The organism is Streptomyces yokosukanensis (assembly GCF_001514035.1).
Classification (GTDB): Bacteria; Actinomycetota; Actinomycetes; order Streptomycetales; family Streptomycetaceae; genus Streptomyces; species Streptomyces yokosukanensis.
This window is the reverse complement of sequence record NZ_KQ948209.1, coordinates 577,508-634,258: the sequence shown is the minus strand read 5'-3', so window position 1 is coordinate 634,258 and position 56,751 is coordinate 577,508. Positions and strand designations below refer to the sequence as shown.

The 56,751-nt window shown below is 72.0% G+C and carries 50 protein-coding genes and 4 pseudogenes; 26 read left to right on the top strand and 28 right to left on the bottom strand.

Going from position 1 to position 56,751, the window contains the following annotated elements:
- Positions 1–106 precede the first annotated feature (106 nt).
- Positions 107–370 carry a WhiB family transcriptional regulator gene (locus AQI95_RS12720; RefSeq protein WP_003975777.1) on the bottom strand — a complete coding sequence of 88 codons (264 nt, stop codon included), beginning with the start codon at positions 368–370 and terminating at the stop codon, positions 107–109.
- A 636-nt stretch (positions 371–1,006) separates the two neighbouring features.
- Between AQI95_RS12720 and AQI95_RS12715 the strand changes: the two genes are divergently transcribed.
- From AQI95_RS12715 to AQI95_RS12700, 4 genes are all read left to right on the top strand, one after another.
- A complete protein-coding gene (locus tag AQI95_RS12715) occupies positions 1,007–1,513 on the top strand; it encodes a cysteine dioxygenase (RefSeq protein WP_067121464.1) in 507 nt (168 codons plus the stop codon).
- Positions 1,514–1,580: 67 nt separating this feature from the next.
- Positions 1,581–2,540, top strand: coding sequence for a 2-phospho-L-lactate transferase (cofD, locus tag AQI95_RS12710; protein ID WP_067121462.1), 960 nt, complete (start codon positions 1,581–1,583; stop codon positions 2,538–2,540).
- Between the two features lie 32 nt (positions 2,541–2,572).
- On the top strand, positions 2,573–3,856 hold the full coding sequence (locus AQI95_RS12705; RefSeq protein ID WP_067121629.1) for a coenzyme F420-0:L-glutamate ligase: 1,284 nt from the start codon (positions 2,573–2,575) through the stop codon (positions 3,854–3,856).
- Positions 3,857–4,051: 195 nt separating this feature from the next.
- Positions 4,052–5,074: a DNA-3-methyladenine glycosylase family protein gene (locus AQI95_RS12700; RefSeq protein ID WP_208614151.1), complete on the top strand. Its 1,023-nt coding sequence runs from the start codon at positions 4,052–4,054 to the stop codon at positions 5,072–5,074.
- Between the two features lie 159 nt (positions 5,075–5,233).
- Here the strand turns inward: AQI95_RS12700 and manB are convergent, their stop codons facing one another.
- Together manB and AQI95_RS12690 are read right to left on the bottom strand one after the other, a co-directional pair.
- A complete protein-coding gene (gene manB / locus AQI95_RS12695; protein WP_067121460.1) occupies positions 5,234–6,316 on the bottom strand; it encodes a mannose-1-phosphate guanylyltransferase in 1,083 nt (360 codons plus the stop codon).
- A gap of 186 nt (positions 6,317–6,502) precedes the next feature.
- On the bottom strand, positions 6,503–7,891 hold the full coding sequence (locus AQI95_RS12690) for a peptidoglycan recognition protein family protein (RefSeq protein ID WP_067121458.1): 1,389 nt from the start codon (positions 7,889–7,891) through the stop codon (positions 6,503–6,505).
- A gap of 111 nt (positions 7,892–8,002) precedes the next feature.
- On the opposite strand from AQI95_RS12690, the gene AQI95_RS12685 reads away from it, so the two are divergent.
- The 4 genes from AQI95_RS12685 (at position 8,003) to AQI95_RS12670 (ending at position 13,795) form a co-directional block, all read left to right on the top strand.
- On the top strand, positions 8,003–8,758 hold the full coding sequence (locus AQI95_RS12685; RefSeq protein ID WP_067121625.1) for a TIGR03089 family protein: 756 nt from the start codon (positions 8,003–8,005) through the stop codon (positions 8,756–8,758).
- 130 nt (positions 8,759–8,888) lie between these two features.
- Positions 8,889–10,058, top strand: a complete 1,170-nt coding sequence (locus AQI95_RS12680; protein WP_067121456.1) for an LCP family protein — start codon at positions 8,889–8,891, stop codon at positions 10,056–10,058.
- Positions 10,059–10,288: 230 nt separating this feature from the next.
- Positions 10,289–12,055, top strand: coding sequence for an LCP family protein (locus AQI95_RS12675; protein ID WP_067121453.1), 1,767 nt, complete (start codon positions 10,289–10,291; stop codon positions 12,053–12,055).
- Positions 12,056–12,196: 141 nt separating this feature from the next.
- A complete protein-coding gene (locus AQI95_RS12670) occupies positions 12,197–13,795 on the top strand; it encodes an LCP family protein (RefSeq protein ID WP_067121450.1) in 1,599 nt (532 codons plus the stop codon).
- Positions 13,796–13,869: 74 nt separating this feature from the next.
- Here AQI95_RS12670 and AQI95_RS12665 read toward each other — a convergent pair whose 3' ends face one another.
- Positions 13,870–14,892, bottom strand: a complete 1,023-nt coding sequence (locus AQI95_RS12665; protein ID WP_067121449.1) for a glycosyltransferase family 2 protein — start codon at positions 14,890–14,892, stop codon at positions 13,870–13,872.
- A 129-nt stretch (positions 14,893–15,021) separates the two neighbouring features.
- On the opposite strand from AQI95_RS12665, the gene AQI95_RS12660 reads away from it, so the two are divergent.
- Positions 15,022–16,539 carry an LCP family protein gene (locus tag AQI95_RS12660; protein ID WP_482255582.1) on the top strand — a complete coding sequence of 506 codons (1,518 nt, stop codon included), beginning with the start codon at positions 15,022–15,024 and terminating at the stop codon, positions 16,537–16,539.
- A gap of 16 nt (positions 16,540–16,555) precedes the next feature.
- Here AQI95_RS12660 and AQI95_RS12655 read toward each other — a convergent pair whose 3' ends face one another.
- On the bottom strand, positions 16,556–17,104 hold the full coding sequence (locus AQI95_RS12655; RefSeq protein WP_067121445.1) for an acyl-CoA thioesterase: 549 nt from the start codon (positions 17,102–17,104) through the stop codon (positions 16,556–16,558).
- A 119-nt stretch (positions 17,105–17,223) separates the two neighbouring features.
- On the opposite strand from AQI95_RS12655, the gene AQI95_RS12650 reads away from it, so the two are divergent.
- Entirely contained in the window at positions 17,224–18,522 is a 1,299-nt protein-coding gene (locus tag AQI95_RS12650) for an LCP family protein (RefSeq protein WP_208614150.1), read from the top strand.
- A gap of 63 nt (positions 18,523–18,585) precedes the next feature.
- Here the strand turns inward: AQI95_RS12650 and AQI95_RS12645 are convergent, their stop codons facing one another.
- Complete coding sequence (locus AQI95_RS12645; protein WP_067121439.1) at positions 18,586–18,948, bottom strand: four-helix bundle copper-binding protein; 363 nt, start codon at positions 18,946–18,948, stop codon at positions 18,586–18,588.
- 171 nt (positions 18,949–19,119) lie between these two features.
- The gene (locus AQI95_RS12640; protein WP_067121437.1) at positions 19,120–20,277 is read right to left on the bottom strand and encodes an acyl-CoA dehydrogenase family protein; all 1,158 of its coding nucleotides are present in this window, start codon (positions 20,275–20,277) and stop codon (positions 19,120–19,122) included.
- Positions 20,278–20,457: 180 nt separating this feature from the next.
- Here AQI95_RS12640 and AQI95_RS12635 point away from each other — a divergent pair, with 180 nt between their 5' ends.
- Positions 20,458–21,801 carry a UDP-glucose dehydrogenase family protein gene (locus AQI95_RS12635; protein ID WP_067121435.1) on the top strand — a complete coding sequence of 448 codons (1,344 nt, stop codon included), beginning with the start codon at positions 20,458–20,460 and terminating at the stop codon, positions 21,799–21,801.
- 104 nt (positions 21,802–21,905) lie between these two features.
- Here the strand turns inward: AQI95_RS12635 and AQI95_RS12630 are convergent, their stop codons facing one another.
- Positions 21,906–22,415 carry a CGNR zinc finger domain-containing protein gene (locus AQI95_RS12630; protein ID WP_067121433.1) on the bottom strand — a complete coding sequence of 170 codons (510 nt, stop codon included), beginning with the start codon at positions 22,413–22,415 and terminating at the stop codon, positions 21,906–21,908.
- A gap of 83 nt (positions 22,416–22,498) precedes the next feature.
- Here AQI95_RS12630 and AQI95_RS12625 point away from each other — a divergent pair, with 83 nt between their 5' ends.
- Positions 22,499–22,867, top strand: coding sequence for a VOC family protein (locus AQI95_RS12625; protein ID WP_067121431.1), 369 nt, complete (start codon positions 22,499–22,501; stop codon positions 22,865–22,867).
- 20 nt (positions 22,868–22,887) lie between these two features.
- Complete coding sequence (locus tag AQI95_RS12620) at positions 22,888–23,280, top strand: VOC family protein (RefSeq protein WP_067121430.1); 393 nt, start codon at positions 22,888–22,890, stop codon at positions 23,278–23,280.
- A gap of 40 nt (positions 23,281–23,320) precedes the next feature.
- On the opposite strand, the gene AQI95_RS12615 is transcribed toward AQI95_RS12620, so the two are convergent.
- From AQI95_RS12615 to AQI95_RS12600, 4 genes are all read right to left on the bottom strand, one after another.
- Entirely contained in the window at positions 23,321–24,445 is a 1,125-nt protein-coding gene (locus AQI95_RS12615; protein WP_067121428.1) for a dipeptidase, read from the bottom strand.
- Between the two features lie 218 nt (positions 24,446–24,663).
- Positions 24,664–25,848, bottom strand: coding sequence for a dipeptidase (locus AQI95_RS12610; RefSeq protein ID WP_067121426.1), 1,185 nt, complete (start codon positions 25,846–25,848; stop codon positions 24,664–24,666).
- Positions 25,849–25,854: 6 nt separating this feature from the next.
- Positions 25,855–26,388: a 5-(carboxyamino)imidazole ribonucleotide mutase gene (purE, locus tag AQI95_RS12605; RefSeq protein ID WP_079071222.1), complete on the bottom strand. Its 534-nt coding sequence runs from the start codon at positions 26,386–26,388 to the stop codon at positions 25,855–25,857.
- Complete coding sequence (locus AQI95_RS12600; protein ID WP_067121424.1) at positions 26,385–27,524, bottom strand: 5-(carboxyamino)imidazole ribonucleotide synthase; 1,140 nt, start codon at positions 27,522–27,524, stop codon at positions 26,385–26,387. The genes purE and AQI95_RS12600 overlap by 4 nt, the downstream gene beginning before the upstream one ends.
- 171 nt (positions 27,525–27,695) lie before the next feature.
- Between AQI95_RS12600 and AQI95_RS12595 the strand changes: the two genes are divergently transcribed.
- Complete coding sequence (locus tag AQI95_RS12595) at positions 27,696–28,202, top strand: GtrA family protein (protein WP_067121422.1); 507 nt, start codon at positions 27,696–27,698, stop codon at positions 28,200–28,202.
- Positions 28,203–28,238: 36 nt separating this feature from the next.
- On the opposite strand, the gene AQI95_RS12590 is transcribed toward AQI95_RS12595, so the two are convergent.
- Positions 28,239–29,510 carry an ATP-binding protein gene (locus AQI95_RS12590; protein ID WP_067121420.1) on the bottom strand — a complete coding sequence of 424 codons (1,272 nt, stop codon included), beginning with the start codon at positions 29,508–29,510 and terminating at the stop codon, positions 28,239–28,241.
- 41 nt (positions 29,511–29,551) lie between these two features.
- The gene (locus tag AQI95_RS12585) at positions 29,552–30,229 is read right to left on the bottom strand and encodes a response regulator transcription factor (protein WP_020940464.1); all 678 of its coding nucleotides are present in this window, start codon (positions 30,227–30,229) and stop codon (positions 29,552–29,554) included.
- A gap of 493 nt (positions 30,230–30,722) precedes the next feature.
- Here AQI95_RS12585 and AQI95_RS12580 point away from each other — a divergent pair, with 493 nt between their 5' ends.
- Positions 30,723–32,228: a peptide MFS transporter gene (locus AQI95_RS12580; RefSeq protein WP_067121419.1), complete on the top strand. Its 1,506-nt coding sequence runs from the start codon at positions 30,723–30,725 to the stop codon at positions 32,226–32,228.
- 80 nt (positions 32,229–32,308) lie between these two features.
- On the opposite strand, the gene AQI95_RS12575 is transcribed toward AQI95_RS12580, so the two are convergent.
- The 6 genes from AQI95_RS12575 to AQI95_RS12550 all read right to left on the bottom strand — a co-directional run bounded on the left by AQI95_RS12575 (position 32,309) and on the right by AQI95_RS12550 (position 38,190).
- The gene (locus AQI95_RS12575; protein WP_067121417.1) at positions 32,309–33,595 is read right to left on the bottom strand and encodes a hypothetical protein; all 1,287 of its coding nucleotides are present in this window, start codon (positions 33,593–33,595) and stop codon (positions 32,309–32,311) included.
- Entirely contained in the window at positions 33,592–34,686 is a 1,095-nt protein-coding gene (locus AQI95_RS12570) for a hypothetical protein (RefSeq protein ID WP_067121415.1), read from the bottom strand. Before AQI95_RS12570 ends, AQI95_RS12575 begins: the two co-directional genes overlap by 4 nt.
- Positions 34,683–35,723, bottom strand: a complete 1,041-nt coding sequence (locus AQI95_RS12565) for a COG1470 family protein (RefSeq protein ID WP_341849466.1) — start codon at positions 35,721–35,723, stop codon at positions 34,683–34,685. Before AQI95_RS12565 ends, AQI95_RS12570 begins: the two co-directional genes overlap by 4 nt.
- Before the next feature lie 96 nt (positions 35,724–35,819).
- The gene (locus AQI95_RS12560) at positions 35,820–36,548 is read right to left on the bottom strand and encodes an LPXTG cell wall anchor domain-containing protein (RefSeq protein ID WP_067121413.1); all 729 of its coding nucleotides are present in this window, start codon (positions 36,546–36,548) and stop codon (positions 35,820–35,822) included.
- Between the two features lie 370 nt (positions 36,549–36,918).
- Positions 36,919–37,488 carry an ATP-binding protein gene (locus AQI95_RS12555; protein ID WP_067121411.1) on the bottom strand — a complete coding sequence of 190 codons (570 nt, stop codon included), beginning with the start codon at positions 37,486–37,488 and terminating at the stop codon, positions 36,919–36,921.
- 324 nt (positions 37,489–37,812) lie between these two features.
- Entirely contained in the window at positions 37,813–38,190 is a 378-nt protein-coding gene (locus AQI95_RS12550) for an STAS domain-containing protein (protein WP_067121409.1), read from the bottom strand.
- Positions 38,191–38,424: 234 nt separating this feature from the next.
- Here AQI95_RS12550 and AQI95_RS12545 point away from each other — a divergent pair, with 234 nt between their 5' ends.
- Positions 38,425–39,333: an RNA polymerase sigma factor SigF gene (locus AQI95_RS12545; protein ID WP_208614149.1), complete on the top strand. Its 909-nt coding sequence runs from the start codon at positions 38,425–38,427 to the stop codon at positions 39,331–39,333.
- Between the two features lie 180 nt (positions 39,334–39,513).
- A pseudogene (locus AQI95_RS12540) lies at positions 39,514–41,003 on the top strand (RICIN domain-containing protein).
- A gap of 58 nt (positions 41,004–41,061) precedes the next feature.
- Here AQI95_RS12540 and hutI read toward each other — a convergent pair.
- From hutI to hutU, 4 genes are read right to left on the bottom strand one after another with little or no spacing between them, the layout of a single operon-like run.
- A complete protein-coding gene (gene hutI, locus AQI95_RS12535; RefSeq protein ID WP_067121407.1) occupies positions 41,062–42,240 on the bottom strand; it encodes an imidazolonepropionase in 1,179 nt (392 codons plus the stop codon).
- Between the two features lie 29 nt (positions 42,241–42,269).
- Positions 42,270–43,607, bottom strand: a complete 1,338-nt coding sequence (locus AQI95_RS12530; RefSeq protein ID WP_067121405.1) for a formimidoylglutamate deiminase — start codon at positions 43,605–43,607, stop codon at positions 42,270–42,272.
- On the bottom strand, positions 43,604–44,821 hold the full coding sequence (locus tag AQI95_RS12525; RefSeq protein ID WP_067121403.1) for an allantoate amidohydrolase: 1,218 nt from the start codon (positions 44,819–44,821) through the stop codon (positions 43,604–43,606). Before AQI95_RS12525 ends, AQI95_RS12530 begins: the two co-directional genes overlap by 4 nt.
- The gene (hutU, locus tag AQI95_RS12520; RefSeq protein WP_067121401.1) at positions 44,818–46,482 is read right to left on the bottom strand and encodes a urocanate hydratase; all 1,665 of its coding nucleotides are present in this window, start codon (positions 46,480–46,482) and stop codon (positions 44,818–44,820) included. Before hutU ends, AQI95_RS12525 begins: the two co-directional genes overlap by 4 nt.
- Before the next feature lie 159 nt (positions 46,483–46,641).
- Between hutU and AQI95_RS12515 the strand changes: the two genes are divergently transcribed.
- The 5 genes from AQI95_RS12515 to AQI95_RS12495 all read left to right on the top strand — a co-directional run bounded on the left by AQI95_RS12515 (position 46,642) and on the right by AQI95_RS12495 (position 50,270).
- Positions 46,642–48,012 (top strand): type III PLP-dependent enzyme domain-containing protein, encoded by a 1,371-nt coding sequence (locus tag AQI95_RS12515; RefSeq protein ID WP_067121614.1) that lies wholly within the window; start codon positions 46,642–46,644, stop codon positions 48,010–48,012.
- 178 nt (positions 48,013–48,190) lie between these two features.
- Positions 48,191–48,574, top strand: coding sequence for a hypothetical protein (locus tag AQI95_RS12510; protein WP_067121399.1), 384 nt, complete (start codon positions 48,191–48,193; stop codon positions 48,572–48,574).
- The gene (locus tag AQI95_RS12505) at positions 48,571–49,374 is read left to right on the top strand and encodes a hypothetical protein (RefSeq protein WP_067121397.1); all 804 of its coding nucleotides are present in this window, start codon (positions 48,571–48,573) and stop codon (positions 49,372–49,374) included. The genes AQI95_RS12510 and AQI95_RS12505 overlap by 4 nt, the downstream gene beginning before the upstream one ends.
- 31 nt (positions 49,375–49,405) lie before the next feature.
- On the top strand, positions 49,406–49,885 hold the full coding sequence (locus AQI95_RS12500; protein ID WP_067121395.1) for a roadblock/LC7 domain-containing protein: 480 nt from the start codon (positions 49,406–49,408) through the stop codon (positions 49,883–49,885).
- A 10-nt stretch (positions 49,886–49,895) separates the two neighbouring features.
- On the top strand, positions 49,896–50,270 hold the full coding sequence (locus AQI95_RS12495; protein ID WP_067121393.1) for a roadblock/LC7 domain-containing protein: 375 nt from the start codon (positions 49,896–49,898) through the stop codon (positions 50,268–50,270).
- Positions 50,271–50,390: 120 nt separating this feature from the next.
- Here AQI95_RS12495 and AQI95_RS12490 read toward each other — a convergent pair whose 3' ends face one another.
- The 3 genes from AQI95_RS12490 to AQI95_RS12480 form a co-directional block, all read right to left on the bottom strand.
- Positions 50,391–50,975 (bottom strand): hypothetical protein, encoded by a 585-nt coding sequence (locus tag AQI95_RS12490; protein WP_244188715.1) that lies wholly within the window; start codon positions 50,973–50,975, stop codon positions 50,391–50,393.
- Positions 50,976–51,060: 85 nt separating this feature from the next.
- Positions 51,061–51,933 (bottom strand): MurR/RpiR family transcriptional regulator, encoded by an 873-nt coding sequence (locus AQI95_RS12485; RefSeq protein WP_067121391.1) that lies wholly within the window; start codon positions 51,931–51,933, stop codon positions 51,061–51,063.
- Complete coding sequence (locus AQI95_RS12480; RefSeq protein WP_079071220.1) at positions 51,930–53,510, bottom strand: aromatic amino acid ammonia-lyase; 1,581 nt, start codon at positions 53,508–53,510, stop codon at positions 51,930–51,932. Before AQI95_RS12480 ends, AQI95_RS12485 begins: the two co-directional genes overlap by 4 nt.
- Positions 53,511–53,675: 165 nt before the next feature.
- On the opposite strand from AQI95_RS12480, the pseudogene AQI95_RS12475 reads away from it, so the two are divergent.
- From AQI95_RS12475 to AQI95_RS48935, 4 genes and pseudogenes are all read left to right on the top strand, one after another.
- A pseudogene (locus AQI95_RS12475) lies at positions 53,676–53,885 on the top strand (ABC transporter ATP-binding protein); the annotation flags it as partial.
- Positions 53,886–53,911: 26 nt separating this feature from the next.
- A pseudogene (locus AQI95_RS12470) lies at positions 53,912–54,154 on the top strand (glycine betaine ABC transporter substrate-binding protein); the annotation flags it as partial.
- A gap of 94 nt (positions 54,155–54,248) precedes the next feature.
- Positions 54,249–54,692 carry a hypothetical protein gene (locus AQI95_RS12465; RefSeq protein ID WP_067121382.1) on the top strand — a complete coding sequence of 148 codons (444 nt, stop codon included), beginning with the start codon at positions 54,249–54,251 and terminating at the stop codon, positions 54,690–54,692.
- A gap of 90 nt (positions 54,693–54,782) precedes the next feature.
- Positions 54,783–54,935 (top strand): annotated as a pseudogene (locus AQI95_RS48935) (MmyB family transcriptional regulator); the annotation flags it as partial.
- Positions 54,936–55,277: 342 nt separating this feature from the next.
- Here the strand turns inward: AQI95_RS48935 and AQI95_RS12455 are convergent.
- A complete protein-coding gene (locus AQI95_RS12455) occupies positions 55,278–56,666 on the bottom strand; it encodes a cystathionine beta-synthase (protein ID WP_067121378.1) in 1,389 nt (462 codons plus the stop codon).
- Positions 56,667–56,751 lie beyond the last annotated feature (85 nt).

Genomic DNA, 56,751 nt, shown 5'->3' with positions numbered 1-56,751 from the left:
CGGCTGACCATGGCGACGGCCCGCCGCCTGTGGATAACCCACCGGCGACGGGCCGTTCGTGACGTTTTGGTGTGGATGTGTGGTCGAAGGACCGCTGGTCGTGCGGTCAGACGGCGGCCTTCTTCAGGCGGCGGCGCTCCCGCTCGGACAGACCGCCCCAGATGCCGAACCGCTCGTCGTTGGCGAGGGCGTACTCGAGGCACTCGGAGCGGACCTCGCAGGCGAGGCAGACCTTCTTCGCCTCTCTGGTGGAGCCGCCCTTCTCGGGGAAGAAGGACTCGGGGTCGGTCTGGGCGCACAGCGCGCGCTCCTGCCAGCCGAGTTCCTCGTCCGCGTCGTCGACCAGCAGTTGCTGCACCAGCTCGGTCATGTGCGCCCCTCGTCTGTCTTTCGCGTCCCCGTGCGTTGCCGTTACCGATTTCGGCTGAACGACACGAGTGAAATTACAAGTGTGCTGCTCCGGGCGAGTCAAGCCGAGATCTGCTATTGGGCCCGTTATTCACTCTGCGGAACCAAGGCCATGCGGAAAGTGTTCAAATCGCCATAAACCTCGGCACGCAGGCGAGACCCCCGGGACCGGTCGGAACCCGTACAGACCTCTGTACGAAGAAGGACGTCTCCGCGTTCGATCGCGTTGCACGAGGCCCGAGCGCCCGGATGTGCGCCATGTGTCCCCGGGGCCGCGTGAACAAACCTTTCGCCTGAGAGATGAACCGGAAGAGGTGAAGCGTGTCCCACATACCGGTCGCCGAGTTGACAGCGCAGGTGTGAGCCGGTGTCCTTGGGGGCATGCTCGCGAATCCGGCACTCACCTCGACCCGCACCGCCGGGTTCCACGGTGCTGCCCGGTCCCGCTGTAGCTGTTGTCGCTGTTCCAGCTGTTGAGCCCTGCTGCCGCTCCAGCTGTCGCCGAGTCCTTCCAGTCGGCTCGGTCGCTCCCACCTTCGTAGAACCCTCCCTTCCGGGCCCCACTGTTCCGCTCCCCCGCCGAGGAACCACGCACCCGATGAACAGCGACAACGACCTCCAGATCGCCGGCGACATCCTCGAAGTCCCGCACCTGCTCCAGCCGCCGCGTGAGCACCCGGCCACCGTTGCCGAGTTCGTGGGCCTCGCCCGCTCGATCGCCGCCGACCGCTCCCAGTGGGCGCACCTCGTCCGCTACGACGCGACCACCCGCTGGTACCACCGGCTGCGCACCGGCCCCGGCTACGAGGTGTGGCTGCTGAGCTGGGTGCCGGGGCAGGGCAGCGGGCTGCACGACCACGGCCGCTCCTCCGGTGTCCTCACCGTCCTGGAGGGCGCCCTGACCGAGCGCACGGAACGCGCCACGCGCGCGCTGACGGCGGGGGCGCAGCGGGTGTTCGCGCCGGGGTACGCCCACGAGGTCGTCAACGACGCGCTGGAGCCGGCGGTCAGCCTGCACGTGTACCACCCGGGCCTCACCGAGATGCCCATGCACACCTCCCCGCACTGCGAGGCGCGCACCGGGCCGCGCGCGGTGACTGCCTGAAACCCGATGCGTCCGCGTCCGGTGACTGCCTGACGCGTTGTCGTACCCGCCTGCAAGACTGGTCCTCATGCGCATTGTGGTTCTGGCAGGCGGCATCGGCGGTGCCCGTTTCCTGCGCGGTCTGAAGCGGGCCGTGCCGGACGCGGAGATCACGGTGATCGGCAACACCGGCGACGACATCCACCTCTTCGGGCTGAAGGTCTGCCCGGACCTCGACACGGTGATGTACACGCTGGGCGGCGGCATCAACGAGGAGCAGGGCTGGGGACGGGCCGACGAGACCTTCCACCTCAAGGAGGAACTGACGGCCTACGGGGTCGGGCCCGACTGGTTCGGCCTCGGCGACCGTGACTTCGCGACGCACATCGTGCGCACTCAGATGCTCGGCGCGGGCTATCCGCTCAGCACCGTCACCGAGGCACTGTGCGACCGCTGGAAGCCGGGGGTCAAGCTGATCCCGATGACCGACGACCGCGTGGAGACGCATGTCGCCGTGGAGGTCGACGGCGAGCGCAAGGCGGTCCACTTCCAGGAGTACTGGGTCCGGCTGCGCGCCTCGGTCCCGGCGGAGGCGATCGTGCCGGTCGGCGCCGAACAGGCCAAACCGGCGCCCGGCGTGCTGGAGGCCATCGCCGAGGCGGACGTCATCCTCTTCCCGCCGTCCAACCCGGTCGTGTCCATCGGCACCATCCTCGCCGTCCCCGGCGTCCGGGAGGCGATCGCGGACGCGGGCGTGCCCGTGATCGGCCTGTCCCCCATCGTCGGGGACGCCCCGGTGCGCGGCATGGCCGACAAGGTGCTCGCCGCGGTCGGCGTGGAGTCCACGGCCGCCGCCGTCGCCGAGCACTACGGCTCCGGCCTGCTGGACGGCTGGCTGGTCGACACCGTGGACGCGGCCGCCGTGGAGCGGGTCGAGTCCGACGGGATCCGCTGCCGGGCCGTACCGCTGATGATGACCGACCTCGACGCGAGCGCGCAGATGGCGCGCGAGGCGCTGACGCTGGCCGAGGAGGTGCGGGGAGCGTGAGCGGGGACCACCCGGAGTACCGCCCGGAGTACATGGTCCGGGCCCTGTGCGGCATCCCCGAGGTGCAGCCGGGCGACGACCTCGCCAAGCTGATCGCCGCCGCCGAGCCGGGGCTGGCCGACGGGGACGTGCTGATCGTCACCTCCAAGATCGTCTCCAAGGCCGAGGGCCGGGTCGTCATGGCGGACGACCGGGAGGCGGCCATCGACGACGAGACGGTCCGCGTCGTCGCCCGGCGCGGCACGCTGCGCATCGTGGAGAACCGGCAGGGCCTGGTCATGGCCGCCGCCGGGGTCGACGCCTCCAACACCCCCGCCGGGACCGTGCTGTTGCTGCCCGAGGACCCGGACGCGTCCGCGCGTGCGATCCGCGACGGCCTGCGCGCCGCTCTCGGTGTCGACGTGGGTGTGATCGTCACCGACACCTTCGGACGGCCCTGGCGCTCGGGGCTCACGGACGTGGCGATCGGTGCCGCCGGGGTGCGCGTGCTGGACGATCTGCGCGGGGGCACGGACGCGCACGGCAATCCGCTCGGTGCGACGATCGTCGCCACGGCGGACGAACTGGCCGCCGCCGGCGACCTCGTCAAGGGCAAGGCGGCCGGGCGTCCGGTCGCCGTGGTGCGCGGCCTGCCCCATGTGCTGGACCCGCAGGACGGCGAGGGCGCGCGGGCACTGGTGCGCACCGCGCGGGACGACATGTTCCGGCTCGGCACGTCCGAGGCGGTCCGGGAGGCGGTGACCCAGCGGCGTACGGTCCGGGCCTTCACCGACCAGCCGGTGGACCCGGGCGCGGTACGGCGCGCGGTCGCGGCGGCGCTGACCGCGCCCGCCCCGCATCACACCACGCCGTGGCGGTTCGTGCTGCTGGAGACGGAGGAGTCCCGGACCCGGCTGCTGGACGCGATGCGGGACGCCTGGATCGCCGACCTGCGCCGTGACGGCAAGAGCGAGGAGTCCGTCGCGAAGCGGGTGCGGCGCGGGGACGTGCTGCGGCGTGCGCCGTATCTGGTCGTGCCCTGCCTCGTCATGGACGGCTCGCACCACTACGGGGACGCGCGGCGCGACGGTGCCGAGCGGGAGATGTTCGTCGTCGCGATGGGCGCCGGCGTGCAGAACCTGCTGGTGGCGCTGGCCGGGGAGCGGCTGGGCTCGGCGTGGGTGTCGTCCACGATGTTCTGCCGGGACGTGGTGCGCGAGGTGCTCGCGCTGCCCGCGGACTGGGAGCCGATGGGTGCGGTGGCGGTCGGGCATCCGGCCGGGGAGCCGGGACCACGGCCGGAGCGGGACGCGGGGGCGTTCGTCGAGGTGCGGTGACGCTCCGACCGTGAGCCGGGCGCCGGCGGTCGGTGGGGACCGGGTCAGCCGGGGCGGCTGCGGCTGGTCTCGGGCTCGGCCTTGTCCGGCCTGGCTTCCGCCGGCCCTGACTACCCCGGACCGGGCCCCTGGTCCCTGCCCCCTGGCCTAGGCTCGTAGCTCTCGTCGGTCTCTCACTGCATCCCGGGATTCTTCGTGGCAGGACGTTTCGCCGGACGGCCCACGCGTACGACCGTGCGCGGGGGCCATGTCGGCGTGCCCGCGAGCGGGAGCGCCGGGATGCCGCGGCAGGCGGCGACGCCCGCGCGGACGCGGCGATGGGTGCCGGACGGACCGCTCGATCTGGGGCTGGTGCTCGGACCGCTGCGCCGCGGACCCGCCGACCCCACCTTCCGGACCACCGCGGACGGATCCGTGTGGCGGACCTGCCGTACGCCTGCCGGACCGGGCACGCTGCGGGTACGGGCGGACGGCGGTGAGGTGCTCGGCGCGGCGTGGGGGCCCGGGGCGGAGTGGCTGCTGGACCAGTTGCCCGAGTGGCTCGGCGCGGCCGACGAACCGGAGGCGTTCGTGCCCCGGCACCGGGTGGTGGCGCTCTCGCGGCATCGGCGGCCGGGGCTCAGGCTGACCCGGACCGGGCTGGTGCTGGAGTCGCTGATTCCGTCGGTGCTGGAGCAGAAGGTCACGACCGAGGAGGCGTACCGGGCGTGGCGGCTGCTGGTGCGCGGGTTCGGGGAGCCGGCGCCGGGGCCCGCGGGGGCGGGCGAGCGGCCGATGTTCGTGATGCCGACGCCGCGTGCCTGGGCGCTGATTCCCTCCTGGGAGTGGCACCGGGCCGGGGTCGACGACAAGCGGGCGTCCACGATTTTGCGGTCCGTGCGGGTCGCTGCGCGGCTGGAGCAGGCGACGGGGATGCCGGCGCGGGAGGCGCAGGCGCGCCTGGAGGTCGTGCCGGGGGTCGGGCCCTGGACGTCGGCGGAGGTCGTGCAGCGCAGTCATGGGGCGGCGGATGCGGTGACGGTCGGGGACCTGCATCTGCCGGGGATCGTGGGGTGGGCGTTGGCGGGGGACCGTGATGCCGACGACGCGGCGATGCTGCGCCTGCTGGAGCCGTACGCGGGGCAGCGGCACCGGGCGGCGCGGCTGATCCTGCTCAGTGGCCAGGTGCCCGCTCGGCGGGTGCCGAAGATGCCTCGGGTGGACATCGGGTTGCTCTGAACCCGACGGGACCTCAGTCCCCGAGGCGCGCGGGGAGCCGCGCGAGCAGGCGCCGTCCGGCCGCAGACGGAGTACCGCAGGACCCCCGGCCCGATGGGAGGTCGCCCGATGGGGGCCTGGGGGCGCGGCCCCCGTGGCCGGCCCCCATCCCCCTCCCGCTCACTGGTCGGAGGAGAAGCGGAGCGCCCCCGCCGGGATGCGGGCGTCGCACCACACGCGTACTCCCTCGCGCAGTTCGTTGTCGGCGCCGATGACCGCGCCGTCCCCGATGACCGTGCCGGTGAGGACCGTGCGCTCGCCCACGCGGGCCCCCGTGCCGATGAGGGAGTCGGTGATGACGGCGCCGGGTTCGATGACGGCGCCGGGGAGGATGGTCGAGCCGAAGACCCGCGCGCCCTCGGCCACGAACGCACCCTCGCCCACCACGGTGCCGCCCGTCAGCTTGGCGTCCGCCGCCACGGTGGCCGTGGGCAGGATCAGGCGGTCGCCGCAGCGGCCGGGGACGGCCGGGGACGGGGCGCGCCCGAGGACCAGGTCGGCCGAGCCGCGGACGAACGCCGCCGGGGTGCCGAGGTCCAGCCAGTACGTGGAGTCGACCAGGCCCTGGAGGTGGGCGCCGGCCGACAGCAGGTCCGGGAACGTCTCGCGCTCCACCGACACCGGCCTGCCCAGCGGGATCGTGTCGATGACCGAGCGGCGGAAGACGTACGCCCCCGCGTTGATCTGGTCGGTGACGATCTCCTCGGGCGTCTGCGGCTTCTCCAGGAAGGCCAGCACCCTGCCGGACGCGTCCGTGGGGACCAGGCCGTAGGCCCGCGGATCCGTCACCTTCGTCAGGTGGAGGGAGACGTCCGCGCCCGTGGACTCGTGGGTGGCCACCAGGGACCCGATGTCCAGGCCGGTCAGGATGTCGCCGTTGAAGATCAGCACCGGGTCGTCGGGGCCGGAGTGCAGGCGCGAGGCGACGTTGCGGATGGCACCGCCCGTGCCGAGCGGTTCCTCCTCCGTCACGTACTCGATGTGCAGGCCGAGTGCGGAGCCGTCGCCGAAGTACGGCTCGAAGACCTCGGCCAGATAGCTGGTGGCGAGGACGATGTGGTCCACGCCGGCGGCCTTGGCGCGCGCCAGCTGGTGCGTGAGGAAAGGCACCCCGGCGGCGGGGACCATGGGCTTGGGCGTGTGCACCGTGAGCGGACGCAGCCGGGTGCCTTTGCCGCCGACCAGGAGGATCGCTTCTGTCACCTGTCGTCTCTGCTTCCTGCCGGGACCGGCCGAACTTCTCGTTTCACTCGTTTCGGCCGGTCAGTGTATGCAGACCGTAGCGGCGGCACCCTTGACGACCGCGCGGTTTCCCGCGAGATCGGTATGAGGACGGTGTGAGACCGACGGGCCCCCCGACGACGGCACCGAACGCGCGCCCCCGCTCGCTCAGCGCCCCTGGTAGCGCGCCGCGCCGGAACGGGCCGTACCGAGCTTGGCATAAAGCCGTTCGCCGGGGCACTCGGTGGCGTATCCGTCCTGATGGCCGGAGATCACGTTCAGTCGTACCTTCTTACCTTTGGCGTAGAGGTTGCCACCGGCCGACGTGAGATATGTCTTTCCGCGTGGATTGACGCCGTAGAGCCCGAGCTTCCACGCGGCGAGCCTGGAGAGCGCCGTCACCGCGGCCTTGGGCGGCTTCGCCGTGCCGTACGTGCCGATCACGGCGATGCCCGTGCTGCTGTTGTTGAAGCCGAGGGTGTGCGCGCCGAGGACCGCCTTCGCCACGCCGCCGGCCCGGCCCTCGTAGATGGTTCCGCACTTGTCGACGAGGAAGTTGTAGCCGATGTCGCGCCAGCCCATGCTGTCGACGTGGTAGCGGTAGATACTGCGGATGACGGAGGGGGCTTCGGAGCAGGTGTAGTTGTTGCCGGAGGCCGTGTGGTGCACGAAGACGGCCTTGATCTTCTTCGAGTAGACGAACCCGCCCGAGCGCACCGCCTCGTCCGCGCCCCAGCCGCGCCGTGTGACGATCCGCGGGCGCGCCCCGATGTGCGGCTTGCCCTTCACCGGGCCCCTGAGGCGGGTGAGTTCCTGCTCGGTGGCCCGCTTGCCCAGCGCCGGGATGTCCAGGGCTCCGTAGCGGGCGATGTCGGTGTTGGCGGTCGAGGCCGCGCGTGCCGCGTCCGTGTCCAGATCGGTGTGGGGCTGGTCGGCCGGCGCCCCTCTGAGCGGCGCGCCCTCGGGCGGCGCCTCGTCGCCGGGGTCGACGAGCTGCAGGCGCAGCCCCGAGGGCAGTGACGACCGCGGTGGCCGCGGCCTGCCCGTGCGGCCGTCCCGGCCCGTGCCGTCGGCGCGGACCCGGACGTCCACGCCCTGCGAGGCGCCCACCCACAGCGGCGCGGTGGCTCCGCGCACCCGCCGCGCGCCCCGTTCCGCCGTGCCCGGGTCGGCGCCGTGGTCGGCGTTGTGCGTCTCGACGTCCTGCCAGCCGGACCACGCTCCCGTCGCGGCCGAGCGGGTGCGCACCTGGACCCGTCCGTGCAGTCGGGTGTCCGGGTCGTCCCAGACGACTCCGACGAGGGAGAAGTGCTCTCCGCCCGGCCGGTGGAGCCCCTGCAGCGGGGCGGTGCCGAGGACGCGCTCGGCGGAGAGGGGGGCGAGGGGCAGCGAGCGGGTGCTTCCGGGGATCGCGGTCACTTCGGTCGCAGCTGTCGGGGTCGCGGTCGCGGCACTCGCGTTGGTCGCGGGCAGGGTCAGCGGGAGTGCGAGAGCCGTGGCGCATGTGGCGCCGATCGAGGAAGTCAGGAATCCACGCATGCTTCTGATCTTGAACATAGCCGTACAAATATGTCCATCGGTGAACTGACGGACCGCCGACAGTCGTTCCGCCGAACCGGTGGCACCGGCGCACGCCGCGCACACCGGCCCGCGCGTACCCTTTTCCGGATGAACGCCACCGATCGCACCCCTGCCGACCTGCTGGCTTCCGCGCTCGCCGCGGACCCCGGCCGCCCGCTGGTGACCTTCTACGACGACGCCACGGGCGAACGCGTCGAACTGTCCGTGGCCACCTTCGCCAATTGGGTGGCCAAGACCGCGAACCTCCTCCAGGGCGACCTCGCGGCCGAGCCCGGCGACCGCCTCGCGCTGCTGCTGCCCGCGCACTGGCAGACGGCGGTGTGGCTGCTGGCCTGTTCGTCCGTGGGCGTGCTGGCGGATCTCGGCGGGGATCCGGCCGCCGCGGATGCCGTCGTCAGCGGGCCGGACACGCTGGACGCCGCGCGGGCCTGCCGCGGGGAGCGGGTCGCTCTCGCGCTGCGGCCGTTGGGCGGGCGTTTTTCGCAGGCCCCGGACGGGTTCCTCGACTACGCCGTCGAGGTGCCCGGCCAGGGCGACCGGTTCGCGCCGCTTGCTCCGGTGGATCCCGAGGAGCCCGCGCTGATCGTCGCCGGGCGGGAGTTCAGCGGGGCGGAGGTGGTCGAGCGGGCCCTGGCCGAGGCGCCCGCGCTGGATCTGGCGGGGCCCGGCGCGAGGCTGCTCTCGGGGCTCTCGTACGACACCTGGGAAGGGGTCGCCGCGGGCTTGTACGCGCCGTTGGCCGTCGGGGGGTCCGTGGTGCTCTGCCGGCATCTGGACCGGCTGGACGAGGACGCTCTCGCCAAGCGGATCGACAGTGAGCGGGTGAGCGCGCTGCGGCGGTAGAAGTCGTCGGCCTGGCGGGGAGCCGCAGGTCCCCCGAGTGGAGTAACAAAGGGCGCTCGCGCTCCCCCTCCCCGCCACGCTCGTAGGAGCAGGACGTGACGCTCGTACGCCTTGAGGGGGTGCCCCGCCCGTGACCGACTCCGCAGGCAAGGCCCTCGGTCCCGGTCCCGGGGCCTCGGCCACCGGGGAAGGGCTTCGGCGGCGGCGCAGGCGGCGGTCGGTGAAGGGGACGGCGCTCGGGCTGGGCGTGCTCGTGGTGGCGGCCGCCGGGACCGGCTGGGCCCTGTACGCCAAGCTCAGCGCGAACATCACCGCGGACGACGCGGCCGCCAGGGAACTGGCCCAGTACGAGGCCGAGCGGCCGACCGCGCTGGTGCGGGGCGCCCAGAACATCCTGCTGATCGGATCCGACACGCGGTCCGGGGACGGGAACGCGCGGTACGGGCGGGATCTGGGCACCGAGCGTTCGGACACCACGATCCTGCTGCATCTGGCCGCGAACCGGCGCAGCGCCACCGCCGTGTCGCTGCCGCGGGACCTGATGGTGGACGTCCCCGGCTGCCGGCAGTCCGACGGCACCCGCAGCGAGCCGGTGTTCGCGATGTTCAACCACGCCTTCCAGGTGGGCGGTTCGGGGTGCACGATCCGGACCGTCGAGAAGCTGACGGGCATTCGGATCAACCATCACGTGGTCGTGGACTTCAGCGGGTTCAAGGAGATGGTGGACGCCGTCGACGGGGTGCGGGTCTGCCTGAAGGAGCCCATCGACGACAAGGCGGCCAAGCTGAAGCTGCCCGCGGGGAAGGTCATGCTCGACGGCGAGCAGGCGCTCGGGTACGTGCGGGCCCGCAAGTCGCTCGGCGACGGCAGCGACACCGAACGCATGGAGCGCCAGCAGCGGTTCCTCGCCGCGCTCGTCGACAAGATGCGGAGCAACGACGTCCTGCTGAACCCGGTGAAGCTGTACCCGGTGCTGGACGCCGCGACCTCCTCGCTGACCACCGATCCGGAACTGGCCAGTCTGCGCGGCTTGTACCAGTTGGTGCGCGGGCTGCGCGACATCCCCACCGAACGGGTGCAGTTCCTGACCGTTCCGAGGGAATCGTACGTCTACGACGCCAATCGTGATCAACTCGTGGAGCCGGAGGCCGAGAAGCTGTTCGCGCGGCTGCGGACCGACCGGCCCGTGGCGGTGGCCCGGAACCAGCCGTCGGGGGCCTCGGCGCCGGACGGCAAGGGCGATCCCGCCCCCGCGCCCACCTTCCACGGGAACACCGCCGCCGAACACACCTGTGGGTAATGCGCACATCAAGACGCCGAACTTCCCTCCAGGAAATGAGGCGTATTGCCCAGTTGTAGGCAGAGGAATTTGTCACCGGCGTCGCTTGACGCTGAACTGGGCGGATAGTGTGAGCGATCCGGTGCACCCGGCCGCAAGGTCCGTCCTGGGGTCGTGCACTGTTTCACCGAGACCCGAGCGCCTTTGAGGGGGAAGGCGCCGCGTGGCCCCGACGGAGGATTCGGACAACCGTGGACGCGCAAGGCCGTGGGCGGGCGGACAACATCGATCCCGCAGACCAGTGGGTGCTCAATCCGAACACCGGCGAATACGAACTGCGACTGGGCCCTTCCGCTCCGCAGTCGTCGGTCCCTCGCCCCCGCAAACCCGCCGCCCGGGACAACGCCGGCGCACCGCGCCGCCGCAAGGACTCGGCGCCCGGCGAGAACCGCGAGGCGGGCAGGACGGGCAAGGCGCGCGGCGGTTCCGTGCCGCCGCCGCGCTCGGGCCGGCGCCGCGGCGGCGAGCCGGAGACCCCGCAGGGCCGCCGTGCCGCCCGGCGGCCGGTGAAGAAGAAGTCGAAGGCCAAGAAGATACTGGCGTGGACCGCCGGCGTCACTGCGTTCGTACTGGTCGCCATCGGCACGGCCGGCTACCTCTACCTCAAGCACCTCGAGGGCAACGTCACCACGACGGACGTCGGCAGCGCGGCCAAGAACGGCTTCAGCAAGGACGACGCCTTCAACATCCTGATCATCGGAACCGACAAGCGCACCGGCAAGGGCAACGAGGGCTACGGCGACAAGGGCAGCGTCGGGCACGCCGACACCAACATCCTGCTGCACGTCTCCAAGGACCGGACGAACGCGACCGCGCTCAGCATTCCGCGTGACCTGATCGTCAACGTGCCGGACTGCCAGACCAAGCAGCCCGACGGCTCCGAGAGGGTCATCGCGGGCACCGACAACGCCCGCTTCAACACGAGCCTCGGGCAGGACGGGCGGGATCCGGGCTGCACCATGCGCACGGTGCAGGAGGTCACCGGCATCCAGCCGGACCACTTCATGATGGTCGACTTCAACGCGGTGAAGACGCTGACCTCGGCGGTCGACGGCGTGGACGTGTGCCTCGCGCACGCGGTGAACGACAAGGACTCGCACCTGAAGCTGTCGGCCGGCGAGCACAAGATCCAGGGCGAGCAGGCCCTGGCCTTCGTCCGCACCCGGCACAGCTGGGGCAACCAGGGCGACCTCGACCGCATCAAGGTGCAGCAGCAGTTCATGGCCTCGCTGATGCGGAAGATGTCCTCCAGCGACACGCTCACCAACCCGAGCAAGCTGATCGATCTCGCCGAGGCCGCCACGAAGGCGCTCACCGTCGACCAGGGCATCGGTTCCGTGGGCACGCTCAAGGACATCGCGCTGGAGCTGAAGAAGGTCCCGACGAAGAACATCTCGTTCGTGACGGTGCCCGTGATCGACAACCCGGCCGACGGTGCCGTCCACAAGACGGTCATCGTCAACCAGACCACCGCCCCCGATGTCTTCGACGCGATCAAGAACGACGTCTCCTTCACCGAGGTGAAGAAGAGGGAGAAGGCGGCCAAGGACGCGGAGGCCGCGCGTCTGAAGGGCAGCATGTCCGCACCCTCCGACGTGCGGGTGCGCATCCTCAACGGCGGCGCCGAGTCGGGCAGCGCGCAGGAGACCCTCCAGTGGCTGCAGACCCAGGAGGGCGTGCTGAAGTCCGAGAACGCGGGCAACGCGGGCTCCCTGGCCAAGACCACGCTGGAGTACGCGCCCGACCAGGCCGCCCAGGCGCGGGAGCTGGCCCATCTCATGGGGCTGTCCGGTTCCGCGCTCAAGCCCGGCAAGAGCGTGATCAACTCCCAGGGGCTGCCGGCGATGACGCTGACGCTGGGCAAGGACTTCAAGGGCGCGGGTGTCTCGCTCACCGCGCCGACGAAGGCCCCGGACGTCGACAAGTCCACGGCGGACAAGGTGAAGTGCGCTTCTTAAGAATTCTTAGGTAACCAGGCGGGTCCGTCGTGCGTCTAACCGGACGCGGGACGGGCCCGTTTGGCACGCGCGAGGGTGGGGAGGGCAGGAAGCTTGGCGCAGAGCGATGTACGAGGGAAGGATCCTGCGGTCGACGACACGATGTCGCTCGCATCACAGGACCGCAAGCCGCCGGAGGGGTCCGGCGGGCGCGGCGGGGGGCGACTCAGAGGCGGCTTCGGGGCCGAGCGGCCGCGCCGCAGACGGCGTGCTCTGCGCTGGTCGGCGACCGTCCTCGCGGTGGTGATAATCGGCACCGCCGGAGCCGGCTATCTCTACTACGAGCACCTGAACGGCAACATTCAAAAGGGGCAGCGCAGCAGCGGCGACGACTCCAAGGCGCAGCGGACACCGGCCAACGCGGCCGGGCAGACACCGGTGAACATCCTGCTGATCGGCTCGGACAGCCGCAACTCCGCGGAGAATCTGAAGCTCGGCGGCAGCAGGGACAGCGTCGGCGCTCCTCCGCTCGCCGACGTGCAGATGCTCATCCACCTGTCCGCGGACCGCAAGAGCGCCGCCATGGTGAGCATCCCCCGGGACACCCGGGTCGACATCCCCAAGTGCACCGACCCGGACAGCGGCAAGGTCTTCCCGGCGACCAACGACATCATCAACACCACGCTGGCCCGCGGCGGCGCCGGCTGCACGCTGGCCACCTGGGAGAACCTCACCGGGGTCTACATCGACCACTGGATGACGATCGACTTCGCGGGTGTGGTGAGCATGGCGGACGCCATCGGCGGCGTCGACGTCTGCGTGAAGCAGAACGTCTGGGACCGCTCGACGCCGGCCCAGCGCGGCGGCTCCGGGCTGAAGTTGACCGCCGGGACGCACAAGGTCCAGGGCGTGCAGGCCCTGCAGTGGCTGCGCACCCGGCATGCCTGGGGCAGCGATCTGATGCGCGCCCGCGCCCAGCACATGTACCTGAACTCGATGATCCGCACGCTGAAGCACCAGAACGTGTTCACCGACACCGGCCGGCTGATGGACCTGGCCGAGTCGGCCACCAAGTCCCTGAAGGTCTCCGAGGAGATCGGCACGGTCAAAAAACTGTACGACCTGGGCATGGAGCTGAAATCGGTCCCGGAGAACCGCATCACGTCGGTGACGATGCCCAACGCCAAGGACCCGCAGAACTCCGAGCACGTCGTGCCGGAGACGGCCGACGCCAACCGGATCTGGCAGATGCTCCGCGACGACGTACCGTTCGACAAGAACGGCAAGGCCTCGGACACGAAACCGGTCGCGAGCAAGGGCACTCCGGCCAAGTCGCCGTCCACGGACCCGAGTCGGCTGGGCGTCCTGGTGCGCAACGCCACGCAGACGTCCACGCAGAGCGCGGCGCAGGGACGCGCCGGCGAGATCAGCCAGGTGCTGGCGCAGCAGGGCTACGCCAGGGCGAGTGCCGACTCCTCGGGAACGCTGTCCGCGGACAGCACGGTCGTGCAGTACCCGAGCGCGGACCTTCAGGGCGACGCGCAGGCCGTGGCGAAGGCGCTCGGAATCCCGACGAGCGCGGTGAAGCAGTCGACCGACGTGTCGGGGGTCACGGTGGTCGTGGGCGCGGACTGGCGCACCGGCACCGCCTACCCCAAGCAGGCCAAGCCGAAGGCCGGCGACCTGCCCACCGGCTCCGACGCCCTCAACGGCTCGGACTCCTCGCAGTGCATGGACGTGTACAAGCCGTACCAGTGGTGACCGTCGAGGCGTGACCGGCGGACGCGAAGGGCCCCTCCCGGCGCGGGAGGGGCCCTTCGTGGCTGTGTCTGGTGTCAGGCCGGCACTGCCTGCCGCCGCGACGCGATGACCTTCTTCGCCAGCGACTTCGGGCTGGTCAGGAAGCCCCAACCCCACGACATGTGCATGGTGGCCAGGGCCACCGGGATCTGCAGCCGGGCCTTCAGGGGCAGCCCCTTGCCCGCCGGGACGGAGCCCGCGGCGATCGCCGCGAGGTAGCCGCCGGGGACGACGAGGCCCCACGGGGTGAGCGCGGCGCCGACCACGATTCCGGCCGCTATCGCGCACACCGCCGTCGGCGGGGCGAGATAGCGCAGGTTGATGGAGCCGGAGTGGTAGCGGGCCACGACGTGCCGCCAGCGGCCGTAGTCCTTGTACTGCTTGGCCAGCGCCCGCACCGAGGGCCGGGGCCGGTACGAGACCTTCAGCTCGGGCGAGAACCAGATGAGCCCGCCGGCCTCCCTGATCCGGAAGTTCAGCTCCCAGTCCTGGGCGCGGATGAACTCCTCGTTGTAGCCGCCCTGTTGCTCCAGCGCCTCGCGGCGGAAGACGCCGAGGTACACGGTCTCGGCGGGGGCCGCCTGGCCGCCGGTGTGGAAGGCGGCGTTGCCGACACCGATCTTGGAGGTCATCGCGGCGGCGACCGCGTGCTCCCAGTCGTTCTCGCCCTCGGCGTGCATGATGCCGCCGACGTTCTGCGCGCCGGTCTCCCCGAGGAGCCGGACGGCGGTGGCGATGTAGTTCGGCGAGAGCATGCCATGACCGTCGACACGGACCACGATCGGGTGCCGGGAGGCCTTGATCGCCGCGTTCAGCGCGGCGGGGGTGCGGCCGGTGGGGTTCGGGACGGTGTGGACGCGCGGGTCCTCGCGCACCAGCTCGGCGGCGATCTCGTCCGTGCGGTCCGTGGACGGACCGAGGGCGATGACGACTTCCATCTCGCCGGCGTACTCCTGCGCGAGGATCGCTTGGACGGCCCCCCGCAGATGCCGCTCCTCGTCGAGGACGGGCATGATCACGGAAACGGCGGGGAGCGGCACGTCGGGCTTGGCGTTCATAGGGGGCTCACGTTACCGCGAACGGGGGACACCGGTGCGCGCCGCCGGGGCGTAAGACGCGGGCTGGAGATCGTATCGGCCTACGGTGCTCACGGATCCCACGTACGGCCCCGCCCGGAGGTGTCCTTCTTGGCCAGCCCGCCCCGGTCGCCCTCCCCCACTGCCAAACGCGTGGGAGGTACCCCCAGTCCGCAGCGCCGACCGCAGCCGCCCCGCCGTGTGCCGCGCCCGCCCGAGCGGGTGAGGTCCCTGCGGCCGCCGCGGCGGCCCCGCTGGGCGATGCGGGCGGCGACCACGCTGTCCGTGCTGGTGCTCGCCTCCGCCGGGATCGGGCACGCGGTGATCAGCAGCCTGGACGCGGGCATCGCGCGGGTCGACGCATTCAAGGACATGAAGAACCGGCCCCGCGCGGGCCACGGCACGAATGTGCTGCTGGTCGGCACCGACGGCCGCGACAAGATCACCGAGCGGGAGCGGCGGCAGTTCCGGCTGGGCGGGGTGCCCTGCCACTGCACCGACACGATGATGATCGTGCACATCTCGGAGAACCGGGACCGGGCCACCGTGGTGAGCCTGCCGCGCGACTCCTACGCCGAGGTGCCCCCGCACACCGACGACACCTCGGGGCAGCAGCACACGGGGCACCCGATCAAGCTCAACGCGGCCTACGCCGAGGGCGGCCCCCAGCTGACGATCCGCACGGTCGAGAACATGACCCATGTGAAGATCGACCACTATCTGGAGGTCGACTTCGCCAGTTTCATGAAGACCGTGGACGTCCTCGGCGGGGTGCGGATCTGTACGACGACCCCGCTGAAGGACTCCTACACCGGCCTGGATCTCGCCGCCGGCACCCACACCCTCAGCGGCGGGCAGGCCCTGCAGTACGTGCGGGCCCGGCACATCGACGGGGCGAGCGACCTGGGCCGGATGAAGCGGCAGCAGCAGTTCCTGGCCGCGCTGATCGAGCGGGCCACCTCCTCGGGGGTGCTGCTGAACCCGATGCGGTTCCGGGACGTCACCCGGGCCGTGCTCGGCTCGGTCCGCGCCGACGAGGGCTTCGGCGCGGACGAACTGCTCGACCTCGGCCGGGCCATGCGCAGCTTCTCGCCGTCCTCCTCCGAGTTCACCACCGTGCCGATCGCGCAGATGAACTACGACGTCAAGGGCATCGGCTCGACCCTGAAGTGGGACTCGGCCAAGTCGGACCAGCTCTTCACGGCCCTGCGCGACGACACGTCGCTCACCGCGGACCAGCCGCACCACGCCCACACCCCCGCACCGGCGCCGGTGGACGTGGACCCGCGGCAGATCCGGGTCCAGGTGGCGAACGGCACCGGTACGGAGGGCCTCGCGGGGCGCGTCGACTCGGCGCTCGCGGCGACCGGCTTCGCCACGACCCGCCAGCCGGTGACCGCCCCGGCCCATGTGCCGCACACGGTCATCTCCTACGACCCCCGCTGGGACCGCTCCGCCCGCTCGCTGGCCGTCGCCCTGCCGGGCAGCGAACTGCGCGCGGTACCGGGTCAGGGGCCGTTGCTGAAGGTGACCGCAGGGACGGACTTCAAGGACGTGCACAAGGTCCGCTTCGAGGACCCCGCCCGGCCGCAGCTGACCGCGGTGCGGGGCGACGAGGTGCTCTGCTGAGCGCGCTCGGGGGCGCTCAGTCCTCCAGCCCCGCCGCCGCCCTCTTCTCGCGCAGTTCGCGGATGGCGCGGCGGCGGGCCAGGCGGTGGGTGCGGCGGATCTGGGCCTCCTGGTAGCGGCGGCGGTCGCGGTCGGTCTCCGTGATCACCGGCGGTACCCGGCGCGGCTTGCCGTCGGCGTCGACGGCGGCGAAGACCAGGTAGGCGGAGCCGACCTGGGTGGCCGGGGTCGACTCGTTCCAGCGCTCGGCGAGGACCCGCACACCGACCTCCATGGAGGTCCGGCCGGTCCAGTTCACCTGCGCCTTGACATGGACCAGGTCACCGACCCGGATCGGCTCCAGGAAGGCCATCTCGTCCATGGAGGCGGTGACGGCGGGGCCGCCGGAGTGCCGGCCGGCCACCGCGCCCGCCGCGTCGTCGACCAGCTTCATGATCACACCGCCGTGCACCGTCCCCAGCAGGTTGGTGTCGCTGTGGGTCATGATGTGGCTGAGGGTGGTGCGCGAGGCGGACGTCGGCTTGCCGGGGATGTCCGGTTCCGCGTCCGTGGCCTGGTCTGTCATGGCGTCCACCATATGCCGAGGCGGCAGTCGCGGATTTTGTGTCGGCTTCGCAACAGCGCCGCCCCTATTTTCCGACAGCCCTTGTAAGCCATACGGCGGTGCCCTGCACACTGGTCCGCATGAATGACTGGCCCGAGGGATGGTCCGACAACAATCGCGGACCCCGGTACGGACGCGGAAGCGCCGGCGCGCAGCCGGAGGACGCGCGTGTGATGCGTCAGGTGCGGCGCGGTCCGGCGGTACCGCCCGGGCAGCGCTCCTACGGCGACCCCGGCCCGGCGGCACCGCCGTACGGAGCCGGTGTCCCGCAGCAGCCGTCGTACGCCGACGGCCAGGGATACGACGACTACGACAGCGGGTACAACACCGGGCAGGTCTACGGCGGCCAGGGCCCGGGCGGTACGGCGGACGGGCCGCCCCGCGCCCCGCGGCCCGCGCCGAACTGGCGGCGCCGGATCAAGTGGACCGTGATCACGCTGGCGACCGTGCTGGTGGTGACCTCGATCGCGACGTACTTCTGGGCCGACTCCAAGCTGCGCCGCGAGGTCGACCTGTCCGAGGTCATCGACCGGCCGGCGTCGGGCGCGGGCACGAACTACCTGATCGTCGGCTCGGACAGCCGTGAGGGCATGTCCAAGGCGGACGAGAAGAAGCTGCACACCGGCGGCGCCGAGGGCAAGCGCACCGACTCGATGATGATCCTGCACGTCGGCGACAACGGCGACACGCTGGTCTCGCTGCCGCGCGACTCCAACGTGACGGTCCCCTCGTACAAGGGCTCGACGTCCGGGAAGGTCTACCCGGCCACGGGCCGCCAGGAGAAGCTCAACGCGACCTACGCCGAGGACGGGCCGACGCTGCTGGTCCGCACGATCGAGGCCAACACCGGTCTGCACATCGACCACTATGTGGAGATCGGCTTCCAGGGCTTCGCGAACATCGTGGACGCGGTCGGCGGCGTCGACATCAACATCGACAAGGGCTTCAAGGACAAGTGGTCCGGCGCCGACTTCAAGGCGGGCGACCAGACCCTGAACGGCCAGCAGGCCCTCGCCTTCGTCCGCACCCGGCACGCGTTCGCCGCGTCCGATCTGCAGCGCACCAAGAACCAGCAGAAGTTCCTGTCGGCGCTGGCCCACCAGGTGGCCACCCCGTCGACGATCCTGAACCCGTTCACGTTCTACCCGGTGATGGGCGCGGGCCTGGACTCCCTGATCGTCGACAAGGACATGTCCCTGTGGGACCTGGGCTCGATGTTCTGGGCGATGAAGGGTGTCCAGGGCGGTGGTGGCACGTCCTTGAACATGCCGATCTCCGGCTCCGTCGGCGGCAACCTCGTCTGGGACAAGGCGAAGGTCAAGACGCTGGTGGACGAGCTGAACAACGACCAGAAGGTCACGGTCTCCGGCACCGGGTGACCGCTGCCGCGCAGCCGATCGAGGGCACCCCGTCGGGTGCCCTCGATCGCGTTCGGGCGAGCGTCACATCTTGGCGCCCGCCATGGCGCGGCACATCTCCGCTGCGCGGCGACACGCCTCCGCGCAGCGCATCATCTGCGGATCGTCCGGCATCGCCATACACGCGTCGGCACACATGTCACACGCCTTCGCGCACATCGCGCACATGTCGCCCGCCATGGGCGAGCGGCGCATCATCATGTCGGCGCACATACGGGTCGTCTCGGAGCAGTCCATGAGCGCGCGCATGATCTGCATCTGGGCCTGGCCGCCCATCTGCATGCAGGAACTCATGGTCTGCTCGCACATGGTGTGAGCGGCCATGCAGGCGTTGACGCAGTCCTGCATCTGCTGGGTCATGGGCGTCATCGTTCCGGGCTGGGTCATGGCTCCTCCTGGTGGGGCGGGGACCCGGACGGGGTCCCGTCTGCTTCCGTCCTACGTCCCGGCAGCCCGCCCCGCATGTGACCGACCGGTCGGCAGGTGCGCCCGGAAAGCAGAAAGGCGCCCCGAGGGGCGCCTCTCACCGAGACCCGGAGGACTCCGGCCCCCGTGCCGTTACGGCAGGTTGCGGGCCATGACGATCCGCTGGACCTGGTTCGTGCCCTCGTAGATCTGGGTGATCTTGGCATCGCGCATCATGCGCTCCACCGGGTAGTCGCGGGTGTAGCCGTAGCCGCCGAGCAGCTGGACGGCGTCCGTGGTGACCTCCATGGCCACGTCCGAGGCGAAGCACTTGGCGGCGGCGCCCAGGTAGGTGAGGTCGGCGTCGCCGCGCTCGGAGGCGGCGGCGGCCTGGTAGGTGAGGGCGCGGGCCGCCGAGATCTTCATCGACATGTCGGCGAGCATGAACTGGATGCCCTGGAAGTCGGCGATCGCCTTGCCGAACTGCTTGCGCTCCTGGACATAGCCCTTGGCGTAGTCGAGGGCGCCCTGCGCCACACCGAGCGCCTGGGCGGCGATGGTGATGCGGGTGTGGTCCAGGGTCTTCATGGCGGTCGCGAAACCGGTGCCCTCCGCGCCGATCATGCGGTCGGCGGGGATGCGGACGTTGTCGAAGTAGACCTCGCGGGTCGGGGAGCCCTTGATGCCGAGCTTCTTCTCGGGGGCGCCGAAGGAGACCCCTTCGTCCGACTTCTCGACGACGAACGCGGAGATGCCCTTGGTGCGCTTCTCCGGGTCGGTCACGGCCATCACCGTGTAGTACTCGGAGACGCCCGCGTTGGTGATCCAGCGCTTCACGCCGTTGAGGACCCAGTGGTCGCCGTCGCGCACGGCCTTGGTCTTCATGCCGCCCGCGTCCGAGCCCGCCTCCGGCTCGGAGAGGCAGTACGAGAACATCGCGTCGCCCTTGGCGAGCGGGCCCAGGTACTTCTTCTTCAGCTCCTCGGAGCCGGAGAGGATCACGGGCAGCGAGCCGAGCTTGTTCACGGCCGGGATCAGGGAGGAGGAGACGCAGGCGCGGGCCACCTCCTCGATCACGATGACGGTCGCGAGCGCGTCGGCGCCGGCGCCGCCGTACTCCTCGGGGACGTGCACCGCGTGCAGGTCGTTCGCGACGAGGGCGTCGAGGGCCTCCTGCGGGAAGCGGGCCTCCTCGTCCACCGCCGCGGCGTACGGCGCGATCTTCGCCTCGACCAGGGCGCGGACGACGTCGCGGAGCATGTCGTGCTCCTCGGACGGGCGGTACAGGTCGAAGTCAGCCGATCCGGCCACGGTCTCTCACGCTCCAAAGACGCAGTGATACTGACGCTAATTACCGTTAAGTAACTCAAATTTTAGAGGCCTGCCCGCAGCACGCCTACGTGAGCTACACGACAGCGGGGAAATTGCCCGGTGGACGGCCCGACTATGCTCGGGCACCGCACCGACGAGACCCCTAGCTGGAGCAGCCCCATGAGCCTGAAGATCACCGTGATCGGCACCGGGTATCTCGGCGCCACGCACGCCGCGGCCATGGCCGAACTGGGCTTCGAGGTGCTCGGACTCGATGTCGTGCCCGAGAAGATCGCCATGCTGGAGCGCGGCGAGACCCCGATGTACGAGCCGGGGCTCGAGGAACTGCTGCGCCGGCACGTGGCCGGTTTCGAGGGCTCCACCGGACGGCTGCGGTTCACCACCGACTGGGCCGAGGTCGGCGCCTTCGGCGATGTGCACTTCGTCTGCGTCAACACCCCGCAGAAGCACGGCGAGTACGCGTGCGACATGTCGTACGTCGACTCCGCGATCTCCTCGCTCGCCCCGCATCTGCACGGTCCGGCCCTGGTCGTCGGCAAGTCGACCGTACCGGTGGGCTCGGCCGACCGGCTGGCCGGACACCTCGCCGAGCACGCCCCGGCGGGCGGCGACGCCGAGCTGGCATGGAACCCGGAGTTCCTGCGCGAGGGCTTCGCCGTCCAGGACACCCTGCACCCGGACCGGATCGTGGCGGGCGTGCGCAGCGAGCGCGCCGAGAAGCTGCTGCGGGAGGTGTACGCGACCCCGATCGGCGAGGGCACGCCGTTCGTCGTGACCGACTTCCCGACCGCCGAGCTGGTGAAGACGGCCGCGAACTCCTTCCTCGCCACGAAGATCTCCTTCATCAACGCGATGGCGGAGGTGTGCGAGGCCGGCGGCGGCGACGTGGCGAAGCTGGCGGAGGCCATCGGGCACGACGACCGGATCGGCGCCAAGTTCCTGCGCGCCGGGATCGGCTTCGGCGGTGGCTGCCTGCCGAAGGACATCCGGGCGTTCATGGCGCGGGCGGGCGAGCTGGGCGCGGACCAGGCGCTGACCTTCCTGCGCGAGATCGACTCGATCAACATGCGCCGGCGCGGGGCGATGGTGGAGATGACCCGGGAGGCGCTGGGCGGCGGCTCCTTCCTCGGCAAGCGGGTCGCGGTGCTCGGCGCCACGTTCAAGCCCGACTCGGACGACGTGCGCGACTCGCCGGCGCTGAACGTGGCCGGCCAGATCCACCTCCAGGGCGGCCAGGTCACCGTGTACGACCCGAAGGGCATGGCCAACGCCCGCAAGGTCTTCCCGACCCTCGGCTACGCCGACTCCGCGCTGCAGGCGGTGCGCGGCGCCGATGTCGTCCTGCACCTGACCGAGTGGCGGGAGTTCCGCGAGCTGGACCCGGCCGCGCTCGGCGAGGTCACGTCGTCCCGGCTGCTCCTGGACGGCCGCAACGCCCTCGACCCGGAGCTGTGGCGGCGGGCGGGCTGGACGTATCGCGCGATGGGCCGCCCCACGGCGTGAGTCCGAGGGCGACGCCGGTTCGGCCGAGGCTCAGTCGGCCGAACCGGCGTCTTCGCGCATTCTGCCCCACCGGGCACAGGCATGGCCGCTGAACTCCCTGTGTCTTACCCCTCCTTGGCCCGGTACCGCCGCATCTTCGCCCGCGCCCCGCACACCTGCATCGAGCACCAGCGGCCGCGTCCGGCCGGGCTGCGGTCGTAGTACGCCCAGTGGCAGGTCTCGGCCTCGCACGCCTTCAGGCGGGTCCAGGTGCCCGCGACCAGCGCCTCGGCGACGGCCGCGGCGACCCGGGTGAGCAGCGTCGAGCCGTCCGCGGGGGCGGTGAATCCTGCGGACCCGTCCCGCTCGTCGACGGCGACGTACAAGGGCGCCCGGGACAGCAGCGCGCCGAGCGGGGTCACCGCGCGGTGCGGGCGATGACCGGTGTGCGCGAGCAGCACGGCCCGCAGCGACTCCCGCAGCTCCCGCGCCTGCGCCAGCCCGCTCTCGGTGATCCCGAAGCGGCCTTGGCCCTCCCGGGTGTCCAGCGCGTCGGCGCCGGACTCCAGGTCCAGCGTGTTGACCAGGGACTCGACCAACGCCAGGGCTCCGGGTGCGGCCGATCTCTCACTCATGCTTGCGACGTTACCTCCGATGCGGGACCATGCAGTAACCGTTACCGGTTACCCGCCCCTATGGGTAACCAGAGGAGGTAGTCATGGCTCTCGCCACGTTCGGCGTCGTGGTGCTGGACTGTCCCGATCCCCGTGCGCTGGCCGGCTTCTACGCCGCAGTGCTGGGCGGCACGGTGGAGGCGGACCCCGAGGACAGCGCGTGGGTGGACCTGAAGGTGCCCGCAGGGCCCGCGCTCGCCTTCCAGCGGGCGCCGGGGCACCAGCCCCCGACGTGGCCGGCGCCGGACGGCTCCCAGCAGTTCCATCTGGACCTGACGGTGGCGGACCTGGACGCGGCCGAGAAGGGCGTGCTGGAGCTGGGCGCGCGACCGCTCGACACGCAGGACCGCGCGCGGACCTTCCGTGTCTACGCCGACCCCGCCGGGCACCCGTTCTGTCTCTGCGCCTGCTGACCGTCCCGGAGGAGGAGTTCATGGCGTCCGTCGCCCGTTTCCGCAACGTCGTGCTCGACTGTCCCGATCCGCTCGCGCTGGCCGCCTTCTACGCGGCCGTCGCCGGAGGCGAACCGCACGCCGAGGACGAGGAGTGGGTCGTTCTCCAGGTCCCGGACGGGCCGCGGCTGGGCTTCCAGCGGGTCGAGGGGTACACCGCGCCCGAGTGGCCGCGCGCGGACGTCAACGGCCAGCAGTTCCATCTCGACTTCGACGCGGGCAGCACCTGGGCGCAGATCGACGCCGCCCATGAGCGGGTGCTCGCGCTGGGGGCCCGGCCACTGGATCTGACGGAGCGGGAGACCAAGGACTTCCAGGTGTACGCCGATCCGGCCGGCCATCCGTTCTGCCTGTGCCGGATCGAGCGCCCGTGACCGCCGCCTCGCCGGCCGCCCGTGCCCGGTGCCCCCGGCGCTAGAGGGCGTCCAGCTCCGTGATCCTCGTGGGCGAGGTGTCCCGGCGGTGCTGGGCCGCGCGGGCCGCGAAGTCCGCGCTGCGCAGCACCCGTTGGACGTTTCCCCAGGTCAGCAGGGCCAGATCGGCCTCGGACCAGCCGCGCCGCAGCAGCTCGGCGATCAGATGGGGGTAGCGGGAGGCGTCGGCGAGATCGCGGGGATGGACGGCCCCGGAGTCGTACGTGCCGGACAGGCCGACGGACTGCGGCCCGGCCACGTCACGGACGTGGTCGAGGTGGTCGGCGACGTCCTGGACCGTCGGCCCGGTCTGCTCGGCGATCAGCGGCACCATGCACAGGCCCCTCGCCGCGCCCAGTGCGGCGAGCAGCTCGTCGGGCAGGTTGGCCGGGTGCGGGCGCAGCGCGCGGGCGGCGGAGCGGCTGCACAGCACCGGGGTCTTGGACAGCGTGAAGACGCGTTCGGCGGTGGCCGCAGGGGCGCCGGAGACATCGGCGAGCACACCGAGCCGGTTCATCTCCCGGACGACCTCCTCGCCGAACCGGGTCAGCCCCCGTTCGCCCGCCCACGCCGTGCCGGTGAGCGTGAGCACCCGCAGGCCGAGGGCGCGCAGGATGCGCAGGACGCCGAGGGAGTCGTCGAGCGCGGTGGCGTGGGCGGGGCCCAGCACCACGGAGATCCGACCGCAGTTGCGGGCGTCGATGACCTGCCCGGCGGTGCGCACCAGGCGCAGCCCCTCCGGGTGGGACTCGATCACCGAGCGCACATGGTCCAGCTGTTCCAGGGTCCCGACGGTGGCGCGGTCGCCGCCGGGGCCCTCGGGCGGATGCAGCGACCAGAACAGCGCGCCCACATGGCCCTCGCGCATCCGGGGCATGTCGGTGTCGATCGCGGCCTCGCCCAGCTCCAGGTCGTAGCGGGGCAGATGGCGCAGGGCCCAGGGCAGCCCGCTGTAGCCGTCGGCGACGGGGTGCGCGGCGAGCAGGGCCCGGGCCTGGTCCAGGAGCACCCCGGCCGGGGTGTGCGGCTCCGGCTGCCCGGGTTGCTCGGGAAAGGGGGCGTCGGGCAGTCCGTCGAGCTCGCCGACCTCGGTCGTGCGGGGCATGTCGGGCTGGAGGTCGGCCATGGCAGCTCCGTACGTCCTGGGCAGCGTCGGTCGCGGCCGGCATACCGTCACGGTCGCACGGAGGTGCGGAGAACTTCCTGGCGAGTGGGGCGTTCGGGGGTACGCCCCACAGCTCTCGCGGGCCGTGCGCGCCACCTCGTCCAGGGGCTCCTGGCTCGCGCCTTCAGGCCGGCCGCGGGCGGGGCCGCCGGCTGCGCCGACTGCCCCGCCCGCGCGGATCAGGCGTCGCCGTCGAGCGACTCGATGGTGGCGTTGGACGGGGCGCGCGTGGCCTGCAGCCCGCGGGCCACGTCCTCCGCCGCGCCGAGCACCCGCACCGCGTTCTGCCAGGTCAGCTTGGCCAGATCGGCCTTGGACCAGCCGCGGTCCAGCAGCTCGGCGAGCAGGTTCGGGTAGCCGGAGACGTCGTCGAGGCCGTCCGGGGTGAACGCGGTGCCGTCGTAGTCGCCGCCGATGCCCAGGTGGTCGATGCCGGCCACCTCGCGCATGTGGTCCAGGTGGTCCGCCACCGTGGACACCGTGGCGATCGGGCGCGGGTTGCGCTCCTCGAAGGCGTGGTGGATCTTCATCGCCTCGGGCGACGTGTCCAGGTGGTGCAGGCCGTGGGCACGCATGTTGTCGTCGGCCGCCAGCGTCCAGTCGACGGCCGCCTGGAGCACGAACTTCGGCACGAACGTCACCATCGCCATGCCGCCGTTGGCGGGCAGCCGCTCCAGGACGTCGTCGGGGATGTTGCGCGGGTGGTCGCACACGGCGCGCGCGGAGGAGTGCGAGAAGATCACCGGCGCGGAGGTGGTGTCGAGCGCGGCGCGCATCGTCGTGGCCGCCACGTGCGAGAGGTCGACCAGCATGCCGAGGCGGTTCATCTCCCGGACCACCTCGTGGCCGAAGGCCGACAGACCGCCGACCTTGGGCTCGTCGGTCGCCGAGTCCGCCCAGTCGTTGTTGTCGTTGTGGGTGAGCGTCATGTAGCGCACGCCCAGCTCGTGCAGTGCGCGCAGGGTGCCCAGCGAGTTGTCGATCGAGTGCCCGCCCTCCGCGCCCATCAGGGAGGCGATACGGCCCTCCGCGCGTGCCGCCTCCATGTCGGCGGCGGTCAGCGCGGCCCGCAGATCGGCGGGGTGACTCTCGATCAACTGCCGTACGCAGTCGACCTGTTCGAGTGTCGCCGGTACCGCGCCCGGCAGATCCGAGCGCACATACACCGACCAGTACTGCGCCCCGACCCCGCCGGCGCGCAGCCGCGGGATGTCGGTGTGCAGATGGTCGTCCTGGCGTACGGCGATGTCGCGGGCGGCGAGGTCGTAGCGGACCTGCTCGCGCAGCTGCCACGGCAGGTCGTTGTGGCCGTCGACGACCGGGAACTCGCGCAGCAGGGACCGTGCTTCGTCCAGTGAGGTCATTGCCTGTTACTTCCCGAAGCCGAAACCGCTAGACCCCTCGACCTTGGCGCGCAGCCGCTTGCCCTTCTCGGTGGCCTGATCAGACAGGTCCTGCTGGAAGTCGCGCATCTTGTGCAGCAGGTCCTCGTCGTGCGCCGCGAGGATGCGGGCCGCGAGGAGACCGGCGTTGCGGGCACCGGCGACGGAGACGGTGGCGACCGGGACACCGGCCGGCATCTGCACGATGGACAGCAGCGAGTCCATGCCGTCGAGGTACTTCAGCGGCACGGGCACACCGATGACCGGCAACGGCGTGACCGAGGCCAGCATGCCCGGCAGATGGGCGGCTCCGCCGGCACCGGCGATGATCACCTTCAGTCCGCGGTCGGCGGCCTGCTCGCCGTACGTGATCATCTCGCGGGGCATGCGGTGCGCGGAGACGACGTCGACCTCGTAGGCGATCTCGAACTCGTCCAGCGCCTTGGCGGCGGCCTCCATGACGGGCCAGTCGGAGTCCGACCCCATGACGATGCCCACGACAGGGCCGGCAGCGGTGCTCATTCGGTGATCGTGCCTCTCAGATAGCCGGCTGCGTGACGGGCGCGCTCCAGCACGTCGTCCAGGTCGTCGCCGTAGGTGTTGACGTGTCCGACCTTGCGGCCGTGCTTCACGTCCTTGCCGTACATGTGGATCTTGAGCTTGGGGTCGCGGGCCATGCAGTGCAAGTACGCGGAGTACATGTCCGGGTAGTCGCCGCCGAGGACGTTGACCATCACGGTCCACCTGGCGCGCGGGCGCGGGTCGCCGAGCGGGAGGTCGAGGACCGCGCGGACGTGGTTGGCGAACTGCGAGGTGATCGCGCCGTCCTGGGTCCAGTGGCCGGAGTTGTGCGGGCGCATCGCCAGTTCGTTGACGAGGATGCGGCCGTCGCGGGTCTGGAACAGCTCGACGGCGAGATGCCCGACGACGCCCAGTTCCTTGGCGATGGTCAGGGCCATCCGCTCGGCCTGCAGCGCGAGGGACTCGTCCAGGTCCGGGGCCGGGGCTATGACCGTGTCGCAGACGCCGCCCACCTGCTGGGACTCCACCACCGGGTAGGCGACGGCCTGGCCGTGCGGGGAGCGTACGACGTTGGCGGCCAGCTCGCGGACGTAGTCGACCTTCTCCTCGGCGAGCACGGGCACGCCGGCACGGAAGGGGTCGGTGGCCTCCTCGGCGCTCTCCACGACCCACACGCCCTTGCCGTCGTAGCCGCCGCGCACGGTCTTCAGGACGACGGGGAAGCCGTCGCCCTCGGCTGCGAACCGGACGACGTCCTGCGGGTCGGCCACGATCCGGTGGCGCGGGCAGGGAATGCCGATCGCGTCGAGCTTCGCGCGCATCACACCCTTGTCCTGGGCGTGCACCAGCGCGTCTGGCCCCGGACGCACGGGGATGCCGTCCGCCTCCAGGGCCCGAAGGTGCTCGGTGGGTACATGTTCGTGATCGAAGGTGATCACATCGCACCCGCGCGCGAACTCACGCAGCGTGTCCAGATCGCGATGGTCGCCGATGACGACATCGTTCACGACCTGCGCCGCGGAATCCTGAGGGGTGTCACTGAGAAGCTTGAACCTGATGCCCAACGGGATGCCCGCTTCGTGCGTCATACGCGCGAGCTGCCCCCCGCCGACCATGCCGACTACCGGGAACGTCACACCCCTAGCGTATCGGCCACACCCGGGCGACCGGATCGCGTCCCTCTCATGGTCTCTTACCCGCCTCTTTCCGACCTGTTTCCGAGCTATGACCCAGTCCGGAGGCATCGGCGTGTCCGCCTGGTTAGCATGGCTGGGCCGATGAAACCTACCGACGGGAGCTGCACAGCCATGGAACCTCGTTCCTCGGGGCTGCAACGGCTCGTACGCGAGGTGGCCAAGTTCGGCACCGTCGGCGTTGCGGGCATCTTCGTCAACCTCGGCGTCTTCAACCTGGTCCGGCACGTCTCCGACCTGCCGGTGGTGCGCGCCAGCATCATCGCGACGGTGGTCGCGATCGCGTTCAACTACGTCGGGTTCCGCTACTGGACGTACCGGGACCGCGACAGGGGCGGGCGCACCAAGGAACTGACGCTGTTCCTCCTCTTCAGCGCGATCGGCCTGGTGATCGAGAACGGCGTGCTCTACCTGGCGACCTACGGCTTCGGCTGGGACAGCTCGCTGCAGAGCAACGTGTTCAAGTTCGTCGGCATCGGCGTCGCGACCCTCTTCCGCTTCTGGTCGTACCGCACCTGGGTGTTCCGGGTGCAGCCGTCCAAGGAGGCGGAGTCGATCCTGGTGGCCGAGTCGAAGAAGCCGCACCCGGAGCCCGAGCCGAAGTCCCAGCGGATTCCGTAGGCCGGGCCGGGCCGCACCCCGCAGCGGGGCGCGGCCTCACCGCACCATCGGATGGTCCTCGTCCGGCTTGCGGGCCGGGGGCGTGCGGGAGAGGAACAGACCGAAGACCGGCGGCTGGGCCTGGAGCAGTTCCAGACGGCCGCCGTCGGCCTCCGCGAGGTCCCGGGCGACGGCCAGGCCGATCCCCGTGGAGTTCCGTCCGCTGATCGTCCGCTCGAAGATCCGCGCGCCGAGGTCGGCCGGGACGCCGGGGCCCTCGTCGGTCACCTCGACCACGGCCTGGTTGCCGGTGACCCGGGTGCGCAGCGCGACGGTGCCGCCCCCGTGCATGAGGGAGTTCTCGATCAGCGCGGCCAGCACCTGGGCGACCGCTCCCGGTGTGCCGACGGCCTGCAGATGCCGCTTGCCGGAGCTGACGATGGCCCGGCCGGCGCTGCGGTAGGCGGGCCGCCACTCGGCGAGCTGCTGCTGGATGACCTCGTCCAGGTCGAAGGTGACGGCGGAGCCGGTGCGCGGGTCGCGGGAGTTCGTCAGCAGCCGCTCGACCACGTCCGTGAGCCGCTCGACCTGGGTGAGCGCGACGTTCGCCTCTTCCTTCACGATGTCCGGGTCGTCGGTGAGGGTGATCTCCTCCAGCCGCATGGACAGCGCGGTCAGCGGGGTGCGCAGCTGGTGGGAGGCGTCGGCGGCCAGGCGCCGCTCGGCCGTCAGCATGCGGCCGATCCGCTCGGCGGAGGAGTCCAGCACATCGGCGACCCGGTCCAGCTCGGGGACGCCGTACCGCTTGTGCCGGGGGCGGGGGTCGCCGGAGCCGAGCCGTTCGGCGGTCTCCGCGAGGTCGGTCAGCGGGGAGGCGAGCCGGTTGGCCTGCCGTACGGCGAGCAGCACGGCCGCGACCACCGCGAGCAGCGCCACCAGGCCGATGATCAGCAGGGTCCGGCCGACCTCGCGGGTCACCGCGGAGCGCGGCTCCTGCACGGTGACCGTCTCGCCCTCCTCGCCCTGCTGCGAGGCGTGAATCACGTCACCCTGCGGCTTGGTGCCGATCTCGATCGGATCGTGGCCGGGCATGCGGATCACCGCGTACTGGTCCTTGCTGACCGGGTTGCGCAGCACCTCGGCGTTGACGTTCTCGGCGGCGAGGATCCGGCTGTCCACGATGCTGGCCAGCCGCACCGCCTCGGAGTCCACTCGCTCCTGAGCGCTGTTGCTGATCGTCCGGGACTCGACGATCACCAGCGAGATGCCGAAGACCGCGATCACGACGAGGACGACGGCGAGGGTGGACTGGATCAGACGTCGGCGCATGTTCCGTTACCTGGGGTGATCGCTGGGCCCCGGGGAGGGGCTCAGCTCTTCTCGAAGCGGAAGCCCACGCCACGCACCGTCGCGATGTACCGGGGGTTCGCCGCGTCGTCGCCGAGCTTCTTGCGCAGCCAGGAGATGTGCATGTCGAGGGTCTTCGTGGAGGACCACCAGGTGGTGTCCCAGACCTCGCGCATCAGCTGGTCGCGGGTCACGACCCGGCCGGCGTCCCGCACCAGCACCCGCAGCAGGTCGAACTCCTTGGCGGTGAGCTGCAGTTCCTCGTCGCCCATCCACGCCCGGTGCGACTCGACGTCGATCCGCACCCCGTGCGTGGCCGGCGGCTGCTGCGGCTCCGCGGCGCCGCGCCGGAGCAGGGCCCGAACCCGGGCGAGCAGTTCGGCGAGCCGGAAGGGCTTGGTGACGTAGTCGTCGGCGCCCGCGTCCAGGCCGACGACGGTGTCCACCTCGTCGGCCCGCGCGGTCAGGATGAGGATCGGCACGGTGTGGCCGTCGGCCCGCAGCCGGCGGGCGACCTCCAGGCCGTCCATGCCGGGCAGGCCCAGGTCCAGTACGACCAGATCGACGCCGCCCTGCATTCCGGCGTCGAGCGCGGTGGGTCCGTCCTCGCGCACCTCGACCTCGTAACCTTCCCGGCGCAGGGCGCGGGCCAGCGGCTCCGAGATGGACGCGTCGTCCTCGGCGAGCAGTACACGGGTCATGAGGTGATGGTAGACCGCCCGCGTCCGGTGCCGGGGTGTGATCGCTTCCCGGACTTCTTACCTTCGTACTCCACTGGTACGAACCATCACTGCGGGGATGCGATCGTAGAGGGACCTTCGAATCCGTCTCCGCGGTTCCCTCGACACCTGTGATCCGTGTCTCAAGTCCTTCCATATCCGGCAGTGTCCTGCCGTATGGTGACCTGAACGCCTGTAGTACACCGGGGACCTTCGGCGGGTAGATGACGCTGAAGGTCTCTTTTGTGTGCGGGTTGGTGAACACCAGCCTTGAAAGGAATGACCTCTGGCCGGGCTCCGGACGCATCGACGCGTCGGGGCGTGGATCCCGGTGGTCGCCGTCCGCCGCTTCCGTGATCCGGAGACGGACTCCCCCTGGGCGTGGGGGTGGACGCCCGACCCTGCCGGTGCCGGCCGCACCCCCACCGGGCGCGCAACGCTCCAGCCCGCGCGTCCCGACCAGCAAGGAACGACCATGGCGTCCAGCCTGACGAAGGACTCGGTCCGCCCGGGCACCCCCGGGTCCGAGAAGACCTTCTTCGGCCACCCCCGCGGCCTGGCCACTCTCTTCATGACCGAGATGTGGGAGCGATTCTCCTACTACGGCATGAGGGCCCTGCTCCCGCTGTACCTGGTGGCCCCGGGCGGCCTGCACCTGAACGCGGGCACGGCGACCGCGATCTACTCCGTGTACGTGTCGCTCGTGTACCTGCTCGCCCTCCCCGGCGGCTGGTTCGCCGACCGTGTCCTCGGCCCCCGCAAGACGGTCGCCGTCGCCGGTCTGATCATCATGCTGGGCCATCTGTGCCTCGCGCTGCCCGTGTCCGCCAGCTTCTTCGTCGGCCTGGGTCTCGTCGCCATCGGTTCGGGTCTGCTGAAGGCCAACATCTCCACGATGGTCGGCCACCTCTACAAGGGCCCGCAGGACCCGCGCCGGGACGGTGGCTTCACCCTCTTCTACGTCGGCATCAACCTGGGTGCCTTCGTCGCGCCGCTGGTCATCGGCACCGTCGGTGAGAACGTCAACTGGCACCTGGGCTTCGCGCTGGCCGCGCTCGGCATGGCGCTGGGTCTGGCCCAGTACCTGCTGGGCGGCCGCCACCTGAGCGAGAAGAGCAGCGTCGTCCCGACCCCGCTGTCGGCCCAGGAGAAGTCCGCCACGCTGCGCAAGGGCCTGATGTGGCTGGCCGTCGCCGCGGTCTTCTACGGCGTCGTCGGCGGCACCGGCCACTTCACGCTGAACTGGGCGCTGATTCCGCTCACCGTCATCGGCCTGATCGTGCCGATCCTGGTCATCACGCGGATGCTGCGCGACAAGGACCTGGACTCGACCGAGAAGTCGAAGGTGCGCGCGTACATCTGGTTCTTCGTCGCCGCCGCCGTCTTCTGGATGATCTACGACCAGGGCGGCTCGACGATGTCGCTCTTCGCGAGCAGCTCGGCCAAGAACTCGGTCCTCGGCTGGGGCTTCCCGGTCTCCTGGTACCAGTCGGTCAACCCGGTCATGATCATGGCCCTGGCGCCGGTCTTCGCCTGGCTGTGGCTGTGGCTGAACCGGCGCGGCAAGGAGCCGAGCACGATCGTGAAGTTCGCCTCCGGTCTGGTGCTGATCGGTGCGTCGTTCTTCCTCTTCCTCGCCCCCCTGTCGATCGCCGAGGGCGGTCACAAGGCCGCGGCGATGTGGCTGGTCGCGATCTACTTCGTGCAGACCGTGGGTGAGTTGACGCTGTCGCCGGTGGGTCTGTCCGTGACGACGAAGATGGCGCCGAAGAAGTACGCCTCCCAGATGATGGGCGTCTGGTTCCTCGCGGTCACCGCGGGCGACTCGATCACCGCGCTGGTGTCGAACCCGGCCGTCGGCGGCATCAACCTCGACAAGATGGGCTTCGTCGCCCTGGAGGCCGTGCTCGCCGTGGTCGCCGGTGTCGCGGTGTGGATGTTCCGCAAGAACGTCAACAAGCTCATGGGCGACGTTCACTGACGCAGGTCCACGAACCGGTCCCGCTGAAGAGGGCCACCCCGTCTCCGGACGCGGTGGCCCTCTTCGGCGTTCGCGGGGTGTCAGCGCGTCCTGCGTCCCGGCATGAACGTGAACACCGCGCCGCCCAGCAGGATCGCCGTACCCGCGACCAGGCCGAGGGCCTTCAGGGCGCCGTGGTCGCTCGCGCCCGTCTCGGCGAGGCCGCCGGAGCCGCTACCGCCGGTGCTGCCGCTGCCGCCGGTCGAGGAGGTGCCGCCCGACGTCGACGTGCCTCCGGACGCTCCGCCCGGCTGCTGGCTGGTGTCCAGCGTGAGCGAGACCGCCGTCCTGGTCGGAGTGCAGGTCGTCGTCGTACCGAGGGCCTTGACCGTCAGGACGCCCGGGGACAGGGTCGAGGAGCCGCTCGCGCCCGGCTTGTAGGTGCCGGTGAGGTCGGGGATCACGATCGGGGCGCCGGACTTGACGGGGCTCGCGTTCGTCGGCCCCTCCACATGCACCGTGCCCTTGTCGACGCCGCCCAGCGCCACCTCCATGGACGGCTTCACCGAGTTCGCCGGTATGTCGACGGGGCTGTTCATCACCGACTTCTTGAACTGCACGGTGAGGTCGTAGTTCCCGCCGTTCTTCCTGGCGTTGATCTGCACCGGCGAGGTCGCGTTCTTGTCGCCGATCGGCGTCTTGCAGGCGTAGGGGATCTGCACCTCCTTGCCGGTGAAGTCGGTCTGGCCGTTCCCGCCGCCGCTCGCCGTGGGCGTGGGCGTGCTCGACGGGGTCGGTGTCGTCGAATGCGTCGGCGTCGGCGTCGGTGTCGGTGTCGGCGTGCCGCCGCCCCCGCCCGTCACCTGGATCGTCGCCGCCTTCAGCACGGTCTCCTTCGGCGTGCACTTGGTGTCCGTCGACATCGCGTTGACGGTGTACGCGTCGGGGGTCAGCGTCACCTCGCCGGCCGTCGTCAGCTTGAGGCTGCCCTTCATGTCGGACAGCACCATGGCGCCGCCCTTGGGGATGGCGGGGTTCTGCCGCGGCCCCTGCATCGCGATGTCGGCGCTCTGCGCGCCGGCCGCCTTCAGCACGCCGGACGGCTGGACCGAGTTCGCGGGCAGATCGATGATGTCGGGGTTCTTGGACGCGGCCTGGACGAACTTCCAGACGACGTCCACCGTGTCACCCACCTTCGCCGTGGCCGGCGCGGTGATCTCGACCTTCGTGGTGCCGTCGACCGGACTGATGCCGGCGGGCGGCACGCAGTGGGTGGCGAACGACACGTCGGCCGCCTGCGCCGGGGTCGCGGCGAGGCCCAGCAGGACGCCCGCACCGCTCAGCGCCAGCGCGGCGCCCGCGGCCGTACCTCTCCTTCGGATGCTCACGTGGGTCCCTTCCTGGTGGGAGTCGTAGGACTCGTCGGGCTGTCGGGGTGCGGTGCGGAGAGCCGGCCGGCCGGGTCTCCCGGGACGGAGTCCGGGGCGAACCACGGCAGGGTCGGGGTCGAGGGGGGCGGTGCGGCGGCGCGGGAGCGCGGCAGCGGCAGCCGCAGGGCGGGCCGGGGCAGGCGCCGGTGGGAGCTGCGGGGGGCGCCGCCCGGGCGGCGCGGCCGCACCCGGTCCACCACGGCCATGCCGATGCGGAACAGCGCGGCCGGGACCACCACGCAGAGCAGGAGCCAGAACAGCGTCACGCCCCAGGGACGGCCCACGCCCCATGGCTGTTCGGCGAGGACCTTGCCGCCGTACTTCAGGGAGACGGTGTAGTCGCCGTGGGCCCCGGCGGACAGTTCGACGGGCAGTCTGACCTCGGCCCGCCTGCCCGGTGCCAGGGTGCCGTGCCACTGCCGGTCGTCCCACTGCGGGGCGAAGACGCCGTGCGCGGAGCCGACCTGGAAGACGGGGTCCTTGATGACGCCGGTGCCGGAGTTGCCGACCGTGAAGACCAGGGAGCGGCTCGGCGGTGCGCCGAACCAGGTCAGCAGCGAGCCTGAGCCGGTCAGCCGGGTGTCGGACAGGATCGACAGCCGGCCGCCGGTGTCCTCGGCGGGCAGCGGGGCGACCGGATGTCCGGCGACCTGGAGGACGGCGTCCGCCTCCGCCTCGGTGCCGGTGACGGTGGCCACGTGCACCACGCAGGGGCAGGGCACGGGCGGTTCGGCGACCGGGACCTTCTTGCCGAAGGCGCCCTGGGCGTCGGTGGTCACGGCCCTGCCGTCGCCATTGGCACAGGAGTTGGTGCCGCCGACGACGCCCCGGGAGGGGGTCGCCTGCCCGCACACCAGCAGCATCAGCAGCGTGTGCGGCCTCCAGCCGGTGCCGGTGGCGGTGATCGAGCCGCCGGTGCCCGCCTGGGACGCCGACAGCTTCACGACCGGGCCGTCCGCCGCGGCCGCCGGTCCGCCGAGCGTCAGCAGGAGCAGCGCGCACACCGCCGCCAGCGCCGGCAGACGCAGAATCCGTACCTTCCCGCTCACTTCACCGCGCCTTCCGTCACCGCGTCACCCGTCACGACGCCACCCGTCACCGCGTCACCCGTCACCGCGTCTTGCGTCGACGCGCCACCGCGGCACCGGCCCTCGACGGCGACAGCGCCGCGCGGGCCACCGGTCGCCGGACCGCCGGGCGACGGAGCAGCGGTCGCCGGGGCGCCCAAGGGGGTGCGGCGCCCGCGCCGGCGAGCGGCGATCAGCGCGCCGGTCCCGGCGAGCAGCGCGCCGCCCGTGCCCGCCGCCACGGGCCACGGCACGAACCGCGCCGACGCGCTCGCCGTGCCGTGCGCTCCACCCGGTGCCGTGACCGTCAGCCGTACGTCGACGGCGTCCAGTGCGGGCCGGTCGGGCCACGGCTCGCTGAGCTTCAGCCGGGCACCGGGGCGCAGCCGGACGGGGAGGGTGCGGGGCGCGCGGTCCAGGACCCGGCCGAGCACACCGTCCGCGCGCACCGCGAGCCTCGGCACGAGGACGGTCGTACCCCGGTTGACCAGCTCGTACGTGATGCGGTCGGCGTGTACGGCGAGGTGTTCGACGGTCAGCGCGGCGAGCGCCGGACCGCCGACGCGCAGCCGGACCGGGACGGTCGCGGTACGTCCCCGTGTGTCCCGGGCGACGACGGCACCGGAGCGGTCGCCGGGCCCGGCCCCGGCGGGCACGGTCACCGTGAAGGGCACCTCGGCGCGGGTGCGGGCCGGGACGCGTATCCCGTCCCCCGCCTTCTCGGCGAAGACGGTCCGCAGCCCGGTGCCGGACAGTCGTACGACGACCGGCGTGCGCCCGGGGTTGGTGACGGACACCGTGTCCTGCAGGACCGTTCCGGGCGGGCCCTCGGCGTAGAAGGAGGGACGGCCGCCGCCCACGGGCGCGACGGACCAGCCCGTGGCGGCATGGGCGCGGGGCGCACCGCCCAGCACGGCGCACAGGCACAGGGCCGCGGGCAGCGCGGCGCGGGCGGGGAGCGGTACCCGGGCCCGGGGCGGGCGCCGGTGGCGGGTCAGGGCGCGGGCGGCGGACGGCATGGGCGGCTCCAGCGGTGGCCTGGGGTTCGGCGAGGGCCGACGGCCGGGGCAGCCCGGCGTCGGCCGATGCCGGGGGCGGCGGACGTCGGCCCGGGGTCAGCGGCGTGCGGTCTGACCGCGCCGGGTCAGCCAGAGTGCGCCCGCCGCGCCGGCGAGGAGCACCGTGCCGCCGAGGGTGCCGAGGGCGACCGCGGAGTCCTCCGGTCCGGTCTGCGGGAGCTGTCCCCCGGAGGAGGAGCCGCCCGAGGACGAGGACGACGAGGACGACGACGAGGACGACGAGGAACCGCCGGAGGAGGAGGACGACGAGCCGCCGGCCGCCGTCACGTCCAGGCTCAGCCCGGGTGGCGGATTGTTGGTCGGCGTGCAGGTCGTCGTCGTACCGAGCGCCTTGATGACGAGCGTGCCCGGGGTGAAGGTGACCTTGCCGGTCTTCTTCGGCGTGTAGGTGCCGCTCAAGTCGCTGATCTTGATGGGGGTGTTGGCGGGGATCGCGGCCGCGTTGGGCGGACCGCTGACCGGCAGCGTGCCGCTGTCGGCGCCGCCCAGTGCGATGGTGGCGCTCGGGGTCATCGCGCCCTTGCCCAGCTCGACGGGGCTGGAGGAGACGCCCTTCTGCCAGGACATGGTGATCTTGTAGCCGCTGCCGCTCTTGACGCCCTTCATGTCGATGGGCGAGACGGCGCTCTTGACCCCGATCGGGGTCTGGCAGCGGTAGTTGACGTTGACGACATCGGCGTGGGCCGCCGGCGCTGCCAGCAGCACCACCGAGCCGGCCAGGGCCGCGGCGGACGCGAGCGCGGCGGTTCGTTTCGGGTACGACACGTTCGGTCCACCCCATTCATTCCCGACGACATTTCCTGACGGCACATCAGATTTGGCCGTCAAGGTACGCCCGGCGCCGTGAGGAAGGAAGACGCATCACACGCCGGAGTTGTGGCGATCCGGCGGGTGCGGCGGGTGGCTGGAGTGGAGGGTGGGCCCGGGGCGTCGAGGATGTGGACGTACGCCGCCTCGCCGCCACCGGCCGGGCGGTACCGGATGCCACCGCATTGGGCCTGGTGGTCGTGGGCGTCCGGCACCGAGCCGGTCTCGGCGCCACCAACCGCTCGGCGCGGTCGAGCAGTTCGAGTCGGGACGTGCCAGAGTCGGCGGGCCGGGTGAGCGGACGGGGCGGCTCTCCCGGCTCGACGGACTACCCCGGGGCGCCCAGCTCCGCCCACACCGTCTTGCCCGGCCGGCCGGCGGCGCGCACGACACCCCAGTCCAGGCACAGCCGCTGCACGATGAACATGCCGTGGCCGCCCGGGCGCCCGGCGCGGTGCGGGGTGCGGGGGGCCGGCTGGCCGGTGCCCCGGTCCGAGACCTCCACCCGGATCACCTTGTTGTCGCAGGCCAGAACCAGCTCTTCGGGGCCCTCGGCATGCAGGCAGGCATTGGTGACGAGCTCGGAGACCACGAGCAGTACATCCTCGGCGGCGGCCCGCTGGTCGGCGCCGACGGCGGGCAGCCAGCCCCATGCGTACAACGCCTGGCGGCTGAAGTCGCGGGCGAGCGGGACGACCCCGCTCTCACCCCGCAGGCGGAGTCTGCGGACCTGTGGCCCGCCGGTGTCCGCAGTGCCGCCGGCGGTCCCGGACGGCACGGACGGCGCGGCTGCCCCCGTGGGCGCGCCGTCCGTCGGCGCACCCCCCTCGGACGCCCCGGAAGCGCCGCTCGGCTCCGGGCCGCGGTCGCCCGGCGAGTAAGGCCGGGTGGTGCTCATCAGCGCTTCACCTCACCGAATCACCAGTTCACGAGTTCACGATTCAAAAGGCCGGCACCTGTTCGTGCCGGCGGTCCGTACGTAGTCCGCCCGTCGTCCGTCCGGCGTCCGCGGGGATGTGCTGCTCGCCCGTCCGTCGCACGTACGTCCCGTCCAGTCGTCGCGCCGGTCCCGGGGCGGTCAGGGCCGGCTGTCGTCAGGGTGTCTCCCGCCTCCTCCTGCCCTCTCCTGCCCGGCCGATCCGGCACAACACCCCTGTTTTCGGCGTGACGGACGCGGGCGCCCACCCGGTCGGCGGCGCAGGGAAGGGCGGGGACGGCGGCCTCAGCCAGTACCGTCGGCCAGGGCCGCCTCCACGGAGTCGTGCACGGTGAAGACCGCCTCGGCCCCCGTGATCTCGAACACACGGGCCACCACCGGCCGCATTCCGGCCAGATGGACCCCGCCCCCGGCGGCCTCCGCCTTCAGCCGGGCACCGAGCAGGACGTTCAGGCCCGTGGAGTCACAGAACTCCAGGCGGGTGCAGTCCACGACCAGGCGTGAGAAGCCCTTGGCCACAAGGTCGTCGAGGGGCTCGCGCAGAAGATCGGCAGTGTGGTGATCCAGCTCACCCGCCGGTGCCACAACGGCGCTGGAGCCCTCTTCCCGCACCTCCACCAGAAGCCGGCCCGACTGTGCGCTGCCGACCATCCCGTGGTCCATGCCGTCTCTCTCCTGAGGTCGTGGACGCTGACTGCTCTCGAACATTACGCCTTCCATGCGCACTCCGGCACCCGAAGAACTTCACAGAATAGGACATACCCGAACAGAACGCACTTGCGATCGTCTCGGTGGAGCGGGTAGGGCTAGTAAGGACACCTATCCCTACACGCCGGCTTCGGAGGCGCCGCACACCGCAGTGCACTCAATGGCTTCGGCAGCCATATGCCGAGAACGATGGAGGACACCATGTCACCCCGGCTCGACGCATCGCATACCCGGTCCGCGACGTCGGCACCCCCACCGGAACAGCCGGATCATCCCATCGACGCCCTCGACCCCTTCGAGGGACTCCCGGAGATCCCCCCGTACGACGAGATCGGCCCGGTCGATGCGCGGGCCCTGTCCAAGACCCTCTTCGAGCGCCTCGAATCGCTGGAGGAAGGGACCCACGAGTACGCGTACGTCCGCAACACCCTCGTCGAACTGAACCTCGCGCTCGTCAAGTTCGCCGCCTCCCGCTTCCGCTCCCGCAGCGAGCCGATGGAGGACATCATCCAGGTCGGCACCATCGGCCTGATCAAGGCGATCGACCGTTTCGAGCTCACGCGCGGTGTCGAGTTCCCGACCTTCGCGATGCCGACCATCATCGGCGAGATCAAGCGCTTCTTCCGCGACACCTCGTGGTCCGTGCGCGTGCCGCGCCGGCTGCAGGAGCTGCGCCTGGACCTGGCCAAGGCCGGGGACGAGCTGGCCCAGCGGCTGGACCGCGCCCCGACGGTCCCGGAGCTGGCGGAGCAGCTCGGCATCTCCAACGACGAGGTCGTCGAGGGCATGGCGGCCTCGAACGCCTACACCGCCTCCTCGCTGGACGCCCAGCCCGAGGAGGACGAGACCGAGGGCGCGCTCGCCGACCGCATCGGGTACGAGGACCACGGCCTCGAGGGCATCGAGTACATCGAGTCGCTCAAGCCGCTGATCGCCGAACTGCCCTCCCGCGACCGGAAGATCCTCTCCCTGCGCTTCGTGGCGAACCTGACCCAGTCGGAGATCGGCGAGGAACTCGGCATCTCCCAGATGCATGTCTCCCGGCTGCTGTCGCGCACGCTGGTACGGCTGCGCAAGGGGCTGACGCTCGAGGAATGACCGCCGCGGTCCGGCGCCACCGACGGCGCCGGACCGAGGCGGCGTGGACGGTCGTCCCGTGTGCCCAACCGTTATCGGGTTACCCACGGAAACCTCTTTCCCGCTTCCACCCCCTCCACCACTATGGGCCCCCAAACTGATTGGTATGTCAGATGCCTTCTCGGGGACGGAGGGTGACGCATGGCCGAGGGGGACCAGCCCGGCACCGACGGCGCGTACGAGACCGGGGCGTACGGGACCCAGGCGGGCGGAGCCGCGGCGGGCGGGGAGTGCGCGGACGCTCCGGACGACCGGCTGACCGAGCTGCTGCACTCCCCCGCGGCGACGGCCTACCCCGCCCTGCAGGAGCTGCGCCGCCGGCACCACCCGGCGGTCCTCTCCTACGCCCGGCTGTGCGCCGCGAGCGAGTCCGCCGCGCGCCGGCTGGCGACCGAGGTCGTCACCACGGCGGCCCGCGAGGCGGCCCGGGGCGTCGACCCCGCCTTACCGCTGCGCCACCGGCTGCTGCTGCTCACCGTCAGGCTGGCCGTCGACTGGGCCCGCGACGAGCGCACCGCCGGCCTCGACCCCGCACTGCTCCTCGTCCTGAACACGTCCGACCTGCCCGACGGCCCCGCCCCGCCCCTGCTGCCCGCGTTCCGCTCGCTGCCCTCCCGTACCCAGGGCCTGATCTGGTACGGCGTCCTGGAGCAGGAGCCGCAGGAGCGGACCGCCGCCTTCCTCGGGCTCAGTCGCGCGGACGTGGCCCACGGCACCCCGCAGGCCCTCGAGGCCTTCGCCCAGGCCTGCCTGCGCGAGTCCCTCGCCGCCTCCGACGACCCTCGCTGCGCCGACTTCCGCCGGCTGATCGAGGAGGCGGTACGGCCGCGGGGCCCGCGCCGCAGCGCCGACCTGGACGCCCACCTGGCCCGCTGCCCGCACTGCACGGCCGCGTCCGAGGAGCTGCGAGCCCTGCGGGACACACCCCGGCAGGCGCTGGCGGAGGGTCTGCTGCCGTGGGGCGGGACCGCCTACCTGCGCGCAGCGGAGCCGCCCGCCGCCCCCGCTCGCCCCGCCGTACCGGCGACCTGGCCGCCCCGGCGCCGCGTCCTGCTCGCCACGGCGGCCCTGGGCGTCGCCCTGACCCCGCTCCTCGTGCTCCTGCTCACCCCGGCGCACACCGGCCGCCGGCAGCCGGCGGCCGCGACGCCGACGCCCCCGCCGGTGACCGTCACGGCGACGGTCTCCGTCACCCCGTCCCCGTCGCCGTCCCCCACCCGGCCCCCCTCGAACTCCCCTTCGCCCAGGTGGTGAACCTGGCGACGGGCCGCTGCCTGGACATCCGCGACGGAGACGTGTCGCAGGGCAACGACGTCGTCACGGCGCCGTGCTCCTCCGCCCGCACCCAGCGCTGGCGGGTCGACAGCTACCTGGGCGTACTGCGCTCGGGAGCCGACGACCGCTTCTGCCTGGACAGCCGCGGCTCGGTGGACCGGGGCGTGGGCGTCTGGGAGTGCGACTCGGTCCACGGCGACAACGGCGACAACCTCCGCTTCACCGTCGACCCCGACGGCACGATCCGCCCCGGCATCGCCATCGAGACGGCGCTCGCCCCGGACGGCCGGCACGGGGTGGCCCTGAGCCCACTGAGCGGCGAGCGGGACCAGCGATGGCGGTCGGGAGCAGGCTGAGCGGCCCGCCGCCGCGTACGACGCTCGCCGCGCTCGGCCGGATGGCTCCGGCTCCCGCTCAGACGACCCGTACGCCCCGGCGCCACACCCCGGCGACCAACGGCACCCCCGGCCGGTACGCCAGGTGGACGTGGCTCGGGGCGTCCAGGAGGGTCAGATCGGCTCGGGCACCCGGAGTCAGGCGGCCGATGTCGGTGCGGCGCAGGGCCGCGGCGCCGCCGGCCGTGGCCGACCAGACCGCCTCGTCCGGGGTCATCCGCATGTCGCGGACGGCCAGGGCGATGCAGAAGGGGACGGAGGAGGTGAAGGACGAGCCCGGGTTGCAGTCGGTGGAGAGGGCGACCGTGACGCCGGCGTCGAGGAGCCGGCGGGCGTCCGGCCACTGGGCCCGGGTGGAGAACTCGGCACCGGGCAGAAGGGTGGCCACCGTAGCGCTGTTGGCCAGGGCGTCGACGTCGTCGTCCGTGAGGTGGGTGCAGTGGTCGGCGCTGGCCGCGTCGAGTTCGACGGCGAGCTGGACGCCGGGGCCGTAGGAGAGCTGGTTGGCGTGGATGCGGGGGTGCAGGCCCTTCGCCTTGCCCGCCGTGAGGATCGCGCGGGCCTGGTCGCCGTCGAAGGCGCCCTTCTCGCAGAACACGTCGATCCACCGGGCGTGCGGCGCGCAGGCGTCCAGCATCTCGCCGGTGACCAGGGCGACGTAGGCGGCCGGGTCGTCGGCGTGGTCGGGCGGGACGATGTGCGCGCCGAGGTACGTCACCTCGTCGGTGTGCCGTGCCGCGATGCGCAGCGCGCGGGCCTCGTCCTCGACCGTGAGGCCGTAGCCCGACTTCGTCTCGAAGGTGGTGGTGCCCTGGCGGAGCGCCTCCGCCAGGTAGTGGGCCAGGTTCGCCTCCAGGTCCGCGTCGGACGCGGCCCGGGTGGCGGCGACCGTGGTGCGGATGCCGCCGGCCGTGTAGGAGCGGCCGGACATGCGGGCGTTGAACTCCTGGGTGCGGTCCCCGGCGAAGACCAGGTGGGAGTGGGAGTCCACGAAGCCCGGCAGCACCGCCCGGCCGCCCGCGTCGACCCGATTGTCAGTGGCGGGTGCTTTGCTGGATTCACCGGTCCACGCGATGCGGTCGCCGTCGATGACGACGGCCGCGTCCCGGACCAGGCCGAGAGGAGAGCCTTCCCATCCGAAGGAGGGGTCGTTGGTGACCAGCGTGGCGATGTTGGTGATGACGGTGCTGCTGCTCATGGTCTCGTCCTTGTGGGGGGCGATGGGGTTCAGCCGCGCAGGGCTTCGACGGCGGCCGACAGCGCCTGCGGCACGTCGGGCACGAGCGTGTGCGCTCCGTCGCGTACGACATGCCGGCCGCCCACGACCGTATGGCGTACGTCCGCCGCGCCCGCCGCGAATACGGCCGTCTCGGCGCCCAGCCTGGGCAGCGGTCCCGCTGTCCTGACCGAGTCGAGGGCGATCGTCGTGAAGTCGGCGAGGGCGCCCGCCTCCAGCGTGCCGGCCTCGTCCCAGCCGAGTGCGGCGTGGCCGTCCGCGGTGGCGGCCCGCAGCAGGGAGTTCGCCGTCCAGTGGCCCCGGGTGCGGGTGCGCAGCCGCTCGTTCAGCTCCATCGCGCGCGCCTCTTCGAGCAGGTCGATGACGGCGTGGCTGTCGGAGCCGAGGGAGAGCGGGGAGCCCGCCCGCTGCAGGGCGACGGCGGGACCGATGCCGTCCGCCAGGTCCCGCTCGGTCGTCGGGCACATGCAGGTGCCGGTCCCGCTGCCGCCGATCAGCGCGATGTCCTCGTCCGTGAGGTGGGTGTTGTGCACACCGGTGGTGCGCGGCCCGAGGACGCCGTGGTCGGCGAGCAGCCGGGTGGGTGTGCGGCCGTGGGCGGCCTGGCAGGCGTCGTTCTCGGCGGTCTGCTCCGACAGATGCACATGCAGCGGGGCCCGCCGCTCCTCGGCCCACCCCGCCACCGTCGCCAACTGGCCTGCGGGCACGGCCCGTACGGAGTGGATCGCCGCCCCGATCCGTGCGTGATCCCGTTCCTTGAGAACTGCACAGCGTTCGGCCCAGGCCTCCGCGCTGCCGTCGGAGAACCGCAGCTGGTGGGTGTTGGGGGCCGTGCCGAAGCCGGAGGACAGGTAGCAGGTGTCGAGGAGGGTGATCCGGACACCGGCTTCGGCGGCGGCGTCGATCAGCGCCTCGCCCATCGCGTTGGGGTCGGCGTAGGGGGTGCCGCCGCGCGCGTGGTGCACGTAGTGGAACTCGCCGACACAGGTGATCCCGGCCAGGGCCATCTCGGCGTACACCGCGCGGGCCAGGGCGTGGTAGGTGTCCGGGGTCAGGTGGTCGGCGACGGAGTACATCACCTCGCGCCAGGTCCAGAAGGTGCCGCTGCCGACCTGGACGGTGCCGCGCAGCGCCCGGTGGAAGGCGTGGCTGTGGGCGTTGGCGAGCCCCGGGAGGGTGAGTCCGCGCAGCACCTCGGCGCCGGGCGGCGGGGTGGGGACGTCGGTGCGGACGGCGCTGATCCGCCCGCCCTCGACATCGAGGGCCACGCCCGGCTCGACGTCCGTGCCGAGCCAGGCGTGCTCCGACCAGTAGGTCCGCTTGGTCACCTGCAGGCCAGCCCTTCCAGTACGTCGGCGAGCGCGTGCACCCCGGCCACGCAGTCGTCCTCGGCGGCGAACTCGGCCGGGGAGTGCGAGACACCGGTGGGGTTGCGCACGAACAGCATGGCGGTCGGAATGCTGCCGGAGAGGATTCCGGCGTCGTGTCCCGCCCCGGTCCCGAGGACGGGCGCCTTCAGGTCGGTGTCCTTGCCGAGGATACGGGCGAGTTCGTCGCGCAGGGCGTGGTCGAACTCGACGACCGGGGTGAAGGACTCCCGGACGACCTCGAGATCGACGCCGTGGGCGTCCGCGTACTCCCGGGCCGCCTTCTCGACACCGCCGACCACCGTGTCCAGGGTCTCCTGGTCGGCGGCGCGGGAGTCGAGCCAGCCGCGCACGAGCGAGGGGATCGCGTTGACCCCGTTGGGCTCCACGGCGATCTTGCCGAAGGTGGCGACGGCGCCCGCGAGCCGCGCCTCCCGGCGGGCGGCGAGCACGGTCTCGGCGTACGACAGCATCGGGTCGCGCCGGTCGGCCAGCCGGGTGGTGCCGGCGTGGTTGGCCTCGCCCCGGAAGTCGAACCGCCAGCGCCCGTGCGGCCAGATGGCACTGGCGATGCCGACCCGGTCGCCGGACAGGTCCAGCGCCCGGCCCTGCTCGACGTGCAGTTCCACGAAGGCCCCGATGCGGGCGAGGCGCTCGGGGTCGGCCCCGATGGCGTCGGGGTCGTACCCGGCGGCCTCCATGGCCTGCGGCAGGCTGATGCCGTCCCCGTCGGTGAGCCGGTGGGCCTGCTCGACGCCCAGCTGCCCGGCGGTGAGCCGCGACCCGACGCAGGCGAGCCCGAACCGGGCCCCTTCCTCGTCCCCGAAGTTGACGACGGCGAGGGGCTTGGTGAACCGCGCACCCCTGGCGCGCAGTTCGTCGAGGGCGGCGAAGGAGGACACGACCCCGAGGGGCCCGTCGAAGGCACCGCCGTCCGGCACCGAGTCCAGATGCGACCCGGTGACCACGGCGTCCCCGGCGGCGGGGTCCCCGAGCCAGGCCCACTGATTGCCGTTGCGGTCGACCTCGTAGGTCAGCCCGCGCCCCTCGGCCTGCTCCTTGAACCAGCCCCGGCACTCGGCGTCGGCGCCGGTCCAGGCGTAGCGCCGGTAGCCGCCGGAGGCGGAGTTGCGGCCGATCGGCAGCAGCTCCGCCCACATGCTGTGGAAGGTCACGCCTGGTCACCCTCGCGCATAGGCACCCGGACCCCCCGCTCGGCCGCCACCGACTCCGCGATGTCGTATCCGGCGTCCACGTGCCGGATGACGCCCATGCCCGGGTCGTTGGTCAGCACGCGCCGGATCTTCTCGCCGCCCAGCTTCGTGCCGTCGGCCACCGTCACCTGGCCGGCGTGGATGGAGCGGCCCATGCCGACGCCGCCGCCGTGGTGGATGGACACCCAGGACGCCCCGGACGCCACGTTGACCATGGCGTTCAGCAGCGGCCAGTCGGCGATCGCGTCGGAGCCGTCGAGCATGGCCTCGGTCTCGCGGTACGGCGAGGCGACGGAGCCGCAGTCGAGGTGGTCGCGGCCGATGGCCAGCGGGGCGGCCAGCTCACCGGAGGCGACCATGTCGTTGAAGCGCTCGCCGGCCTTGTCGCGCTCGCCGTAGCCGAGCCAGCAGATGCGTGCGGGCAGACCCTGGAAGTGGACGCGCTCGCGGGCCATCTTGATCCAGCGGGCCAGGGACTCGTTCTCCGGGAACAGCTCCAGGATGGCCTTGTCGGTCTTGGCGATGTCGGCGGGGTCGCCGGACAGGGCGGCCCAGCGGAAGGGGCCCTTCCCCTCGCAGAACAGCGGGCGGATGTAGGCCGGGACGAAGCCGGGGAAGGCGAACGCGCGGTCGTAGCCGGCCAGCTGGGCCTCGCCGCGGATGGAGTTGCCGTAGTCGAAGACCTCGGCGCCGGCGTCCATGAAGCCGACCATGGCCTCGACGTGCTTGGCCATGGACTCACGGGCGCGCGTGGTGAAACCGGCCGGGTCCTTGGTCGCCTCGTCGGCCATGTCCTCGAAGGCCACGCCGACCGGCAGGTACGACAGCGGGTCGTGGGCGGAGGTCTGGTCGGTGACGATGTCGATGGGGGCGTTCATCGCGAGCAGCTGCGGGACCAGGTCGGCCGCGTTGCCGAGGACGCCGATCGACAGCGGGCGGCGGGCGTCCCGGGCCTCGGTGGCCAGCTGGAGCGCGTGGTCGAGGGAGTCCGCCTTCACATCGAGGTAGCGGTGCTCGATGCGGCGCTCGATGGCGCGCGGGTCGCAGTCGATGCAGATCGCCACGCCGTCGTTCATGGTCACGGCGAGGGGCTGGGCGCCGCCCATGCCGCCGAGGCCGGCGGTGAGGGTGATGGTGCCCGCGAGGGTGCCGCCGAACTTCTTCGCGGCGACGGCGGCGAAGGTCTCGTAGGTGCCCTGGAGGATGCCCTGGGTGCCGATGTAGATCCAGGAGCCGGCCGTCATCTGGCCGTACATGGTCAGGCCGAGGGCCTCCAGACGGCGGAACTCCTCCCAGTTGGCCCAGTCGCCGACCAGGTTGGAGTTGGCGATGAGGACACGCGGCGCCCACTCGTGGGTCTGCATCACGCCGACCGGGCGGCCGGACTGGACCAGCATGGTCTCGTCCTGCTTGAGGGTCTTCAGCGTGCGGACCATGGCGTCGAAGGAGCGCCAGTCGCGGGCGGCCTTGCCGGTGCCGCCGTAGACGACGAGCTTGTCGGGGTGCTCGGCGACCTCCGGGTCGAGGTTGTTCTGCAGCATCCGCAGGGCGGCTTCCTGCTGCCATCCCAGGGCGCTCAGTTCCGTGCCGCGCGGTGCTCGTACGGGGCGGGGTCCCGACATCGTCTGCCTCCTTCTGTTACTACGTCTATTCACATCCTGTCTTCCTGAATAGAGCTAGTCAATACATCGGGGCGACCGCGTCCGCGCGCCGTCGGTGTTTGGCTGGTTGCACGTGCGGCGGTGACGAAGGGAGAGACCGTGGAGCGGGACACCGGGGACATCGAGGTGCAGACGGGTGAGCCGGAGCGGCGCGCCGCCCGGCGGGACGAGGCGGTGCGGGCCGCCGTGGAGCAGGGGCTGCTGGGACCGGACGCGGCCGTGGCCGGGCTGCTGGACGTGACCGGGATCCGGGAGTCGGCGGCAGCCCTGCGGGCCGCGTTCGACGCGGTGCTGGCGCCCGGGACGCCGGTGCTGCACGCCTTCGCGGTGAAGGCGACCCCGCTGGTGGCGGTGGTGCGGCTGCTGCACGAGGCGGGCATCGGCGCGGAGGTGGCGAGCCCCGGCGAGCTGGCGCTGGCCCGCGCGGCCGGGGTGCCGGCCGGCCGGACCGTGCTGGACTCCCCCGCCAAGACCCAGGAGGAACTGCGCGAGGCACTGGCCCTGGGCATCGCGGTGAACGCCGACAACCCGCAGGAGCTTCACCGCCTGGACGCCCTCGTCGGCCGGGCCCCCACCAGGTCCCCGCTCGGCATCCGGGTCAACCCGCAGATCGGCGGCGGCACGATCGGGGCCACCTCGACGGCGACGCCGACCTCGAAGTTCGGGGTGGCGCTGCGCGACGCGGGGGCGCGCGAGTGGGTCGTACGGGCGTGTCTGGAGCGGCCGTGGCTGACCCGGCTGCACGCGCACACCGGCTCCCAGGGCATCCCCCTGGCACTGCTGGCGCGGGGAGTGGCGGAGACGTACGCACTCGCGGAGGAGATCAACGAACGGGCGGGACGGCGGCAGATCGACACGCTCGACATCGGCGGCGGGCTGCCGGTGAACTTCGCGGGCGAGGCGGCGGCACCGTCGTACGCGGACTACGCCCGGCTGCTGGCCGAGGAGGTGCCGGGGCTGTGCGGCGGCCGGTACGGGCTGGTGACGGAGTTCGGGCGGTCGCTGCTGGCCAAGCACGGGACGGTGGTGGCCCGGGTGGAGTACGCCAAGAGCGCGGGCGGGCGGCGGATCGCCGTGACGCACGCGGGCGTGCAGGTGGCGACGCGCACCGTGTACGCGCCGCAGGCGTGGCCGCTCAGGATCGCCGCCTACGACACCAAGGGGCGGCCGAAGCAGGGCCCCGAGGCGGTGCAGGACGTGGCCGGGCCGGCCTGCTTCTCGGGCGACCTGCTGGCGGAGGGGCGCGCCCTGCCCCTGCTGGAGCAGGGCGACTACGCGGCGGCGCTGGACACGGGCGCGTACTACTTCGCCCACCACTACTCCTACAACTCCCTCGCCCGGCCCGGTGTCTACGGCTTCGCGCCGGACGCCTCGGGAGGCGTCGCCTTCGCGACCGCGCGGGAGCCGCAGACCGTCGCCGAGGTGGTGGCGGAGTCCGGTGGGGCGCACGCCACGGCGCTCACCTCGCTGCGGGCTCCCGAGCGCCGTTGACGCACCCTCGACGATGTCGAACATATGGATCAACTCACCTGTCACAGAGGTCAGTTGACCCACACTAGTCCACCGGACGCATGTTCCACTGGAAAATGCCAAAGGCCTCGTCGCCGGCACACACGTTGCGTAGTGTCGCTGTCACTCAGCCGGATTCCCAGGCGGGAGGGGAGCCACGGTGCCCGGAATCGACGAGTGCCTGCTGGAAGCGATGCGGTTACCCGGTGCCCGGGGAGCGGCACTGGTGGACTGGACGAGCGGACTCGCGCTCGGCACGGTCGGGGAGGCGCCCGGCGGCGATCACGAGACGACCGCCGCCGAGGCCGCCGAACTGGCCCGGATGGCCGCCGAGCACGGCGCCTTCGCGGCCCCGGGTGACGGGCGGCCACCCGTCGAGGACGTGATCGTCAGCAACCACGACAGCTACCACCTGCTGCGGTTCGTGGACACGTCCTTCGACAGCAGCGTCTTCCTGCATCTGTGGCTCGGCCGCGAGGAGGGCAATCTCGCGCTCGCCCGGATCCGGCTCGGCGAGATGGCGTCCCGGCTGGTGCTGGGATGACCGTGGTGCAGATACCTCCGCCGCCCCTTCCGGTGCGGGACAGGACGGCCGGCCGGGCGCTGTCGCCGATGCTGACCCGGCTCGCCGAGGAGCGGGCCACCGGCGTCCTGGTGCGCGAGCACGGCACCCTGTATCTCGCCGAGGGCCGGGTGGTGCACGCCGAAAGCCCGCTCGCCCCCGGTCTCGACGTACTCCTCACGGCCCACGGCACCCTCGCGACCGCCGCCTGGCAGCGGGCCGCCGCCCAGGCCGCCGGCCCGCTGCACGCCGCCGAACTCCTGCTGGAGACAGGGCTGTTGCCCACGGGAGCGCTGGAGCTGTGCCAGCTGGACGCGGTGTACGACGCCGGGTACTTCGCACTGGCCCCGAGCAGCACCCCGGGCCACTTCCGCTACGACCACACGCCCCGCATCGGCCCGCTGCCCTCGGTACCGGTCGTCGCGCTCGAACGGGAGACCCTGCGCCGCCGGCTGCTGCTGCACCGGCTGTGGTCCGACCCGGCCGCGGACAGCGCGCCGCTGATCCGCGCGGACCCGGCGCGGGCCGCGCCCGTCACGCCCCGGCAGCGGGCGGTCCTGGACCGCGTGGACGGCGTCCGCACGGCCACCGGGATCGCCCGGAACCTGGGTCGGCAGGCCTTCCACACGCTGGTCGACGTGCGCCGGCTCGCGGCGGCCGGCCATGTCGCCCCGCTGGCGCCCCTCGTCGCCGAGCCACCTCCCCCGCCGCCCCCACCCCCGGTCACCGACCCCGACATCGCGCTGCTGAAGAGGCTCAGGGATGCACTGGAGGCGCTTTGAACGGCTCCGCCCCGCCGAGAGGAGAGAGCTGATGGTGTCCGAGGAGGACCTCCGAGCCGTCCTGGAGGAGCTGCACCGGCTGCGCAGCCGGGTGCCGCAGCTCACCGGTGCCCTGGCGGCCGGCGTCGACGGTCTCGTCGTCGCCCACGACACGCCCGGAGTCGACCCGGAGGGCCTGTCGGCCCTCACCGCCGCCGTGCTCGGCGTCGCCGTGCGGATCACCGACGCCACCGGGCACGGCGGCTTCCGGGAGCTGCTGGTGCGCGGCGAGCGCGGCTATGTCGCCACCTACGCGGCCGGCCGCACCGCCGTACTGACCCTGCTCACCCAGGACCGGGTCAACGTCGGCCGGCTGCACCTGGAGGGCCGCCGGGCCGGCGCCCGCATCGGGGAGCTGCTCGACGCCGCCGAGGCCACGGCGCAGCCCGTACGCCGGACCACCGCACCCGCGCGCACCCGGAGCACGCGCACACAGCGCGCCGGCACCGCGCCCACCACAACCGAGAGTTGAGAGGATCACCATGACGAACACCGAGACGGCCCTGAAAGAGGCGCTGACCTCCATCGAGGGCGCGACCGGCGTCGCACTCGTCGACTACACCAGCGGAATGGCGCTGGGCACGATGGGCGGCAGCAAGACCTTCGACCTGACCGTGGCCGCCGCCGGCAACACGGACGTGATCCGCGCCAAGATGCGCACGATGGAGCTGCTGGGCCTCAAGGGGCAGATCGAGGACGTCCTGATCACCCTCTCCGACCAGTACCACCTGATCCGCCTGCTCAAGAGCCGCGGCGGCAACGGCCTGTTCCTCTATCTGGTCCTCGACTCGTCCCGCGCCAACCTGGCGATGGCCCGGCACCAGCTGAAGAAGATCGAGGAGGAGCTGGAGATCTGACCGCCGGGGAATCTAGGGCCTGTCCGAAGGGTCCTGCCGGGCACGCGGGGTCTGGCACGCACGCTCAGGCGCACTGAGAAGGCACCGCTCCGGCGCCCGGCCGGACCCATCGGACAGACCCTAGACGAGTTCAGCGGTACGGCGGCGGGTCCCGCCCGGGGCCGCGTCGCCGGCCGCGACGCCCGTACCGCGCAGGCCCTTCACGTTCTTGCCCGCCGGGCGCCCGCCGCGCCGGTCCAGCCAGTCGACACGGACCCACAGCAGCGTCTCCTCGGCGTGCTCGCGCCGTCCGAGCCAGGCGGCCTTCAGCCGCAGCCCGGTGCCGAGTCCGGCCAGCAGCATGCCGCCGGCCGCGGGCAGCGCGAAGGAGGAGCCGAGCGCGACGGCGAAGGCCGACAGCAGCCACCAGCGGTGGCCCCGGCGCCAGTTGCGCACGGTCACCGCCCGGTCCTGCAGCACGTCGTACTTGCCCGCGCGAGCCGTGCCGCGGGCGAGGGCGGCGTAGCGCCCCCGGCGCGCGAGCGCCACGACCGCCGCGCCGACGAGGAACAGCGCGGCCCCGGCGAGCACCCCGATCCGGCGGCCCGTGACCCCGGGCGGCAGCACCCCGATCCCCGCGGCGCACACCCCGAACCACCAAAGCGGTGCGGCCCCGGCCCGTACGACGACGGCCACCCGGGCCAGTCCCTGTCCTCCGCGCGCCACGCTCCGCCTCCTCGTCGTCCCGGCACAGTGCTGTGGCCGGGCACGGTAGCGAGCCGACGTGAGACGAGTCTGAGAGCGCCCGGCGTCACTCCACGAAGAGCCCGCGGGCCGCCGCCTTCGCGTCGAACTCCTCCAGCCGGGCCTGCGCCTCGGGCAGGTCGTCGCAGACCGCCTCCAGCAGCACCCGCCCGAGCAGCATGGGCGCGCACGCGGTGTCGAAGGCCAGCCCGGTGCCGACGGCGGCGGGCAGCAGCAGATCGGAGTACTTGGCGACCGGCGCGAACGCGGAGTCGGCGACGGTGACGGTGGTCAGGCCCACGTCCCTGGCGTAGGCGAGGGTGTCGACGACCTCGCGCGGATGTCGGGGCAGCGCGAAGCACAGCAGCGCGCGGGCGCCCGCGCGGACGGCCGCGTCGATCCGGTCCTGGATCATCGTGCCGCCCTCGTTGAGCAGCCGGACGTCCGGGTGGACCTTGGCGGCGAAGTAGGCGAAGCCGTACGCCTGGGAGGCGGCGGCGCGCAGGCCGAGCACCGGCAGCGGACGGGAGGCGGCGAGGATCCGGCCGGCCCTCTGCACCGGGCGCGGGTCGGCGAGCAGGTCGGCGAGGTGCCTCAGGTTCTCGATCTCGGCCTCGACGGCCTGCTGGTACTCGTTGAATGCGCCCGCCTCGGCGGCCGGTTCGACGGGGACGACCTCGCGCAGATGCCTGCGCAGCGCCGGGTAGCCGTCGAAGCCGAGCGCGACGGCGAACCGGGTCACCGACGGCTGGCTGACCCCGGCCAGTTCGGCCAGCTCCACGCTGGACAGGAAGGGCACGTCGGCGGCCCGCCGCACCATGCTGTGCGCGATCCGGCGCTGGGTCGGGGTGAGCCGGTGGCCCTCGAACAGTGCCTGCAGCCGGTTCGCGGGACTGTCCGAGACGCCGGGTGCTGCCCCCGTACTGCTGTCCACGCTCATGACGTGCTCCCCCTCCAGATGTCCGTGAACCGGTCGAGCAGTGCGGCCGCCCGCGCCACGTCGTCCGTGAGCGGCCGGTCGGCCGGGTCGGCGTCGAGGACCGACTCGGCGAGTACGAACGCCCGGCCGGCCGGCAGCCCTGGATCGGGCCTCAGGTCGCGCTGGCGCAGCGCACGGACGGCGGCGACGAGTTCGCAGCCGACCACCAGACGATACGCACCGCACGCGCGCAGGGTCTGCCGCGCGGCGAGCGAGGCGAAGCTCGCCTGTTCCTCGACGCCCCGGGAGAGTACAGCGTGGCCGAGCGAGGCGGGTGCGGAAAAGGCCCGCAGATCGCCGAGGGCGGCGCCGGCCGCGTACTCCAGGATCATCACGCCCGAGGAGGCCGGTTCCTGGTCGGCGAGGAAGGGGCGCAGCCGGGTGTAGGCGGGCTCGTTGAGCGTGGACAGGCGGGAGGTGGACAGCCGGGCCACCTGGGTCACCGCGAGCCTGAAGTGGTCGAGGGCGAGGGCCAGTTGGGCCTGGTAGAAGCCGCCGTGGTGGTAGGCGGCGAGGTCGTCGGGGACGATGAGCGGGTTCTCGGCGGCCGCATTGATCTCCACGGCCAGCACCTGCTCCAGGGCGTCGGCGGCGTCGTGTGCGGGGCCGTGTATCTGGGGCAGGCAGCGCAGGCCGTAGGGGTCCTGGATCCGGCCGAGCGGCGGGGTGGGCCGGTCGGCGGCGCCGATCAGCTCCCGCATCCGCCGCGCCACCTCGGTGCTGCCCCGGTGCGGGCGGGCGGCGTGCACGGGGGTGGCGTACGCCTCGTGGGAGCCGTCGACGGCGAGCAGGGACAGTGCCGCGACGACCTGGGTGGCGCCGACGAGTCCGCGCAGTTCGTGCAGGGCGAGCGCGGACTGGCCGAGGGTGAGGGCGTTGCTGCTGATCAGGGCGAGGGCGTCGTTGTTGTCGAGGGGCTGCGGCTCGGGGGCGGCGGCACCGCGCCAGGGGTGTTCGCCGGCGAGCGCGAGCCCGACCTGGGCGAGGGCCGCTATGTCGCCGGTGCCGACGGAGCCGAACTCGTTGACGACCGGATGGGCGCCCGTCTCCAGCGCCTCGCACAGGGCGGTGACCACACCGGGCCTGAGGCCGGCACCGCCGGCCAGCAGCTGGTTGGTGCGGACGGCGAGCATCGCGCGCACCTGCCGGGCCGGGAGCTGTTCGCCGATGGCGCCAGCGTGGCTGCGCAGCAGGCGCAGCCCGTGTCCGGCGGCGGCCTCGGTGGGCACGTCCTCGTTCCGGTTGGCGCCGACGCCGGTGGAGCGGCCGTAGACGCGCCCGGTGGCCGCGATCTGCCGGGCGGCGTCCCAGGAGCGCTCCATCCGCCGCACGGCATGGGCCTCGGGGACGGGGCGGGCGATGCCGTCGGCGAGCCGTACGACGTCCTCGACGGCGAGTGCGGACCCGTCCAGGGAGACGGTCGCGGACCGCGCGGACGGCGCGGAGCCGGACGGCACCGCAGACGCCCCTGACGGCGACACGGACTGCGATACGGGCTGCGCCGCGGATTGCCGCGCATCCACGCTGCGAGACGACATCACGCCCAAACTCCCCTCAACCCGGACGTCCCATTGACAACCTATTCAGACACCAAGAACTCTGCATGACGTTATACAGCCGGGCAAGGGACATCTCATGATCCAGTTCGCCCGTCCTGCTCATGGACGAGCCTCCCCCGCAGCCCTGAACGGGCGCGGGAGGTGCCCCCAGGCGCGGTCGACCCGGTGGTCCGCACCCAGCTCCAGGGCGAACTGCTGCGACCGCAGCAGGAGTTGAGCAAGACCATCGCCTTCGTCACGCACGACATCGACGAGGCCGTCCGGCTCGGCGGCCGGATCGCGGTCTTCCGCACCGGCGACCACCTCGTCCAGTGCGCCCCGCCCGCCGAACTCCTCGCCCGCCCGGCCGACGAGCGACACCGACTCGCTCCCCTCCGCCCGCCTTCGTCGTCACCCGCGAGACCGCGAAGAGGTACGGGCTGACGTCCCTCGCGGACCTGAGGAAGCAGAACGGCAAGCTGGTCGTCGGCGCCGCGCCCGAGGTGAAGAAGCGCCAGGCCAGCTCGGTCGGCCTGAAGGACGTGTACGGGGTGGAGTTCAAGGAGTTCAAGTCGCTCGGCTCCGACGGGCCGCCGGTCGAGGGCGCCTTGATGAAGGGCTACGTGGACGTGGCCGACGCCTACGCCCGGCAGCACGGGCTGGTGAAGCAGGCGGCGGCCGTGAAGAGGGGGGCTGTCCCCAGTGCGCCGGGTGTGAGCGCTCCCTAGGGTGGAGCGCATGAGCACACTGGAGTCGCGGGACGCGAGCCTGAAGAAGGACCCGGACCTGCGCAGAGAACTCGACGCCACCGTGCGCGCCCGCACGGAACTCGGCGACGAATACGACGCGGCCCTGGTCGACTCCTTCCTGGAGAAGGTGGAGCAGCGGATCGACGACGCGGTGGACCGCCGGGTGCGGCGCCACCTGGCCGAGCAGCGCATGCAGACCACGCGCGGCACCCGGCGCCCGAAGGACGCCGACACGTGGGTGGAGCGCTTCGGGTTCGCCATCATCTCGCTGGTCCTGGCGATTCCGCTGACCGCCGTCGGTGGCGGCATCGCGGGCACGGCCGGGACGGTGGCCACCTGGGTCGGCATCGTCGGCGTCAACGTCGCCCAGGCGGTACGGCTCAACCCGGAGGTGTTCGGCGCCCGCCGCGCCCCGTCCGACCGGCAGGAGTGAGCGGACCGCCCGCTCACGCCTGCCGGGTCGGCAGGACCACGATCCGGCGGAGGTTGACGTGCCGGGCCGCCCGAGGGCGTAGGCGATGACGTCCGCGAGTGCGCGTACGGCGTGAAGAGGATCCGGCACCCGGTGGCGCGCCTGCCGACCCTCCCGTACGAGACCCTCACGATCCCGGGGAGCCCGGACCGGACGCTCGTGGCGTACACCCCGCAGCCGGGCTCGGAGACGGCCGAGAAGATGTGCGCGGGGACCGCCGCACCCCCGTTGCCGGGGGGCGGGACGACGGCGGTCCCCGCGAAGGACGCGGGCCGGGTCAGGGCCGGGCTTGCGCGTCCGTGGCGTCCATGGAGGTCCGGGAGCCGCTCCGGAGGTCCTTGACGCCGTTCCGCGTCGGCCTGGGCGGGGAGTCTCCCCGAGCTCAACGCCTGGGAGGTACCCCCGTCGCCCTTGCCGACGCCCACCAATCTGCCGGACCTGTGTTAAGCGGGTGCTGCGCGCACGTGACACGCTCGTACCACTTCCGCGAACCCCGCCCCACCTCAAGGCGCCTGGGTAAACCCGCAGTTCACCGCGGGTTCGCCACTACTTCCCGCTCTTCGCCAGGAAGGCCAGCAGGTCCTGCCGGCTGACGACGCCGGTGGGCTTGCCCTCGACCAGGACGATCGCCGCGTCGTCCGAGCCGAGCACGGACATCAGGTCGCCGACCGGCTCACCGGAGCCGACCTGGGGCAGCGGGGCGCACATGTGCTTCTCCAGCGGGTCGTCGAGGGACGCGCGCTTGTTGAACAGGGCGTCCAGCAGCTCCCGTTCCACCACGGACCCGACGACCTCGGCGGCCATCACGTCCGGGTGGCCGGCACCCGGCTTGACGACCGGCATCTGCGAGACGCCGTACTCGCGCAGCACCTCGATGGCCTGTCCGACGGTCTCCTCGGGGTGCATGTGCACGAGGGACGGGATGGAGCCGCCCGCCTTGAAGTTCAGGACGTCGCCGACGCGGGCGCTCGGGCCCTCGTCCTCCAGGAAGCCGTAGTCGGCCATCCATTCGTCGTTGAAGATCTTGCTGAGGTAGCCGCGGCCGCTGTCCGGGAGCAGCACGACCACGACGTCGTCCGGGCCGAGCCGCTCGGCGACCCGCAGCGCGGCCACGACGGCCATCCCGCAGGAGCCGCCCACCAGCAGGCCCTCCTCCTTGGCCAGGCGGCGGGTCATCTGGAAGGCGTCCTTGTCGGACACGGCGACGATCTCGTCGGCGACGGTGCGGTCGTAGGCGGTCGGCCAGAAGTCCTCGCCGACGCCCTCGATCAGGTACGGCCGCCCGGACCCGCCGGAGTACACCGAGCCCTCGGGGTCGGCGCCGATGACCTTGACCTGGCCGTCGCTGGCGTCCTTGAGGTAGCGCCCGGTGCCGGAGATGGTGCCGCCGGTGCCGACGCCCGCCACGAAGTGGGTGATCTTCCCCTCGGTCTGCTCCCACAGCTCGGGGCCGGTCGAGTGATAGTGCGACAGCGGGTTGTTGGGGTTGGAGTACTGGTCGGGCTTCCATGCGCCCGGGGTCTCGCGGACGAGCCGGTCGGAGACGTTGTAGTACGAGTCCGGGTGCTCGGGGTCCACGGCGGTCGGGCAGACGACCACTTCCGCGCCGTACGCGCGCAGCACGTTGATCTTGTCGGTGGAGACCTTGTCAGGGCAGACGAAGATGCACTTGTAGCCCTTCTGCTGGGCCACGATCGCCAGCCCCACACCGGTGTTGCCGCTGGTCGGCTCGACGATCGTGCCGCCCGGCCGCAGCTCCCCGCTCTGCTCGGCGGCCTCGATCATGCGAAGGGCGATCCGGTCCTTCACGGAACCGCCGGGGTTGAAGTACTCCACCTTGGCAAGGACGGTCGCCCGGATGCCCTTGGTCACGTTGTTGAGCCGCACCAGCGGGGTGTTGCCGACGAGGCTGATCATCGAGTCGTGGAATTGCACCGTTGTCTCCGGTCGCTGCAAAAGATGTGGTCGTAGTGGTGTCGCCAGCCTAAGGCCAGCTGTGTGGCGCACGCGGCCGTTCACT

Coding starts and splice junctions, on each gene's coding strand:
- AQI95_RS12720 (WP_003975777.1), bottom strand. CDS start 370: ATGACCGAGCTGGTGCAGCAACTGCTGGTCGACGACGCGGACGAGGAA.
- AQI95_RS12715 (WP_067121464.1), top strand. CDS start 1,007: ATGAACAGCGACAACGACCTCCAGATCGCCGGCGACATCCTCGAAGTC.
- cofD (WP_067121462.1), top strand. CDS start 1,581: ATGCGCATTGTGGTTCTGGCAGGCGGCATCGGCGGTGCCCGTTTCCTG.
- AQI95_RS12705 (WP_067121629.1), top strand. CDS start 2,573: ATGGTCCGGGCCCTGTGCGGCATCCCCGAGGTGCAGCCGGGCGACGAC.
- AQI95_RS12690 (WP_067121458.1), bottom strand. CDS start 7,891: ATGTTCAAGATCAGAAGCATGCGTGGATTCCTGACTTCCTCGATCGGC.
- AQI95_RS12685 (WP_067121625.1), top strand. CDS start 8,003: ATGAACGCCACCGATCGCACCCCTGCCGACCTGCTGGCTTCCGCGCTC.
- AQI95_RS12670 (WP_067121450.1), top strand. CDS start 12,197: ATGTCGCTCGCATCACAGGACCGCAAGCCGCCGGAGGGGTCCGGCGGG.
- AQI95_RS12665 (WP_067121449.1), bottom strand. CDS start 14,892: ATGAACGCCAAGCCCGACGTGCCGCTCCCCGCCGTTTCCGTGATCATG.
- AQI95_RS12655 (WP_067121445.1), bottom strand. CDS start 17,104: ATGACAGACCAGGCCACGGACGCGGAACCGGACATCCCCGGCAAGCCG.
- AQI95_RS12650 (WP_208614150.1), top strand. CDS start 17,224: ATGAATGACTGGCCCGAGGGATGGTCCGACAACAATCGCGGACCCCGG.
- AQI95_RS12645 (WP_067121439.1), bottom strand. CDS start 18,948: ATGACCCAGCCCGGAACGATGACGCCCATGACCCAGCAGATGCAGGAC.
- AQI95_RS12635 (WP_067121435.1), top strand. CDS start 20,458: ATGAGCCTGAAGATCACCGTGATCGGCACCGGGTATCTCGGCGCCACG.
- AQI95_RS12630 (WP_067121433.1), bottom strand. CDS start 22,415: ATGAGTGAGAGATCGGCCGCACCCGGAGCCCTGGCGTTGGTCGAGTCC.
- AQI95_RS12625 (WP_067121431.1), top strand. CDS start 22,499: ATGGCTCTCGCCACGTTCGGCGTCGTGGTGCTGGACTGTCCCGATCCC.
- AQI95_RS12620 (WP_067121430.1), top strand. CDS start 22,888: ATGGCGTCCGTCGCCCGTTTCCGCAACGTCGTGCTCGACTGTCCCGAT.
- AQI95_RS12615 (WP_067121428.1), bottom strand. CDS start 24,445: ATGGCCGACCTCCAGCCCGACATGCCCCGCACGACCGAGGTCGGCGAG.
- AQI95_RS12610 (WP_067121426.1), bottom strand. CDS start 25,848: ATGACCTCACTGGACGAAGCACGGTCCCTGCTGCGCGAGTTCCCGGTC.
- purE (WP_079071222.1), bottom strand. CDS start 26,388: ATGAGCACCGCTGCCGGCCCTGTCGTGGGCATCGTCATGGGGTCGGAC.
- AQI95_RS12595 (WP_067121422.1), top strand. CDS start 27,696: ATGGAACCTCGTTCCTCGGGGCTGCAACGGCTCGTACGCGAGGTGGCC.
- AQI95_RS12590 (WP_067121420.1), bottom strand. CDS start 29,510: ATGCGCCGACGTCTGATCCAGTCCACCCTCGCCGTCGTCCTCGTCGTG.
- AQI95_RS12585 (WP_020940464.1), bottom strand. CDS start 30,229: ATGACCCGTGTACTGCTCGCCGAGGACGACGCGTCCATCTCGGAGCCG.
- AQI95_RS12580 (WP_067121419.1), top strand. CDS start 30,723: ATGGCGTCCAGCCTGACGAAGGACTCGGTCCGCCCGGGCACCCCCGGG.
- AQI95_RS12565 (WP_341849466.1), bottom strand. CDS start 35,723: ATGCCGTCCGCCGCCCGCGCCCTGACCCGCCACCGGCGCCCGCCCCGG.
- AQI95_RS12555 (WP_067121411.1), bottom strand. CDS start 37,488: ATGAGCACCACCCGGCCTTACTCGCCGGGCGACCGCGGCCCGGAGCCG.
- AQI95_RS12550 (WP_067121409.1), bottom strand. CDS start 38,190: ATGGACCACGGGATGGTCGGCAGCGCACAGTCGGGCCGGCTTCTGGTG.
- AQI95_RS12545 (WP_208614149.1), top strand. CDS start 38,425: ATGGAGGACACCATGTCACCCCGGCTCGACGCATCGCATACCCGGTCC.
- hutI (WP_067121407.1), bottom strand. CDS start 42,240: ATGAGCAGCAGCACCGTCATCACCAACATCGCCACGCTGGTCACCAAC.
- hutU (WP_067121401.1), bottom strand. CDS start 46,482: ATGTCGGGACCCCGCCCCGTACGAGCACCGCGCGGCACGGAACTGAGC.
- AQI95_RS12505 (WP_067121397.1), top strand. CDS start 48,571: ATGACCGTGGTGCAGATACCTCCGCCGCCCCTTCCGGTGCGGGACAGG.
- AQI95_RS12500 (WP_067121395.1), top strand. CDS start 49,406: ATGGTGTCCGAGGAGGACCTCCGAGCCGTCCTGGAGGAGCTGCACCGG.
- AQI95_RS12495 (WP_067121393.1), top strand. CDS start 49,896: ATGACGAACACCGAGACGGCCCTGAAAGAGGCGCTGACCTCCATCGAG.
- AQI95_RS12485 (WP_067121391.1), bottom strand. CDS start 51,933: ATGAGCGTGGACAGCAGTACGGGGGCAGCACCCGGCGTCTCGGACAGT.
- AQI95_RS12480 (WP_079071220.1), bottom strand. CDS start 53,510: ATGTCGTCTCGCAGCGTGGATGCGCGGCAATCCGCGGCGCAGCCCGTA.
- AQI95_RS12465 (WP_067121382.1), top strand. CDS start 54,249: ATGAGCACACTGGAGTCGCGGGACGCGAGCCTGAAGAAGGACCCGGAC.